This window comes from Pseudomonas sp. AIG (genome assembly GCF_977020205.1).
This window is the reverse complement of the sequence record NZ_CDROCK010000026.1, coordinates 1-57671: the sequence shown is the minus strand read 5'-3', so window position 1 is coordinate 57671 and position 57671 is coordinate 1. Positions and strand designations below refer to the sequence as shown.

Here is a 57671-nt window from a genome sequence, read left to right as displayed (position 1 = left end):
TTCGTTGAGGTCTTGCGGGTTACGCGACGACTTCCTGAATCAGGCAATAACCGCGGTTTCTGACGGCACGAAACAGTCGCTCTCCATTACTGGCGCTTTTGAATTTGTCTTGCAGGCGACTCAGGCACATTTCCAGACCGCGATATTGTTCCGGTTCTCGACCGATGCTGAGGATCAGCTCGTCACGACTGACAACACGCTCTTCATGGCTGAGCATTTTCCTGACCAATGCTGTTTCCAGGCCCGTCAGGTTGATTTCAACACCTTCTTTGACCAGTGCACCCTGATCAGGGTTGAGATGCCAGGTTTCATTGCCAGGCATATCACCTTCAATGGCGGGTGGCATATTGCGGGTTTCCCCGGTGATTGCCGGGACATTCTGGAAAGGATTGGCCGATTGCGCGGCGCGCCATTCGGACTCAAGCGTGGCCAATATTCGCTGAGTATCATGTTCGATACTGCGCGGGGCGTTTTTGCGACTGATGCCTGGATATGTGAACTCCATCACCATTGGAGCGGAAGAGGGCGAATCAACCCCTTCAAACGAATTGAAACGTTCACTGGACAGCATGCTCTCCAATTCACGTTGCGACGTTGTACTGTGAGTCACGACAACAAAATATTTCCTTGGGAGGGTTGTACTAGTTTCCATGTCTCTCTCCTAAATACACACCAAAATTGGCTAAAAGATAAATCGGCAGGCGAGCAATGACTTCCTCGGAAGTAATCGATAGGCAGGGTCTGGGCCCAAGAATGGCCCTCGATAAATTCCACTCGATCTGCTGCTATGTTATGGAGTTTTATTGTTATGGGTCGTGTTGTCGCGCTCATTCAATTGCTTGATTTCAAACAGGCGTGAAGCAGAAACGGAGCTATATGGTTGCATTAGACGATCCTTCGTACGTATGCAAAAGGGATGGCTGCCCGAGAGTCAGGCAGTCGATATCAGACCCCGCAGCAGGCGATAGCCATAGCCGCGAATGCTCTGAATCGCGTTTGTACCATACATGTCCTTGATTTTTCCACGCAAGCGACTGATTGATTTCTCCAGTGCGCGAGGGTCGTAGAAATTGGTATTGAGGCCCATGATGCTGGCAATTTCATCATGGCTCAGAATGTGATTACTGGTTTGCGCGAAGGCTTCGAGGATCTTCATTTCGGCAAACGAGATATCGAGTTTCTTGCTGGTGCCCATCAAGCAGATACGCGTCGGATCAAGCGTCAGATCGATATCGCGTTGCCATTCTTCACTGTTGAAGAACTCGCCCAGCAACTCGGCGCCATCCTCGGAAAGGGTATTGAGCTTGATACAAACATCTGCGCCAGCCAGATAATATTTGATCTTGTTGAAGGCGCCGCGACCGGTGATGACCGCGCAAATAATCGGCTTCAAGTTGTCGCTGCGCAGGTTCTCGACCAGTGCCAGATTGTCTTCAAGGGCTTGGGGGCTGTCGATAACCAGGAAGATCGCTCGATACGAACCAGGCTGTTCATTCAACTGATATGAACGAGTGTACGCATTGGCTTCAAGCGCCATATCACTGCGTAAATGCTGGGCGACTAGCGCTTTGAAATGTTCAGCCACGCCACGGGTACGACCCAGAGTAAGAACACCAGGTTCGTCGTTTGTCGGGCGCGGGCTTCTAGTCGCTAAGTTCGCTGAGAGCATCATGCATTGACTCGAATTAAGTGCTGACATCGGGATGTTAAAGCACCGGTTCTCATCTGTGACTGACAATTGGTAACATTCACGCGATTTTTAGACGTGGCTCCCGAGTTTTCTAACAATAATTAAGCTTTTCAAGCTTTTAGTTGATTTTCTCGGACGGGTTAACTACTGCTTAGATGGTGGCGATATGCAATGGTGCCACTATTTTGAGCTTATTGCGATAGCCATGTCCATGTCTAATTGCCACTGTCTGGCCATCCCTGAATAATGTGATATTGATCACACTTTATTGCCAGAGCAACTTTTTTTGCAAAAAAGGCCTAAATATTTTCTGCGTAGTTCGTCAGCCGACGATTACTAACATGGCTTGAGTGTGACAATTCATAAGACCTATTCTTTGAGATCAAAAGATCGTCCGATCGCGGCCCGAACCTTCGGCAACTCCTACAGGGGAATGCATTTCAAAATGTAGGAGCTGCCGAAGGCTGCGATCTTTTGATCTTCATATACGCCAATTGTGTAACTTCAGATACTCAACCCCTGAGTGTTATTACCCGGTCGCTCGCCAAGAGCGCTCTGACGGAGGATTAATGGATTTCTGGACCCTTTTCCAGGTGTTGATGTTAGGTGCGGTAGAAGGCCTGACTGAGTTCTTGCCGATCTCGAGTACCGGCCACCAGATCATCGTCGCCGACTTGCTGGAATTTGGCGGTGAACGCGCCATGGCGTTCAACATCATTATTCAACTGGGTGCCATTCTTGCCGTCGTCTGGGAGTTTCGACCGAAGATCTTCGACATCATCAAAGGCCTGCCCACCGAACGTAATGCCCAACGCTTCACCCTCAACTTGCTAATCGCCTTTCTGCCCGCCGTGGTCTTGGGCGTGTTGTTCGCCGACGCCATCCACGAATACCTGTTCAACCCGATCACCGTCGCCGTGGCACTGGTCGTCGGCGGCATCATCATGCTGTGGGCCGAACAGCGCAGCCATGTGATCAGCGTCGACCATGTCGACGATATGCGCTGGTCTCACGCACTGAAAGTCGGATTCGTACAATGCCTGGCGATGATTCCCGGCACCTCGCGCTCCGGCTCGACCATCATCGGCGGTCTGCTCTTCGGCCTGTCACGCAAAGCCGCCACCGAGTTCTCGTTCTTCCTCGCCATGCCCACCATGGTCGGCGCCGCCGTCTACTCCGGCTACAAATACCGCGACCTGTTCCAGCCCAACGACCTGCCAGTCTTCGCCCTAGGCTTCGTCACCGCATTCATCTTCGCGATGATCGCCGTGCGTGGCTTGCTGAAGTTTATCGCCAACCACAGCTACGCCGCGTTCGCCTGGTACCGGATCGCGTTTGGTTTGTTGATTCTGGCAACGTGGCTGTTTGGCTGGGTGAACTGGACAGCGGCTGCGGCCGCCTGATGGCATAAGCCAGGCGGAACAATCCGCCTGGCTCAGTACGGGAGGAGGGGATTAACGACCTTCAAGCAGCTCCGCCGCCTGATCCAGCAAAGCCAACGGATCCTTGGCCTTGTGAATATCCACCGACAACAACTGACGGAATTTACGCGCCCCCGGGAACCCCGTGCCCAAGCCCAGCACATGCCGCGTGATGTGATGCATTGCCCCACCGGCCGACAAATGCTCGGCTATATAAGGACGCAACTGCGCCAACGCCTCAGCCCGACTGATCACCGGCGCCGAACTGCCAAACAACTGCTGATCCACCTCCGCCAGCAAATACGGATTGTGATAAGCCTCACGCCCCAACATCACACCGTCAAAGGTCTGCAAATGCTCATGGCAAGCCTCCATCGTCTTGATCCCGCCATTCAGCACAATCTCCAACGCCGGAAAATCCGCCTTCAGCTGCGCCGCCACGTCATAGCGCAACGGCGGAATGTCACGATTCTCCTTAGGCGACAACCCCTCCAGAATCGCAATCCGCGCATGCACGGTAAAACTGGTGCAACCGGCATCGCGGACGGTGCCGACGAAATCGCATAACTCCGCGTAACTGTCCCGACCGTTGATACCGATGCGATGCTTTACCGTCACTGGAATCGTCACTGCGTCTTGCATCGCCTTCACACAATCCGCCACTAACTGCGGGTGACCCATCAGGCACGCACCGATCATGTTGTTCTGCACACGATCGCTTGGGCAGCCAACGTTCAGGTTTACCTCGTCGTAGCCGTGGTCTTGAGCCATGCGGGCGCAGGCTGCCAGATCCAGCGGAACGCTACCGCCTAACTGCAGCGCGAGAGGGTGCTCGGCTTCGTTGTGACGGAGGAAGCGTTCGTGATCGCCGTTGAGCAGCGCTCCGGTAGTGACCATTTCGGTGTAGAGCAGGGCGTTCTTCGACAGGAGGCGTAGGAAGAAACGGCAATGGCGGTCGGTCCAATCCATCATGGGTGCAACACTAAAGCGCCGAGACAGCGTAGGCATTGGTTTTACTGGGCTAAGGCTCTGATTCTGTACCATTTTACTCAACGTGTTTTCGGCGTGTTTTAGGGCGTTTTCAGGCGTTTTTCAGGTCTCGGTGGTACGATGTACCACTTCAAAACTGACGCGTACCACTTTCGATATGGCAGCTATCAGGGCAAGAAAACTGGCGGATGGGTCTGTGAGCTACACCGCTCAGATCCGCATCAAGTGTGCTGGAGTGCAAGTCTACCAAGAGAGCCAGACCTTCGCCCGGAAAGAGGCTGCCAAGGCGTGGGTCGGCGACGTGAGGCAGAGCTTGATCAGCCTGGTGCGATTGAGCGACTGAACCGCAAGGGAGTTACCGTAAAGCACATGATTGAGCAGTATCTGGCTGAAATAGAGAAAGTCCGGCCGCTGGGTAAAACCAAGAAAGCCACTCTAAATGCTATCGCCGAATTCTACAAAGCATGCCAAAAGATCGTGGGGAAATTTTCCCGTACAACTCGTCGTCGATCTCCACGGCCTAGGCGAAGATGTGCAAGTTTCTAGAGATCGAAGTTCTCAATGTCTACGATCTTCGAAACGACGGAGTGAGTCGGTTGTTTGAGATAGATTGGGATATCCCGCGAGTGGCCAGTGTCTCTGGGCATTGGGATTGGAATTCATTGCGTAGATACACCCATCTGCGCGGGCGAGGTGACCACTATTCCGAGTGGCCATGGTTAGAGAGGATCATTCAAGCGCCCGTGAAGCTCGGCGCCTAGGGCAAACAGCGATTCAACTGACTCGGCGAAAGCCATTCAGTTGATCACATTCCCTTACTGCGGCGGCTCGCTGGGCATCGAGATACAGCGCTAGGTCTGTTATGAGAATGCCCCGTGCGCTTTTCTGGCTAGGCTCCATTCGGATAATTGGTATCTTAATTTGGCCCGCCAGTACCTTGCGTTGGAAGATATCTGTGGTCAGGTGTGTGAAATAGTCTTTGCACACGTGATCAAGTGGGATGATGGCTTGACCGTTGTATTGAGCCATTAGATGAAGGCTGTATTCATGCTGAGGCCCTCTGAGCATAAATTTCTGAGAGGGGACTCGGTACCGGAAGAAAAATATGGGTACTGGAACTTAAATGAAAAACTCTGATGGTCGATGGGACTACTATGCGGTTTACATATTGGCCTTTTTTACTGTCGCATTGGTGATGGGGTTTCTCGCTATGATCGGAGCAAAGCCCCTTGAAGCTTGGTTTCAAGGGGTAGCTACAGTGGCTGCGATGTTGGTTGGTATCGCTACCCTTGGTGTTCAAAGAAAGCACACGCTTCAAGCTGAGAAAGAAAAAGATCAAATTCAGCGCCAGGATGCAAGAAATGCCGTGATAGCGCTTAAAGATCATCAGATGAGACTGTTCAACCGGGTTACAGACTTGCGTGTGATCACTCCTCCCCGTCGCGTACTCACCAAAGCCCCTGCCTCTGAAGATCCCCACCTTTTCAACGAGCTTCAATCTAGCGCGGTGATGTTGAGAGATCTTCCCCTCACTTCCATGCACATTGAGATGATTCATTACGTCATCGGCCTTAGGGAAAACTCTGTTGTCGGAGCTGCATGGGAGAAGATCCTCGAGGAAGACTTCACCCGTATGTCTGCCGTTAAGCGCGAAGCTAAAGCCTTTCTTGCTGAACTTGAGAAATGGGATGAGGAAATTAACTGTCTTTAGATATTCATATTCTGATTTCCTGTGCGGCTTGTATCCATCGGCAAGCTGCGCGGGCGAGCGACTCTAAGCAATTAGCGTGGCATTGGTTGTGGCTGCCCTAGGTTATAAGTATCTCGGTAGTAGTGCGGAAAGAGGCCGTTATGCCTGCTGCTGCGTAGCAGAGGCTGTTTAATTCTAGCGTGTCGACGCACACTTTTTCGCAGAGCAAAGCGGTCGTGGATTGGGTGTTGTGCTGGCTAGAAAGGAAATCTATTGCAGTCGAATGTTCGGAACTCGTCTAATTTAACTAGCGCCTGTCAAAGAGGCAATTGCGACATACATGATTCGCGCCTCGGAAAAGCTCAGAGCACAAAACTCTCTTTGCCAAAAAGTCCGCGTGAGCATCGGCACCGGTATGTTCAATCCAGACGATGGCAAATATGCAAACGGCGTTGTGATATATATGCCTTACTCGACGGACGACGTGCGCCTGCTCACCAAGGCAGCGGTAGACGCCATGGATCATGTCTATCTTCTAGGATTTCAGTACAGCAAAGCTGAGGTGCTGCTGATGAGCCTGTGTCAGCTAGCGAATACACTGCAGACCTGTTTGCAACCTACCGAAGACTTATTCCAAAAAGTAATGGTAGTACTCGATCAGATCAGTAATAGGTGAGGGAGGAGAATGCTTCCAGCTGCGAGGGTCCCGAATAGCCCCTTTGGAGTATGCGACGGCATATGATGTCAGAGTTACACGACTCCATTGGATCAGTTGTGGTCTGTGAGGTGCAAATGATCCCGCGCCTGTTTTTGGCAAATTTCACCTTTTTGGATCTGGCTGCTTGCCGCCAATTTTCGCTATCCCGAACATCGCAGATACATGATGAATGCGGATTGCCCCAGCCCCGAGTCACTTTCGGCGCGTCAGCGTTTGACGTTACGCCTTCCCGCTTCCCACGTTCCTCCATACCGCGATCAAGAATGAGCGTGTCTCGGATTCCCGTAAAATGATCCAAATGATGCCATTTAGCTATACTAGTGAACGGAAAATTGGTAGGTTTCTGTAAAACACTTATTAGGTTTTTGTCCTAGATCGTTTCAGCAAACGGACACTAGACTTTTGAACAGCTATAGAAAGCAAAGGTAAATTGGAAAACTGAATTTTCCACAACGTGGCGATATGAGTAACACATCAACGTAGGAAAAATGGACAAATTCGAGTGAAATCATGAAGGATTCGGTACCGTTCCAAACAAGAGCCCGGACTATTGATCACCTAGGACGCGAACAAATCGCGGACGTTCCAACAGCAGTGAGCGAGCTTTGGAAAAACGCATACGATGCTTATGCTAAAGAGGTGTCTCTCCATATCCACGATGGTGAAATACCCATGGCAGTCATCATGGACGATGGCCATGGAATGACTCGAAAGCAATTTCTAGATAAATGGTTAGTAGTCGGCACAGACTCAAAAGCGGGCAACGACACTGTACCTTTAGAATTGCGCCAAGGCCTTGAGGAGCGCCCAAAACAAGGGCAAAAGGGGATTGGGCGACTATCTGTCGCAGCTCTAGGTGCTACGGCCCTTATTATCTCTAAGCAACTTAATCAATCCTTTGTGGCAAGCCTTATTGATTGGCGACTTTTCGAAAATCCTTATCTTTTACTACACGATGTCAGATTGCCCGTAATTGAGTTTGAAAATATTAGTGCTCTGAACGATCTCATTCCGGATATGCAGAAGACACTAATCGAGAATATAACTGGTTCCGATCCTGAAGAAGAGCGTACCAAGCGTCTTGTTTCCGCATGGAAAGAGTTTGACGAGCTCGTTAGAGAAAGAGATCTTGTTACTGTACTTCCATCTGAGCAGATAATTAATACTGCTGAGTTGCGTATTGATTCGTCAGTCTATCTAGAAGAATGGGGGGTTTGGGGTGGGAGTAAAGATTCAGGAACTGCGATAATTATATCTGATCTTAATTCGGCGCTTTCTGCATGGATTTCAGATGCTGCTACAAACTCACAGGATGAGGGAGATTCTGTAAAAGCTTCATTGATTCGTACACTTTCGGGTTTCTCTGATCCCTATAATCAGAAAAATGATATGTTGGATTATCGTGTTGTTGTACATAGGAAGGAAGGGGGCGCAACAATAATTGAGCGCGAGGAAGGCTATGGTATCGACTACTTGCAAAGTTTAGATCATAGTCTAATAGGGGAAGTAGACGATTACGGTATATTCCGCGGTCGAGTTATGGTGTTTGGTAAGGATATTGGCAACGTAGAGATAGCACCTTCTCATCCTGTACCAACCTCATATAAGGATAAAGTTGGGTCTTTTGCTTTTTGTATTGGTGCATACGAGCCTATAGCGCGGTCTAGCTCTTTAGAGGCAGAGGTTCACTCGAAGGTACATGCACGTGCTGAGAGCCATTCAGGCCTGAACGTCTACCGCGACGGACTAAGGGTAATGCCATACGGAAGGCCAGAAAGCGATTTCTTCAAGATTGAAGAGCGTCGTCAATTTCACGCAGGGCGTGAGTTCTGGGCTAGCCGCAGAGTCTTCGGCCGAATAGCCATAACAAGATTGAAAAATCCTAATCTCCGGGATAAAGCTGGCAGAGAGGGTTTGATTGATAACGCTGCCAGCCGCGCAATACAAACACTCATTGTTGACCTTCTGAAGGTTACTGCCCGACGATATTTTGGCTCGGATGCGCCTGTACGAAAAGACTTATTACCTGGAGTTGAAGCGGAAAACGACGCTGCAGCTGCAAAAGCTAAGCTTGCTAGAAGTGGTCAGCTTGCAGGTTTTAGACAAATTGTAAAAAGCAAACTTCCGCAGTTGAGTTTCGCCATGCAGAATCTCATAGAGCTGAGGAAAGACTTAGAAGAGGTTTTTGAGCGTGAAGATAGCGACGCACTTTGGAAGCTATCCACGCGGATTGAGGATTTGCAAGAAATTAGGTCTGAGCTTAGATTGCCACCTAAACCTAAAAGCTTAGGAAAGTTTGAAGACAGATATAGAGAGTATAGGGATCAATACTCAGATTTGATTTTGGTCATTGAAGAAGTTAAAAATGCTTGGGCTGTCGAAGCGGAAAGGCTTGACGCTAAGCCAGCAATCGAAGTAGTAAAGTCTAGACTGGCGAGTAATCAAAGCTCCTTGAGTGATCAGCTCGGCCGATGGAAAAAAAGTATTGTCGATCTGCTTAATTCGGAGCAAGCAAGGATTACAGAACAGATTCAGGGTAATCAAAAAGAGTTTTATAAAAAAGTAGCTCCATTGTTATTTGATGTTGAAGAGAAGAGAACACCACTTGTCACGGCTCTGGCAGAGATGGACGACGTTCGAGATGAGTTGTCAACTAGATTTTCAGATGTGTATGAGCCTTATCATAGAAGCTTGAAGCACTTGTCGAGTGGAATAGACTTAGATAGCGCCTTCGCTTATGCCGGAGCGAGAAGTGAAACATTGGAAAATCGATTGGAGCAGATTCAGAGTCTCGCACAGGTTGGTATAAGTGTAGAGATTCTAAGTCATGAGCTCCATGCATTGGATCGAAGACTGCAATCCAGTTTAGATAGATTTCCCGATGAGTTTAAGAGTACGAAAGAGTTTGCTGAGGCAAACTGGGCGCGAAAAGAGCTGGTAGAAAGGTTAAGGTTTTTGTCTCAGATGCAAATCTCTGGTAGCGATATTCGTCAGAGAATAACGGGTGAAGAAATAGAACAGTATCTAAGGCTGTTTTTTAAGTCAGTGCTTGAAGAAAAGAAAATTCATTTCAAGGTGTCTGACGCATTTAAGCGAGCAGCTTTTTATGAGTTTCCTTCCAGGATGTTTCCAGTGTTTATCAACTTGATAAACAACTCGATTTATTGGCTTCCGAATGATATTGACAGGCTAATTCAGCTGGATGTCGAGGATAGCTCAATAATAGTGAGTGATAATGGGCCTGGCATCGATCAAGATGACGTGGAGAATTTATTCGAGCTCTTCTTTACAAGAAGAATTCGTGGGCGAGGGGTGGGTCTCTATCTATGTAAGCAGACTCTTGCCGCTGGTGGGCATACCATACAATACGTAGAACAGACTTCGCAGAAAAAATTATCGGGTGCCAACTTTTTAATTAAATTGCGGAATGGATTCGATGCATAATTTACCACCAGAGTTACTTAAAGAAGCTTTTATTGATCCGATTCGATTTGCGCTGGTTCTTGATGACGAATTTCCGACCTATTCTCAGATGTCGAGGCAAGAGTCTGCTTCGCATCTTGATTATACAAAGGCTGGCAGCCTGTTTAGTTTTTGCAGGAGTAAGGGCTGGCTCTGTGACATAGACAATGCGGTGATATTCGCAGAGGAGTTCGAGCGCGATAAGCATCTGAACCAATCTGACTTGCTAATTTTAGACTTTCACTTGGAGACTGATAAGCCTAATAATCCAAGGAAAGCTCTAGGTGTATTGCAGTCGCTAGCATCATCTAATCACTTCAATCTGGTGATACTTTATACAGCAGCGAACCCTGCGGATGTGGCGCGTGATATCGCTTTCAGTCTTGGCGCAGGTTGCATATTAGATGAAGAAGAGAAGCGGGCGGTCGTTGATTTTCTTGAAGAACTTGAAGATCAAGATTTGCGAGAGCTCAAGGACTTATGCAATGTCGATATCGTACAGAATTTCCTTCAGTCAAAAATGCCTAATGGAAGTGCTGCTGCCTTAAGGAAGGTGCTTTCTAATAAGGATGTACGAGGTCCATTTGCGAATAATGTAATTAACTATTTTTGCGAAGAGTATTTGCTGGAAGTTGTGCCGGAAGATGTCCATGACTCTAGAAATTTTGGCAGCAAAGTAGAGGCGTGTTTTAGTGCGGATAGTCCAATGTGGGTGGCGAAGGGGAATCTCTTTACTGTTGTGGTAAATAAGCAGGAGCCCGTTGAAGTATTGGTTGATCGTTTGCAGGAGGCCTTGAACTCATGGAGTCCGTCCCCATTACGGGTACTAATGGTTCATGCAAGAGCTGCATTGGAAAAGGTAGGGACAAATGCAGATATAAAAGTTCTGGATACTCCGCGCCGTCAAGCTGGTTGGTTACTTCGCATCCTGTCTGCCACGTCGATTGAGGATCGTAAGCGACACACTCAAGATCTTTACGGCCGTCTATTTGAGAGGCTGATTAAGCATGTAGATAACAGTGCTTTCGAGTTTGGCACTAGATTATTTCCTCAATCTGATCGGCCCGCAGTGGACATCGCTTCGGAAATGGCGGTGGCAACTGGGATTTCCAAGGAATGGATTTATCACGCTTTGAATGAGCATTTATGCTCAGACAGCTACTCTGAAGGAGCTATAACTACAGGTGTGGTTTTTAAATCAGTTAAAGATGGCCTGACCAACTATTGGTTGTGCGCCACACCCGCGTGCGATTTAGTCCCTGGACAAAACACTGGAGGATGGGACGGGGAATTAGCTCCATTTAGGCCTATCACCGCGGTGCGATTGATTTCGGTGACTAGTTCCATGCGTAAGCGTTTAGAAGACGCGACGCAGGGTCGATATATCTTTGTTTTTCTTAATGAAACACCGTTGGTGCTTCAAGTTACGGACGAAGATACAAGGAAGATGAAGCTGGAAACTATATTTTTGCGAGAAAATGGAAATATTCATAATTCCAAGTTTTCCGGGTTTTGTATAGGGAAGGGGGATGGTGGTATTCCAACTATGTTAGAAAGAAACTTTGAGTCGATAGCACTTTTGCGCTCTGACTATGCTAACAAATTCCTTGCTGAGTCTGGCTATCAGAGGGCGCGGATTGGCGTGGATTTTGTGGATTATCCTAAAGAGTAATATTGCTGTGCGCAGGTGTGCTGGAATAACAGCTCACCTGCGTAAAGCTAGTCGAAACACTGAATGATATTGTTCAGTATTGCTTCCGCGAGCAGTACTGGAACAGCGTTTCCAATTTGCTCGCCACCAGCTATTAGGCCACCTTCAAAGAAAAAATCCTCAGGGAAAGTTTGTAGCCTGGCCGCTTGTCTTAACGTGATTCCATGATTTTCAATAGGGTGAACAAAACGCCCTTTGGAAGGATTGATACACGCAGTGGTCATGGTAGGACCTGGCTTTGAAGGGTCAATTCGGCCGTATACATCGCTGTGCCCAGAATAGCCCTCATGGCATTTCAATACTCTACCAGAATCCGAACGGCTTCCTCCGTTAATAGGCGTTCTCTTAAATAGCTCAATTAACTGTTCAGAATGATTCATGTTAATGTTGTTGGGGTCATTCTCGCTGGCGGAATAGAATACCTCCCCAGCGTTTTTCCATAAAGGCCTACCATTTCGGCTCTCTTCGGAAAGCGACGGCGAAACATGTGTAGCTTGTGGAGGCCAAACAATGTTTATTGGACGCGATTTGTCTACTCCCAGTATAAAAACTCTACGTCTATTTTGTGGTACACCAAAGTCACAGGCGTTCAAAATTACCGGAGGATACAGTTCGTATTCCGCGCTCTCACCCATGTCGTAAAACTTTTTAAGATAGGTAGAGTGTCGTGGCCATAAGAGGCCTGGTACATTCTCTACAAGAAAAACGCGCGGGCGAATTTTCTTTACATAATCAAAGTATCTACAAAGCAACATGTTTCTCGGGTCATCAACACCGCTGTCTTTTATTCGGTGGCTTGAAAATCCTTGGCAGGGAGGGCCACCAATTATAATGTCGCACTCTCCCTCTGTTAACTCCCAGCTAGCCAAAGCTGCCGAAGGGTCAATAGGTAATATGTCTCCATTTATTATGGGTACTGATTTACCATTAAATCGTTTAATATTTTTAGAGTAAGTCAGTGCGGCTTTCTTATTTATTTCTAACGCGCCAACTATATCGACCCCAGCTCGAATTGCTCCTAGCGAGAAGCCTCCCGCTCCCGAAAAGAGGTCAATTCCTTTAACCTTTGGCCGGGGCGATGAAAAGTTGTCGGCACATGGAGACTGTTTTTGCATCTCATGTGTTTCGTGGGAGGCATGCCCTGAGCGAGCGGGTAGGTCCTGCATTTCAATCCTAGAGCTTCAAAATTGCACCATTTTAGAGATATGCCACAAACCTGCAATCGATTCGACTCTCGTCTCGGTAACCTCTAGGTTCAGCGCTACAAAATCCATTTCTCACAATTGACGCGGCTGGACATTTCCTTGAGTACCGAGGTGGACAGGTCGATCCATGTCCTGGGTTGAATAAGGTCGAATACAGCGATTCGACACGGATCTAGGACGCCCCCTTTGCATTCAGTTTGGCTAGGCCTTGCTTGATGTGTCCAGCGTTCTAGCCAATAGCCCACAACGCCCCTCACGTTGGCTCCCACTCCACTACAAACCTTGCTTCTCAGTATGAAGTTCCAGCTCCATCAAGCCTGCCTCAAGGGCAAGCTGATTCTGGTACCTCCTTTTCAAACGAAAAAAACGTGTTTGTTTAAATGAACTCTGTTCCTGCAGTCCCAAGCCTACACTACCTTGCGCATTCCCCTACACCTAAGCCAGAATCCCCCGGCTTGTGCGTCTAGCCCGCAGGTTCTATCGTCCCCACGTCACTGAAAACCAGTGATCGGGTTTGGTAGCCCGCTTCGTGTCTAGATGCATCGCATCACCAATTTCAGTCGCTTTCCCAGGACTTGGATTTCATGGTGGTCATGCGTGGGGCCCATTCGTGGGCGCCGGGTTCTAGTGCGACCGGTCTACCAACCCGCGTATGGCCGCCACCCATCGTTTGGTAGCGTGGGTGATGGCTTCTTTTAGTAATCGCGCTAGAGGTTCCATCTATGTTCAAAGTCACGCCCAACCCACCAGAAACCGATCCCGCATCCCCCTACGAATCCCTCAACCCCAAAAAACTCCACGAAGCCGCCGAACGCGCGCTCGATCACTACCTCCTTCCCGCCGGCCACATCATGGCCAGCGTCAACGAGCCCGAGCGCATGTACCTCGCCAACCCAAAGTACGACTCGGAATCCCTATTGGCCAATGCCAGTGAAACGCTGAGTTCCGCCTCGGAAATGCTCAACAACTTCGCCGCAGTGCTCGACCCCTCGCACCGCAAAACCGCGCTGGGCATTGCGCAGGTGGTGATGTTGGGTGAATTGGCGGTGAATCAGGCGTTGGATAACGTTGAGGTGAAGGCGTAAAGCCTGTCCCGCCATGGGCAGATGAAATGCTCGTTCACTGATAACAAAAAAGCCGTCACTTCCAGGTGACGGCTTTCGCTTGCAGCTCTATCCAAACTGCCCCGCCGACTCAACCGCAGATTTCGGCTTCCTCAACCGCGTCAACTGATAAGCAATCCCCAACCAGACAAACCACCCCGGCATCACCATCAGCGCAATCCGCGTATCAGGCCGCAACGCCAGCAACCCCAGCACAAACCCCAAAAACGCCAACGAGAACCACGCCATCGGCACGCCGCCGGGCATCTTGTAAGCCGACTTCGCATGCAGATCCGGACGTTTTTTCCGGTAGGCGATGTAAGACGCGAGGATGGTCGACCAGGTGAAGATCACCAGAATCGCCGACACGGTGGAGACGATGGTGAACGCGGTCATGACTTCCGGCACGATGAACAGCACCAGCACGCCGACCAGCATCAACAACGTGGTGAACGCCAGGCTCAGTAGGGGCACGCTGTTGCTCGACAGTCGGCGGAATAGGCCGGGGGCGTTGTCTTGATTGGCCAGGCCGAACAGCATGCGGCTCGATGAGAACACGCCGCTGTTGGCCGAGGAGGCCGCCGAGGTCAGGACCACGAAGTTGACGATGCCGGCCGCTGCGGGAAATCCGGCGACGAGGAACAGTTCGACAAACGGGCTCTTGACTGGAGAAACCTGTTGCCACGAGGTCACGGCAATAATGCAGGTCAGTGCCAGGACGTAGAACAGAATGATCCGCAGCGGAATCGAGTTGATCGCTTTGGGCAGGGTTTTCTCCGGCGAGCGGGTTTCGGCGGCGGCGGTGCCGATCAGTTCGGTGCCGGCGAAGGAGAAGATCGCCATTTGAAATCCGGCGAAGAAGCCGAACAAGCCGTTGGGGAACGCTGCCTGTTTGTCCACCAGGTGACTCAGGGATGCGGTGACACCGCTGGGCGAGACGAAGGAGCTGGCGATCAGTACGGTGCTGACGCCGATCAGGGTCACGACGGCAATGATCTTGATGATCGCGAACCAGAATTCCACTTCACCGAACAGCCTGACGGTCAGTACGTTTAGCGCGAACAGGGTCGCCAGCATGCCGACGGCGGGTATCCACGCCGGGACGTCGGGGAACCAGTACTGGAAGAATCCGCCGACCACGACGGCGTCGCCGATCACCGCGACGCTCCAGCTCAGCCAGTACGACCAGCCGAGGAAGAATGCCGCGCGCGGGCCGAGGTAGGCGCCGGCGAAGTCGGCGAAGGTTTTGAAGTTGAGGTTGGACAGGAGCATTTCGCCCATGGCGCGCATGACGAAAAACACGAACAGACCGATGATCATGTAGATGAGGATGATCGACGTCCCGGAGAGCGCGATGATCTTTCCGGAGCCCATGAACAGGCCGGTGCCGATGGCGCCGCCCATGGCCATTAACTGGATGTGACGATTGCTGAGCGTGCGCTGCAGCGCGGGCTGTTCAGGCAGCCCGGAAGGGGTCGATTTCATTGCAAAACCTCTTGATTTTATGTTTTTGAGTTTTGGCAGAAAGTAGGTGTCGAGCGTTCTTGTTAGAGGTGCAGCGGCTAATCACAAGGTGAATCGCCCCCTGTGGTGGGGGCGGCGATTGCGATCAACTGACGGTGCGCAGACGCGAGGCTTTGGCCGGTTGCGGATCGAGCAGTTGGAAGAGGTTTTTGATATTGGCCGGCGTCGGCACCAGGTGGATGCGCTGGCCGATTTGCTGTGCCTGCGCCAGGTCCTTCAGGTAGCGCAGTGAGGAAAAGTCTTCCAGAGCAAAACCCACCGAATCGAACACCGTTACCTGCGTGTCGTTTTCGCGTCCGGCCACTTCGCCCTGCACAATGCGGAAAAACTCGATCACCGGGGAGTCGGCTTCCAGTTGCTGAATGTCGCCCTCGATGCGCGTTTGCGGCTCGAACTCGACGATGACCCGAGCGTTGCGCAGGATGTCGGCGTGCAGTTCGGTTTTACCCGGGCAGTCACCGCCGACCGCGTTGATGTGCATGCCGGGCTCGATCATCTCGGGCGTCAGAATGGTTGCGTAGGCTTTGTCGGCGGTGACCGTGGTGACGATGTCCGCGCCCTTGACCGCGTCCTTCACCGAGCTGGCCAGAATCACGTCGATGTCCGGGAACGCCGCGAGGTTGTGCTTCAACTTGAGAGACGCGTCGCGATCGATATCAAAGATGCGGATTTCGTTGATGCCCAACATTTCATGAAAGGCCAGCGCCTGGAATTCACTCTGCGCACCGTTGCCGATCAGGGCCATCGAGGTCGCACCCGGGCGAGCCAGCGATTGCGCGACCAGCGCCGAGGTTGCTGCGGTGCGCACGGCGGTGGTCAAGGTCAGTTCGCTGAGCAGGGTCGGATAGCCACTCTGCACATCGGCCAGCAGACCGAAAGCCATGACCGTGAGCAAATTCTGCTGACCGTTGTTCGGGTGGCCGTTGACGTATTTGAACGAGTACTGCTGGCCGTCGTCGGTGGGCATCAACTCGATCACGCCGTCTGCCGAGTGGTTGGCCGTGCGCGGCGATTTATCAAACTGCGCCCAGCGTGCGTAGTCCGCTTCGATGTAGCCGGCCATTTCGCGAAGGGCGCGGCGGATACCGACTTGGGTGAACAGGCGTGCAGCATCATCGACATCAATAAAAAGCGTCATGTTCTTGTTCTCCGATCCAGTCATTGAAAGGTTGTAGAGCGGCGGGTGGCTTAGCTGCGTTTGCTCTCGAAACCGTGCAGCACGTTGACGGCATTGATGCCGATTTCATCGACCATGTAGCCGCCCTCCATGACGAACAGGGTCGGGCAGCCGACGCTGGCGATCAGTTCGCCGATGCCAATGAAGTCATCGCTTTCCAGCAGGAAATGGCTGATGGGATCGTCCTTGAACGTGTCGACACCGAGGGAAATCACCAGCACTTCAGGCGCGAACTGCTGGAGCTTTTTGCAGGCGTGGAGCAGGGCGTTACGGTAGCTCTCCCAGGTGGTGTTTTTCGGCAGGGGATAGTTGAGGTTGTAACCCTCGCCGACACCCGCGCCGACTTCGTGGCTGTAGCCCGAGAAGTACGGATAGGACACCGCCGGTTCACCGTGCAACGAGACGAACAGGACGTCGCTGCGCTGGTAAAAAATGTTCTGCGTGCCGTTGCCGTGATGGAAGTCGACGTCGAGCACCGCGACACGTTTGGCGCCTTGGGTGATGGCTTGTTGCGCGGCAATGGCGGCGTTGTTGAGGTAGCAATAACCGCCCATGTATTCGCGCGCGGCGTGATGGCCGGGCGGGCGGCACAGGGCGAAGGCGCTGTCGTGGCCTTCATCGATCAGGGCCAGGCCGGTGAGGGCGATGTCGGCGCTGGTTTTTACCGCTTGCCAGGTCGTCGCGGTGATGGGCGAACCGGCGTCCATGGCATAGAAGCCGAGCTTGCCGTCGATGAACGTTGGCACTTGATCGCCGGCCAGATCGCGCACTGGCCACACCAGTGGCAAGGCGTCGTGGGTGCGACCGGTTGCGCACCATTCGCTCCAGGCAGTTTCGAGAAAACTGACGTAGCGCTCGCTGTGCGCGTTGACGTAACACGAGCGATCAAACGCGCGCGGTTCAACGATCCGCCCGAGGCCGACCTGTTTCACGCGGTTATGCACGGTGTCGGCCCGACTCGGTTGTTCGAACGACGGTTTGAGCACGCCGTCTTTCAATTCGGTGCCGTGGTGCAAACGGTGGGAATCACTGAAAACTGTAAACATTCTGCGCATCCGTTATTGTTAGCCAGTGCAAATATTCTGTTCCGGCTGGGCTGCGCTTTCTTTGCTTTGTGTTCGTGGTTTGGTGGATTAATCGGGCGTTTTTACTCAGGACTGGCGTCATGCAGAAAAAAATATCCAAACGCATCAGCCTCGACGAGACCGACCTGGCGATTCTTGAGTTGTTGCAGGAAGACGCGAGTATTTCCAACGCTGAACTCAGTGAGCGGCTGTCGTTGAGCCTTACGCCGTGCTGGCGGCGGCGCAAGCGCATGGAGGAGGCCGGGGTCATCAAGGGCTATCAGGCCAACCTCGATCGGCGAATGCTCGGGCTGGATATCATGGCGTTCGTGCACATTCGTTTTTCCACCCATGCCGACCACGCGCCGGACGCTTTCGAGGCGGTGATTGCGCAATTGCCGCAGGTAGTGGCCTGCCACAAGATCACCGGTGATGCCGATTATGTGTTGCAGGTATTGGCGGAGGATCTTGATAGCTACAGCGACTTTATCGAGCAGGTGCTGAGGCGTCAGGTGGGGATTGCCTCCATTCAGTCCAGCCTGGCGTTGCGCGAGGTCAAGACTGGGAGCCGGATTGCGATTCCTAAACCGGGAAAGGACTGAACGGGCAGAGAGGCAATCATCTTTTCAGTTTCAACGCGTTGTATGTCGTTGATGTGCCATTGCCACGCAGGGCTGTATTAATTCCAGCCTTTGCAGTGAGCGGTAATCTCTGCCCAGACTTCCCGATAGCTGAATCGCAACCACGCGGTGTGCAGCTTATGCAGTTGCCGCCGAATCCAGCTGTTCGTGTTTGCGAGCAGCATTTGCTCGATGTCCCTGTTCAACGCATCGGGTTCGAAACCTGTCCAGATCGGCGGGAGTACACATTCCAGGTTCCAGGCGCAGATGACGGCAACTTCGGCATACAGAATGTCTTTAACCTGTTCCGGATCATAGCCTTCGATTTGCCGGGCGATGTAGGGGTAATCGACGCCGGTGTCGACGAAAATATCGGAGAGGGCTGCGCGGATTTTGTATAGATCGGCGTGGCTCAGTTCTCGTCTCAAGCTTGGGCCTCCTGGCGTTGAATTGCGCTGATCCGATTGCACGTGGCGGTTCTTGTCTGGTGGTTAGTCGATTCTGAACGCGCGCTGTCGATCAGCAAAGTTTCATCTTGCCGCGTGCCAAGCAGGCCTAGTCTGCTGAGACAAGATCGTCTCTGTTCATCCCGAGGGGAATCGTGCCATGCGCCTTAATGTCGTAAAAGTGCTGTTGATTGCTGCTGCAGTATCGGTGTTGAGTGCCTGTTCCGGCGCGGGTGGTTTGACCACCACCCGTTGTTTCTCCAGCGACTGTCAGTCGCCGGAGGGACGCAACGCCAATACGTTGAAGTTCGGCGGCAACAGTATCGGCAGCAGTCTCAATCAATACAGTTCCGGCATGTTGCATGACGATTGAAGATTACTGCGCGGCCGGTACGGCAATCCACTCGCTCAGGGTTTGCTGATACTTGCCGGTGACTTTGCTCAAGTGCAGCCACTGATCGACATACAGTTTCCAGCTGATGTCATCGCGCGGCAGCAGATAAGCCTTCTCGCCATATTGCATGTACTGATGCGGATTCACCGCGCACAGGCCCGGTTTGAGTTTCTGCTGATACAGCGCTTCCGAGGCGTCGGTGATCATCACGTCGGCCTGGTTGTCGAGCAGTTGCTGGAAGATCGTCACGTTGTCGTGCAGCGCCAGTTGCGCTTTGGGCAGGAAGGCGTGGACGAAGGCTTCGTTGGTACCGCCGGCGGGTTCGACCAGACGCACGTTGGGCTGGTTGATCTGCTCGATTGTCTGGTACTTGCTGACCTCGGCGCAGCGCACCAGCGGGATCTTGCCGTCGGTGTCGAGGGTGTTGCTGAAGTAGGCTTTTTTCTGCCTTTCGAGGGTCACCGAAATGCCGCCCATGCCGATGTCGCACTTGCCGGCCTGCATGTCCGGCATCAGGGTTTTCCAGGTGGTTTGCACCCATTCGACTTTGACCCCGAGGCTGTCGGCCAGCGAGCGGGCCATGGCGATGTCGATGCCTTCGAAATCGCCGTCGGGGCGTTTGAAGGTGTAGGGCTTGTAGTCGCCGGTGGTGCACACGCGCAGCTGGCCTTGTTGCTGGATGCTGTCGAGGTACGCAGGGGGTTCTTGAGCCTGAACGGCGGTGGCCAATGTCAGCGCACCGCAGAGCGTCATCGTGTTTTTTAGAATTGTCATTGAGCTGGGAACTTCTGAAAGGGAAGGTGGCCCAGTTTAGTAAAAGCCTTTAGTGAGTGTCATCAGAACGGGTCGCTGATCGGCGGATGACTGTTTTGGCCGCTTCAGCAGGCGAGCTGATCGGCCAGATCCCGCGCCCGTTGTGACGCAGCAAGCCGCGACTGCCGATCGACGTCTTCGCCGAGAATGGTTTTCTCGACGCGTAACTCATGCACATCGCTGATGCCGATAAACTCGAGCCACGCGGCCACATAAGGTTTCTGAAAATCGAAGTGCTCGGCGGGCGTGGCCGATTGCGCCGAAAAATCCATTCCGCAGGCATAAGCGCCCACAGCAGTTTTGTTTTTCAGCAAACCTTGCAGACCATGCTGCGGATCGAAACTGAAGAGAATGTCTTTCTGCGACACCAGGTCGATGAAGTGTTTGAGCTTGTAGGGAATGCTGAAATTCCACAGCGGCACCGACAGCACAATCAGGTCGGCACGCTGCAGGTAGGCGGCGAGGTGCTTGAGTTCATCCCACGCCGATTGCTGGGCGGGCGTCAGCGGCGTACCACTGAGGCCGGCGTACTTGGCGTTCATCGCGTCCTCGCCAAATTCCGGCAGCGGCGTGCCCCACAGGTCGAGGGTTTCGACGTGGGTCTGCGGATGATGCTGCAGATAGCGATCGATAAAGCTGCGCGCCACTTGCAGTGAGGCGGAGCGTTGTTTGCGCGGTGAGCATTCAATGTGCAGAAGGGTGGTCACGGTAAGCCTCGGCAGTCGGTTGGAGAGTGCGAGGCATTGCAACATAGCGCGCTTCAAACTATAAATCGTGAATAAACCAGCCACTGATCACGAATATCACTATGTTTGACGCCCTGTTGCTCAAGACCTTTGTCACCGTTGTCGATGAGGAAGGCTTCAGCCGTGCCGCGGAAAAACTGCATCTGACGCAGTCGGCGGTCAGCGGTCATCTGCGCCGACTCGAAGAACAAGTCGGCAAGCCGCTGCTCAAGCGCACCACCCGTTCTCAGCAACTCACCGCCGACGGCGAACGCCTGATCGCCTATGCGCGAACGATTCTGGCGTTGAACCGCGATGCCTGGGCGCAACTCACGCGTACGCCGTTTCAGGGGCGGGTGCGGATTGGCGTGTCCGAGGATTTTATCGAGGCGCGGTTGTTGCGTGCGTTGCAGGATTGCGCGGCGCAGCATCCGGGTATGCAGATCGATGTGCAGGTGAACATTCCCGGGACGTTGCTGGGCCAGATGCAACAGGGCGATCTGGAGATGGTCATCGGCTCGCTGTGCGAAACCGGCGAGTCGGGGCGATTGCTCTGGCAGGAACCGCTGGTGTGGGCGTGGGCTGCACAACCGGTGACGCAACTACCGACGCCTTTGCCGCTGGCGCTGTTTCCAGAGCCGTGTCCGTATCGTGAGGTGGCGCTGACGCGCCTGGCTCAGGCCGGTATCCCCCAGCGTACCGCCATGCTGTGTTCGAGCACCGCCGGGTTGCGCGCGGCGGCATTGTCCGGATTTGCCGTGGCGCCGATGCCGGCGAGTCAGTTGGGGCAGGGGTTGACGGCGCTCGGCGCGGAACAGGGCTTGCCGGTGTTACCGGATGCGCAGTTCCGCTTGTTTGTCGCGCCTCATGCTGAGCCGCAGATGATCGATGCGCTATCGCAGGTGATCGTCGAGTTTTGCTCGGCGCGGCGGCAGTAATCGGGGCTAGAGGCCGAGGCCTTCCTGCACCGCCAGCAACAGATTGTTTTCGGTCAGCGCGATGGCATCCAGTTGCTGGCCTGTTTCAATCGACTGCACCCACCAATGGCTTTCACCGTGTTCATCCACGGTACGCAGCAGATAGGTGTCGGTGGCTGACGGGATGATCTGCACCCGCCCGGCGCCATCCTCGGTAAACCGCGCAATGGGATCGAATGTCAGGGTTTGATGATTGGCTTCGATCACCAGTTGGTCGATGGCGTAATCATGGGGCTCACCATCTGGCGAGCTTTCGCAAACGTGGGTCGGATTGCGCCGAATCTTCAACCCGACTTCGGTCACCGGCTGCAGCCACGCCTCAATGCGGTGGTACAAGTCGTACACCTGCGCCGGCCAGCAATCGATCTCCAGCGCGGCATCCGCGTGGATGTGTCGGGTTTGCTTGAGTTTGGCGGCGAGTTCGTCTGCTTTACTCATTTCGGATCCCTTGATTTGATGTCTGCCTGTTAATCGTAGACCTTTCAACGGGGTACGGCGTTGCCTTGCGTCATGCGCTTGCAACACAAACATGGCGAAATCAGCGCTGGCCAAGTCTGGCCGGGATCGAAAACCACGGACGCAGGCGTCCCAAGGAGCGGGTAGATGAAAAAGCTGTTTACAATTTTGGCAGTGATTGCGCTGACGGCCGGTAGCATCGGTTTGAGTTCGGCGCGGCAATCGCAGTCGAGCAAGGCCCAGGTGGAATCGGTGGCGGGGGTGTTCGATTACTACCTGCTGACGCTGTCCTGGTCGCCGACGTTCTGCCTGACCCACAAAGATGATGTGCAGTGTTCCGGCAAGGGCTATGGCTTCGTGCTACACGGCTTGTGGCCGCAATACGCCAAGGGCGGCTGGCCGGAATCCTGCCCGCCGCTGACCACGCTGAACGCGGCGCAAACCAGCAAAGGTCTGACGCTGTTCCCGACCAAGAAACTGCTCGACCACGAATGGTCCAAGCACGGCACCTGCAGCGGCCTCGGCGCGATGGGCTATCTCGATGAAGCGGACAAAGCCGTGGCAGCGGTGAAAATCCCCGATGAGCTGCAACCGTTCAGCTCCTCGTATTACTTCGAAGCCCAGGAAATCGCCGACCTGTTCCGCAAGGCCAACCCGGGGATTCCGGCCGATGGTATCGCGGTCATTTGCAGCGGCCCGGAACTGTCGGAAGTGCGCGTGTGCATGGGCAAGGATCTGCAGTTCGGTGCGTGTGGCAAGGGCGTGAAAACCCAGTGTCGGGCGGGGGATATTCGGGTGCCGCCGTCGCGCTGATACGAGCAGTTTCCATGAACAGGAAAGGCGCCCGATCGGGCGCCTTTTTTGGTCTGAAGGTTTGAAGTACCCGGCGAACTCCCGCATGCTTGCGCTCCCGAAAGGATGACCACGTTACATTGCAAGGAGCTGTTCATGAGCGGAAAACCCGCCGCCCGCGTCACCGATCCAACCGCCTGCCCATTGCCGGGACATGGCACCAATCCCATTGTAGTGGCTCCCCGAATGTGAATTTCGACGGCTTGGCGGCTGCGCGGATGACTGACAAATCCGCCTGCGGTAGCCCGATTACCGGCGCTGTTGCGTCGACGGTGTTCATCAACGGTTTGAACGCCGCGACACTGGACAGCACCGGTGGGCACGGCAACGTCGTCATCGGCGGTTCAGGCACGGTCATCATCGGTGACACGGTGACGTCGGCTCCCTTCAGTGGTTTGCTGCCGATGCCGGTGCATTTCACTGACAGGTTGAAACTGATCAATGACGTGACCGGTGAGCCAATGCCTGATCATCCTTACGTTATTCAGCGCGCTGACGGGCGTCTGGAACATGGGGTGTCTGACGCGAACGGATTTACTCACCAAGTCAGCTCGCACCTGCCTGAAACCATCAAGTTGTTTTTGGAGGAGTGAGGCATGACTGCTGAAACGGTAACGTGCGCGAAGGGCAACAATTACAGGCTGCACAAGGAACATGCGCTGACGGACAAGAAGGATGTCAGTGACAAGCCGGTACCGGTGGAGAGTACCAAGGCGATTGTGGTTTTTATCGGAGGTGCGGGAGATAAGGAGAGTTATTATTTTTCGGGGCCTTATGAAAACATCCAGGATGCCCGACTCGCATTTGATAGGCGCACCGAGACACTAAAGGGAGAAGGGAAATATAAATCGGAATGGTTGGGTTACAACGAAGTCAGAGGAAAGCAGGACATTCAACGGCACGTGCTAAGCCTTATTCCGTATAAAAGCTGTCCCGTCTATATCGTCGGCCATAGCCTCGGCGGCTGGAATGGTGCGCACCTGTCCAAAATAATGTCGGATTGGGGTTACAGGGTTCAGATGCTGATCACTCTGGATCCTGTGGGTGAAGGGGCTTTGGTGTGGCTGGGCTCAGACATTTATCGCGAACGTCCCGCGCCAGTTTCGGTTGATTGGATCAATATCAAGGCAACACCTTCCAGGAGAGACCCATCAGACGGGGTCGCGGACTTCGGGGAAAAATGGATTATCTCCTGCGGACCGTCACTTAACGTAAATGTCGACACCAATCATGCCAACGCACTGGGATTGCTAAACGCCCCAATCGCTGATGGTAAGTCTGCAAGTGACTTGCTATTTGATTCAATCATGAAGGAGTTTCCGTGATGTACAGGTTTTTCCTTTGTGTGGTTCTGGCTGTCTGTTCGGGATGTGCAAAGGACCATTTACAGCCTCCGGCAAATTTAAGTTATGTGTCCGTAGATAGGTCGAGTTCCCTTTTATATGTCATCAAATATCAATCCGATGTGGATGTTTTGAACCTGTTTGGCCGAGGCGAAAGGCAAGGGATGGCTTCGGGGACATTGAGGTGCGCGTTAGCGGATGACCACGATTTTTCGGTTGGCAAAGCTATTCAGTTTTCTGCAGTGGGGCTGGTGGATTCTGATATACGCGAAAGCGGCAGCTCCAAATTCTCCTTTTCGACCCGTACATTTATCACTGAAACCTCCAGCGACCGAAGTACGGAGAGAGATCTGTCAGCGGCAGAACTGAACCAACTCCTCGCCAACAAACAACAAATCCCCTGCAAAGTCGTCGTCACCGCCTACGGCTACAAACCGTACTACTCAAACACCATGAACATCCCCGTCGCGGACCTGCTGCGGGAGATCAACAAACCTTGATAGCAGAGGCGGGGGTATTTCAGGCAAATCCCCCCGCATCCACCCCCAACTCCCCACGCAAAAACTCCACCAGACCGCGCTGCAACCCGCTCAAAACCCCATCACGGCTAACCAACGCCAATTCCGTCGGCGCCAGTTCCGGCAAATCCGTACACACCTGATGCTCAGGCAACACCGCCGACACCGGCAGCACGGACACCCCCAACCCCGACGCCACTGCCGCTTGAATCCCGGTCAGGCTGTGGCTGCCGAACGCCACCCGCCAAGGGCGCTGGGCAACATCGAGCAAACGAATGGCCCGCTGCCGATACAGGCAACCCTGCGGAAACAGCGCCAGCGGGAGCACGCCAGTGGACGAATCAAACTCCGCACCTTTGACCCACACCAGTCGCTCCGGCCAGGTCGCCCACGCCGGGCCGCTGTCGGGTTCGCGTTTGATCAGGGCGATGTCGATGTCGCCGGCATCCAGATGCTGGCGCAGGTCGAGGCTCATGCCGCTGAGGGTTTCCAGCCGCGCTTGCGGATGGCTGCGGGTGAAGCCGGCGAGGATCAGTGCCATGCGCCGCGCGTCGAAGTCTTCTGGCATGCCGATACGCAGGATTTCCAGGTCGAGGTCGCTGGCCAGGGCTTCGGTGGCTTCGGCGGACAGCGCCAGTAAACGCCGTGCGTAGTGGATCAGCAGTTCGCCGTGTTCGGTGACGGCGACATTCAATCCGGTTCGGTCGCGCAGCAGCAGGGCGTGGCCGACCAGCTCTTCGAGTTTGCGCACCTGCTGGCTGACCGTCGACTGGGTGCGATGCACGCGATCGGCGGCGCGGGTGAAGCTGCCTTCGTCGACCACGCAGACAAAGGTTTTCAGCAGTTCCAGATCCAGCATGGCGGTGCTCTCGATAGTGGTTTTTCAACTGACGATTGGCTATTTATTTAATTTCACACTATCACCGGGCGCTCATAAGCTGAAGTCCTCACCACGGAGGATTCAACCAATGACACTGACTCACACACCACGCCCGCAGTGGCTGACCTTCGATTGCTACGGCACGTTGATTCAATGGGACGAAGGCCTCAAAGCGGTGGTCGGCGAAATCCTCAGCGAGAAGGGCGAGCATCAGGTCGACGTCGGGCACCTGATCGAAGTCTATGATCGCCATGAACATCGCCTCGAACAAACGCCGCCACACCGCTCTTTCCGAGAGCTGAGCACCCTCGGCCTGCAAATGGCCCTGGAAGAATTGGGCTTGCCCAGCCTGCCCGACGACAGCCAGCGTCTGGCCGCCGCCATCCCGAAAATGCCGCCGTTTGCCGAGGTGGTCGAGACCCTGCGTGAATTGAAAACCATGGGTTTCAAACTGTGCATCGTCTCCAACACCGACGACGAGATCATTGCCGGCAACGTCGCGCAACTCGCCGGCTACATTGACCGGGTGATCACCGCACAACAGGCCGGCGCCTACAAACCGGCGCCGCGCCTGTTCGACTACGCTCATGAGCAGTTGGGCGTCAGCCGCGCAGAGGTGGTGCACATCTGCGCCAGCCCGATGCTCGACCACACGGCGGCGCGGGACATGGGCTTTCGCTGCGTGTGGATCGATCGCGGCACCGGTCGCCAGTTGCTGGCGGACTATCGCCCTGACGCGATCCTCAGCAGCCTTGATCAAGTGCTGCCGCTGTTCAAATCCCTCGGTTGGTAATCACGGAGAGTCGTCATGGCTCACACCCTGACTGCCAGTGCGCGGGCCTCACGCCCGACAGCGCTGAACCTCGACACGGACGCGATCATCACCGCTCGCAACGAACTCGCAGCGTGTTTTCAACTGGCCGCGCTGCATGGGTTGGAGGAGGGCATCTGCAATCACTTTTCGGCGATGCTGCCGGGGCATGACAATCTGTTTCTGGTCAATCCCTACGGCTATGCGTTTGCCGAAGTGACCGCGCAGAATCTGCTGGTCTGCGACTTCGACGGCAATGTGGTTGAAGGCGAAGGCCAGCCGGAAGCCACGGCGTTTTACATTCATGCGCGTCTGCATAAACAACTGCCGCGAGTGAAAGTCGCCTTCCACACCCACATGCCTCACGCTACGGCGCTGTGTCTGCTGCAAGGGCCGCCGCTGTTGTGGCTGGGGCAGACCGCGCTGAAGTTCTACGGGCGCACGGCGGTGGACGAGGACTACAACGGCCTGGCGCTGGACGAATCCGAGGGCGACCGCATCGCCGGGGTCATGGGCGACGCCGACATTCTGTTCCTGAAAAACCACGGCGTGATCGTTGCCGCGCCGACCATCGCCGAAGCCTGGGACGACCTCTATTACCTGGAGCGCGCCGCCCACGTGCAACTGCTGGCGATGGCCACGCAACGCGAGCTGAAACCGGTGCCCCACGCCATTGCGCAACGGGCCTATGAGCAGATGCGCGAGGGCGATGCGCAAAGTGCGCGGGCCCACTTGCACAGTGCGATGCGGCGACTGGCCCTTCACAACGGACTAACCCTAAAGAGGCAATCGAAAATAAATCGGCGAACAGCGATCATCCAATCTCGTTGCGCGCCGATATAACTGGGCGGGACCGGGGCGTTTGCCCCGTAGATTCCGGTGGGCTACGCTCACAAACATAAGGGTTTCCCCGCTGGCGCCCTTGCCGTACCTGCCCAGGACTTGCTTTTGCCTATCCCCATTCACGATCCGCATCAGGCCCCCGGAGGCACCCTTAAACGCCTGCCGCTGCGCAAAGCGGCAGCGCTGTTTATCGTTGCGGTGGGGTTGTGCCTGTCCGGTTTGCTGTACCTGCAACTGGAGCAGTCGCGGCGCCAGGATCTGGCGGTGGCGAAAGTGGCGTCGAGCAACCTGACCCGGGCCATGGCGCAGCAGGCCGAGGACACCTTTCTCGCCGCCGATCTGGTGATGACCAGCCTGGTCGACTGGATTCAGGACGACGGCTACGGCACTGCGCAAAAGCCGCGCTTGCAGAGAACCTTTGCCCGGCGGGTGCAGCAACTCGATCAGTTGCACGGCATGTTTCTCTTCGATGCGCAGGGCCAGTGGGTGATTACCTCGTTCGCCGATCTGCCGCGTGGCAATGGCGTGGCGGACCGCGAGTACTTCAAGTTTCACCAGCAGAACGCCTCGACGCTGGCGCACATCGGCCCGGCGATTCGCAGTCGCGAGAACGGCGAGTGGATCATCCCGATCTCCAAACGCATCAATGATCACGCCGGTAATTTTCAGGGTGTGCTGCTGGCCGGGATCAAGATGTCGTACTTCGACCGGTTTTTTGAAAGCTTCAGCCTCGATGACCAAGGCATCATGTTTCTCGGTTTGAGCGACGGCACGTTGCTCGCCCGTCGGCCGTTTGATGAAAACCTGATCGGCACGTCGCTGGCGCAAGGGCGGATTTATCGCACGTTGCTGCCCGAGGCGGCGGCCGGCACTGCGATGATCAATTCGGTGGTCGATGGCGTGGTGCGTTTGTACGGTTATCGACGCTTGTCGGCATACCCGTTGGTGGTCTCGGCGGCGACGTCGCGCGACACGATTCTCAAGGGCTGGCACGAGCGCGCGTTCCAGTCGAGTGTGATTGTGGCGCTGGTGATTCTCGGCGTCGGTCTGTTTGGCTGGGTGTTCATTCATCAGGTGCGCGACGGCGAACGCATCGAAAAAAATCTGCGCAAGGCCCAGCGTGCACTGGAGCAGATTGCGACCCACGACAGCCTGACCGGGTTGGCCAACCGACGCTTGTTCGAGCGTTCGCTGGAGATCGAATTCGCCCGTGGCGCGCGGCAGGTCAGCCCGGTCAGCCTGATCATGCTCGATATCGATTTCTTCAAGCGTTACAACGATGCCTATGGTCACGTCGCCGGCGACCATTGTCTGACCCAGGTTGCTCAGGTGTTGAGGACGTGCTGTCAGCGCAAGTCTGATCTGGCGGTACGCTACGGCGGTGAGGAATTTGCGGTGCTGCTGCCGGACACCGACATCAATGGCGCGCTGGCGATTGCCGGGCAGATTCGTCGTAGTGTGATCGACAAACACATCATCCACAGCGGCTCGCCGACCGGGTATCTGACGGTGAGTCTGGGCTGTTATTCGTTTATCCCGAGTGGCAATGACAGCCCGGAAGTGTTTATCCAGCGCGCGGATGCGGCGCTGTATCAGGCAAAAAATGCCGGGCGCAATCGCGCGGCGGTGTTGTCGCTGGACAGCGGCCTGGCCGAGTTGATGCGCTCCGACCGCTAACCCAAACGCTGACACAACCCCTGTGGGAGCGAGCTTGCTCGCGAAAGCGCAGTGTCAGGCGATGAAAATGTTGGCTGATCTACCGCCTTCGCGAGCAAGCTCGCTCCCACAGGGATTTTCATCAGGCCAAGGTTATGTGAATACCCAAACAATCAAGGGTCTTCACCACGGGTGGCTCTTGTTCGTTCAGCCGCCAGTGCCACCGCCCGCACCCCCCGTCCCGCCACCGGCCGAACCGGTGCCGCCGCCAGCCCCCGAGCCCGAACCGCTAGCCCCACCATTAGTGCCAGTCCCGGAACCCGTGCCCGAGGAACCGCTACCACCGGAAGGTGCGCCCGGCGTGTTGTCCGGTGGCATGGTCGTGCTGGTCGCACCGCCGGATTTGGTGCCGGTGGCGTCAGCGCCGTCGTTGGCGGCGAAGCTGGCGGCCGATGCGGTAGCCAGCAGTCCTGCGAGCAATAACGAAGTAAGTTTGCGCGTGATCATGATCCGTCTCCAGAAAGGGCCTGTACCTGATATTGGTCTGACGCGCAGAAGCCTTGGTGCCGATCGGCTGACGAGCGGTCAGCCGAGAAAACCGAAGTGGCCTCCTGATCTTCCCGAATATTGGCTATTTGCCGAACCCGGTACGAGGACTAACGTAGCCACACATTCACTTGCTGCCCGAAGCCACCATGAAACCTCGTACCGATTTTTACACCGCCTCCCCAGACGCCCTGAAAGCGATGATCGCCCTGGAAACCGCCGTTTCCAAACTGCCGCTGGAAAAGACCTTGATCGAACTGGTCAAACTGCGTGCTTCGCAGATCAACGGCTGCGCGTTCTGCATCGACATGCACACCACCGATGCGATCAAGGGCGGTGAAACCCCACGTCGTTTGTTCGCGGTGACTGCCTGGCGTGAAGCGCCGTTCTTCAGCGACCGTGAACGCGCTGCGTTGCTGTGGACTGAATCGCTGACGCAACTGAGCCTGACCCACGCGCCGGATGAAGATTACGAAGTGGTCGCGGCGCAGTTCACGCCGAAAGAAATGGTCGACCTGACCGTAGCGATCAGCACCATCAACAGCTGGAACCGTCTGGCCGTCGGTTTCCGCAAAACCCCACAAGCCTGAGTAAACACACACAAATCCCTGTAGGAGTGGATGTCTGCAAAAATAGGCATCAATGCCCATCCGCACTCGGCGCCGCCGGTGGTTGCACCTTGCGCATCAAGGGCACCATCGCGGTGGCGATGACGAAGCACGCCCCGATCATCAAAAAGGTGTCGCCGTAAGTTTGTGTCTGCGCCTCGCGGTAGGTCAGCAGCCACAACTGGCGCAGGCTGGCGGTGACACCGACGTCGCCGCTCTGGCCCAGATTCGCCAGGTTGCCGCCGACCTGCGACAGCCACTGATTCATCGCTTCATTGCTGCTGTTCAGATGCTCGGCCAACCGCATGAAGTGCAGGTTGGTGCGGTCATTGAGAATGGTCGCGCACGCCGCAATGCCAATCGCACCGCCGAGATTGCGCATCAGATTGAACAGGCCCGACGCATGCTTCAAACGTGCCGGCGCCAACCCTCCCAAGGTCAACGTCACTGCTGGCGGCACCGCCAGTTGCTGGGCAATCCCGCGCAACGCTTGCGGCAGCATCAACTGCCCCGCGCCCCAGTCGTGGGTGATCGGGCTGAACTCCCACATCGACACCGCAAACAAACCCAGACCGACCATCATGATCCAGCGCAGATCGACGCGATTGGCCAGAAAGGCATACAGCGGAATCGCCATGATCTGGAACACGCCAGTGGAGAAAACCGCCAGACCAATGTCCAGCGCGCTGTAGCCGCGTACGCGGCCGAGGAACAGCGGCGTCAGATAAATCGTGGCGAACAGGCCAATGCCGGTGACGAACGAAAAGAAGCAACCGAGGGCGAAATTGCGATCCTTCAAGGCGCGCAGATCGACGATCGGATTGGCCACGTGCAATGTGCGGCCAATGAATGCCAATCCTGCCAAGCCACTGATCCACGCGGTAGTCAGAATGGTCTGGTCGCTGAACCAGTTCCAGCGCGGGCCTTCTTCGAGGGTGTATTCCAGACAGCCGAGAAACAGCGCGAGAAACACCATGCTCAGATAGTCCGCGCCTTTGAGCAGGGACAGTTCCGGCTGGTCGATCTTCACCAGCATCGGCACCGCCACGGCAACGAAAATCCCCGGCACCAGGTTGATGTAGAACAACCAGTGCCACGAGGAAATATCAGTGATCCAGCCACCGATCACCGGCCCCATTGTCGGCGCCAAGGACGCGACCGCACCGATGGTCGCGGCGGCGATCACCCGTTGTTTGCCGGTGAAGAAAAAGAACGCCGTGGTGAACACCAGCGGGATCATCGAGCCGCCGAGAAAACCTTGCAGCGCGCGAAAAGCAATCATGCTCTGGATGTTCCAGGCCACGCCGCAGAGCAGGCTGGCGAGGGTGAAACCGACTGCCGAAGCGCAGAACAACCAGCGCGTCGAGAACACGCGCGAGAGCCAGCCCGACAGCGGAATCACGATGATTTCGGCGATCAGGTAACTGGTCTGCACCCACGCGGTTTCGTCGGTGCCGGCAGACAGTCCGCCGCCAATATCGCGCAGCGACGCCGAGACAATCTGGATATCGAGCAACGCGATGAACATGCCGATGCACATCGTCGCGAAGGCAAACACCTTGGTCGCGGTCGCCATGTCTGCCGCGTTGAATGGCTGTGCAGGAGCGGCGAGGGCGGTGCTCATGGCGCGACGGCCACGGCGCTGGTTTCCGGTTGTGCGCGGGTGTCAACTTGCGCCGTTACCGACAGGCCCGGACGCAAGTGCCCGAGCACGCCGTCAGCCGGGTCGAGGAGGATGCGCACCGGTACGCGCTGGACGATTTTGGTGAAGTTGCCGGTGGCGTTTTCCGGCGGCAGCACGCTGAATTGTGAGCCGGTCGCGGGGGCGAGGCTGTCGAGGCGACCGTGGAATTCCTGACCGGACAGCACGTCGGCGCGGATGCTCACGCGCTGGCCGGGTTTCATCCGCGCCAATTGGTCTTCCTTGAAGTTGGCATCGACCCACAAGCCGCTGGCCGGCACCACGGACAATTGTTGCGAACCGGCCTGGGCATAGGCGCCAACCCGTGCGCGGCGGTTACCGATCACTCCATCAACCGGCGCGCGCAGTTCGGTGTAGCCAAGGTTCAGTTGCGCCAGATCGCGTTCGGCGCGCGCTTGCTGGAGGGCGGCGCGGGCTTGTTGTTTCTGCGTGTCGATCACCGCCAGTTGGCGTTGCGCGGCGAGCAGTTCGGCCTGGGCGCGGGCGCTCAGCGCTTGTGCGGTTTTGAAGGTGGCGTCGGCGCGTTGTGCGCTTTCCACGGACACAGCATTGGTGGTCACCAAGCGTTTGTAGCGTGCGTTGTCATCGCGCGAACGCGCGGTTTCTGCGCCGGCGGCGTCGATGCCGGCGCGGGCCTGGCCGATCACCGCTTGTTGCAGTTGTTCGGTGGCGTCGAGGTTGGCCAGCAGCGCTTCTTCGGCGGCAACGGCACCTTCGGCCTTGGCGAGGTTGGCACGATAGTCGCGGGCGTCGAGGCGGATCAACACATCGCCGGCCTTTACATGCTGGTTGTCGCTGACCAGCACTTCATCGATGTAACCTGCGACTTTCGGCCCGATCACTGTGACATCGCCACCAATATAGGCATCGTCGGTCTCTTCGAGAAAACGCCCGGCGCCCCACCAGTGCACGGCGTAGACACCGGCAAAGATCAACGCGAGCAAACCAGCGCCGGGAAGCAACAGACGTTTAAACAGGGGCGGCTTGGTCTTCACCACAACAGGTTCGAGGGTGGGCATGCTGGTCATGGCGGATCACCTGCGTAAACGGTTCGTTATTACGGCTGTAATATGACGCAGGTAATATTTAGTCGCAAATGATTTCTGCCGCCGATCGTCAGTTGCTCATTTGAGCCAGTGGCCCGGTGTACTGCCGGTCATGGATTTGAAGAAGGCGATAAAGGCGCTGTCGCTGGCAAAACCCGATTCAAAAGCGCAGTAACTCAAGCTGCGTCCGGTGGCGAGCAGTTCCATCGCGCGCATCAGGCGCCACTGCTGGCGCCATTGCTGATAACTCATGCCGGTTTCGCGCTGGAAGATTCGCCCGATGGTGCGGCTGCTGGCGCCGATCTGCTGTTCCAGCACTTGCAGCTCCGGCGGCAGATGCTGGGGCGTTTTCAGCAGTGGCGCCAAGCGCTTGTCCTGAGGTAACGGCAACAACATCGGTTGCTGCGTCGCTTCAGTGATCTCGCTCAGGCACAGGCCGAGCAGGTGGGCGAATTTGCCCTGCTGCCAATCGGTGGCGAAATCGGCCAGCGCCATCGGTTCCAGCACCGCACGCAACAACGGGCTGACTGCAATCACGCAGACCTGCTGCGGCAGCTCGGCGCACAGTTCGGGGATCAGATAGATCGAGCGGTAGTCGACGCTTTGCTGCATCACCGCACGATGGCTGACACCCGGCGGAATCCACGCCGCCCGCGACGGCGGCAGCAGACACAGTTGCTGCGCGAGGGTAATCCGTGTGCAGCCCTGTCGCGTGTACAGCAGTTGCCCGCGTTGATGACGGTGCAGCCCGGAGTCGTGATCGCCCAGGGTCGAGGCGATGCCGATCACCGGCGCCTGAAAGCGATCAGCGTCAAAGGTTGCGTGGGCATCGAGCCAGGCCATGGGTTGTCCGATTTCAGCGATTAGTTGGCAGGGTTTCGATAATACGTCACTCACCGATTCTTAAACTCCTCGGCGGTTTATACGAGGAGTGATGAAGCATGAACAACAGACATTTCCTGTGGCTGGCGATTGCGTTGCTGATGTTTCCGCAGATCGCGCAAACCCTGTACAGCCCGGCGCTCGGTGATATCGGGCGTGTGTTCAACGTCGACCCGCAAGCAGCGGCGCAGACGTTATCCGTGTATTTCCTCGCGTTTGCCGTCGGGGTGGTGGTGTGGGGACGTTTGTGTGATCGCATCGGTCGGCGCCCGGCGATGCTGGCGGGCCTGGCCATCTATGCAATTGCCACGCTTTTAGGCCTGCGGGTCAGCAGTTTTAACGGCTTGTTGTTGGCGCAGATGCTGGCGGCGTTCGGTGCGGCGGTGGGCTCGGTGGTTACGCAAACCGTGTTACGCGACCGCTTCAAGGGCGCCGAACTGGCCCAGGTGTTTTCGTTGGTGGGCATCGCGCTGGCGGCCAGTCCGGCGATTGGCTTGTTCAGCGGCGCCAGTCTGGTTCAGGCCTTCGGTTATCGCGGTGTGCTTGGCGCGTTGCTGTTGCTGGCAACGCTGCTGTGGTTGTGGAGTTGGTACACCCTGGCGGAAACCCGGCCACAGCCAACCTTGCAGGTTGCTCTGCTCGCCACCCTCGGGCGCATGCTGCGGGATCTGAATATTTGGCGCTCGGCGCTGTGGATCGCCTCGTTCAACGTGGCGTTGTTCAGTTATTACAGTCTCGCCCCGTTCATGTTTCAGCGGCTGGGGGTGAACGCCAGTGTGTTCGGTTACAGCGGCGTGATCCTCGCGCTGGGCTCAGGTTTTGGAGCATGGCTCAATCGGCGTTTATTGACGGCCGGGTACAACCCGTTGCAGTTGATTCGCCTCGCGGGTGGCATTGCGTTACTCGGTGGTATGGGTGTGTGGGCGCTGCAGGGCAGTGTCGCGTTCGTCCTGCCGATGCTGCTGGTGGTGTTGGCGTTTGGCCTGGCGATCCCGAATGTACTCGGGTCGGCGCTGGCCAATTACGCTGATCGACTGGGCACCGCCGGGGCGTTGTTGGGCTTGCTGTATTACCTGCTGATCGGCGCGGGGCTGATGCTCGCGGGCTGGTTTCAAGCCCTCGGGGAAACCCTGATAGCGTGCAGCACTGTGGCTTTGCTGCTGACCATAAAGCCAGGCAAAGCAATTGTTTAAGAAATGTAAGCGCTGTAGGAAGCGTCTTGCTTTTGTGTGGGATGGCTCCGACTATCACGATCATTGATGACATGGCATTACGCCATTTTATGATCGCAAGGAAGTTGCGTGCCGTTTCCGTTTCGCGCTGTTTTTCGTCGTTGTTCCACGCGTTGCCCGCTGCTGTCGGCCTTTGTGTTGAGTGTGTGTGCCTCCTCGATTGAAGCCGCCGAACCTGTCGCGCCGGGTCAGGAAGTGCTGCGTCAGCAACAACAGCAACAGCGCGATTTGCAACAGTTGCAACTTGAGCAGAGAAAACGGCAATTGGAGCGTGGCGCGTTCGGCCCGGCGCCGGTCACTCCGGCCATGCCGCAAACCGTGACTCCCGATGAGCGCTGCTGGCCGTTGAGCGGTACGCGCATCGGCGGCGTCACGTTGATCGACAGCGACACACTCAACGCGCGGATCAAACCGTTGCTGGCGTCGTGCATGGGCGTCGGCCAGATCAATCATTTGCTCGCGACCATCACCGCGATCTACGTCGAGAAGGGCTATATCGCCAGCCGTCCCTATCTGGTCAGCGCACCGGCAGCGGGGCAGTCGCTGGATATCCGCGTTGACGAAGGCTACATCGAGTCCATCGAACTGGCCGATCAAAGTCTGCCGGTTTCGTTGGGTGGCGCGTTCCCGGGAATGCTCGGCGAGCCGTTGAACCTGCGTGATCTGGAGCAGGGCCTCGATCAACTGAATCGCCTGCGCTCGATCGATCTCACCGCCGACATCGCCCCCGGCAGCCAGCCCGGCGCCTCGCGGATCATCCTGCGTTCGCGCACGTCCGCGCATTCACGCTGGGCCCTGAATGCCGGTCTCGACAACCTCGGCAGCGCCAGCACCGGACGTGATCGCGACACCGTCAGCCTCAGTCTCGACAGCCCGTTGCAACTCAACGACTTGTTGAGCCTCAGCGCCAGCGACACCCTGAATCAGGGCGACCGCTACAGCCGCAACGCCAGCCTGTACTACGCGATCCCCTACGGCTACTGGACCTACAGCGTGTTCGCCAGCCATGCCGAATATCGCGCGCCGTTCAAACTGCCGAGCGTGACCTTCCACAGCACCGGCATCACCGACCAGGTCAGCCTGCGCGCCGACCGCGTGTTGTGGCGCGACCAGAGCCGTCAGCTCAGCGCCAACCTGCAACTGGCGCACAAGGATGTCGACAGCTATCTGCAAGACGTTCGCCTCGGCATTCAAAGCCCGACCCTGACCGTGGCTGAAGCCGGGCTCAATCTGTTCTGGCTCGACCGCGCGGTGTGGAACCTCGACGTCAATTACGCCCAGGGCCTGCGCTGGTTGGGCGCCGACGACGATTCTCAGCAGCAGATCAACAACCTGCCCAAGGCGCAGTTTCGCAAGTACCGCGCCGGCCTCAGCCAATGGCGCAACGGTCAGTTCGGCGCGCAGGCGTGGCAGTGGCAGAGCCAACTCAATGTGCAGTACAGCCCGGACCCGCTGCCGGCCATCGAACAGTTGCTCGGCACCGACGATTCGGCGGTGCGCGGTTATCGGGTCAGCAGTGCCTCCGGCGCCAGCGGCGCGATCTGGCGCAACACCTTGCGCCTGCCGATGCGCATCGAGTGGCCGCTGCAGATCACCCCGCGTGTGGGCCTCGACCACGGCTGGATCAAGGCCGATCACGGCGCGCAGGGACAACGCCTGAGTGGCGCCAGTGTCGGCCTGAATCTGGGCTGGAAGAATCTGCAAGTCGACGTCGATTACCAGCGCGCCCTCAACACCCCGAACGGTCTGCAGCACGAGCCTGAAACCTGGCTGATGCGCGTGGGCCTGCAAATCTGAGCAACGCAGTGAATAAACAGCCGTCGGATCTGAGCGCGTCAGCCACGGCCAAGACTAAACGCGCGACGTGATGCCGTACTCACATGGAGACGTTTTTATGCCAGCACACACCTTTGCATTTCATCTTTCGCCTCGGGGCAAATTGCGCTGGGCGATTGCCAGCCTGTTCTTCGCCGTGCACTTGCCGAGCGCGCTCGCCGGCGGCGTCGTGGTCGCGCCGGGACCCGGCGGCACCGCGCAATTGCAGACCCAGGGCGGTGTGCCCATCGTCAATATCGTCGCGCCCAACGGTTCGGGCCTGTCGCACAACCAGTTCCTCGATTACAACGTCGACCGTCAGGGGCTGGTGCTGAACAACGCCTTGCAGGCCGGGCAATCGCAACTGGCCGGGCAACTGGCGGCCAACCCGCAACTGCAAGGCCAGGCGGCGAGCGTGATCCTCAATGAAGTGATCAGCCGCAATCCGTCCGCCATCAACGGCGCGCAGGAAATCTTCGGCCGGCCTGCCGATTACGTGCTGGCCAACCCTAACGGCATCTCCGTCAATGGCGGCAGTTTCATCAATACGCCGAACGCCAATCTCGTGGTCGGTCGCCCGGAATTGAATGACGGCAAACTGCAAAGCCTGAGCACACGCGACGCCAGCGGTCAGTTGCAGATTCAAAATGGCGGCCTGCGCAACGGCGAGGGCTCGATCAACCTGATCGCACCGCGTATCGACAGTCAGGGCGCGATCACTGCGCGCGATCAATTGAACCTCACGGCCGGGCGCAATCAGGTTGATTACGCCAGCGGTCAGGTGAGCAACGTCGATCCATCGGGCAATACTTCCGATCAGCGCATCGACGCCAGCCTGTTCGGCGCGATGCAGGCCGGGCGCATCAATATTGTCAGCACCGCCGAAGGTGCTGGCGTGCGGGTGGGCGCGGTGCAAGTGGCCGGGCGTGACGGCGTGCAGATTCGTTCCGCCGGTGACTTGAGTGTCAGCGGTGAAGCGCTGGCCAACAGCCTCGACGTGACCCGTGCCGGTATTCGCAGCAGTCAGGGTGACGTCGCTTTGCACAGCGGCAAGGACCTGACACTGGCCGCCACTGACGTCAGCGCTCGTGATGTCACACTCGACGCCAAACGCAACCTGACCCTGTCGACGGTCGAAAGCCGCAAGCTGCAGGAAAAGCGCGAAAACTGGAACAACAGCACCATCGGCATCACCTGGGAAACCTACGATCGTACCCAGACTGACAGCGAAACGCGTCAGCACGGCAGCCAGATTATCGCCAGCCGCGATGCGAAACTGGCGTCCGGCAAAGACACCGAACTGAAAGCCGCCAAAGTCGAAGCAGCGAAAAATCTCGACGTGCAAAGCGGCGGCGATCTGCGCCTGACCGCCGCCACTGAAAGCCACACGCAAACCGATCAAGGCAACCACCGCAAACACCTGTGGAAAGCCGACTGGAACAGCAGCAGCGAAGAGCAGCGCAGCGTCACCAGCCAGCTGAAGGCCGGCAATATCGCCCTGCAAACCGCCGCACTTTTGCGCACCGAAGGCGCCGAGCTGAGCAGCGCCGGCGATGTGCAACTGGCCGGCAAACAGGTGGAAATCACCACGGCCACACGGACCCATCGCAGCAGCGACAACCGTTACTCCGGTGACTTGGTTGGCGGTGGTTTCTTCGGCAAGACCGGCGATGCCGACAAGGGCAAGACCCAGCATCAGGGCAGTAAGGTCAACGCCAGCGGCAAACTGATCGTCAAGGCAGACGACGTGCGCATCAGCGGCAGCCAGGTGCGCGGCGGCACCGACGCCAGCGTGATCAGCGACAAGGGTTCGCTGATCATCGATGGCGTGCAGGACACCTCGCACAGCAACAACCATGACAAGGACAGCAAGTTCTTCGGCATCAGCAAGGACGAGTCGCGGCAGAACAGCAAAGACAGCAGCACTGTGCGCAGCGAACTGGTGTCTGACAGCAACCTCAAGCTCAAGAGCGCCAAGGACATTGAAGTCGCTGGTTCCACCGTCAAGGCCGACGGTGCATTGACCGCCGATGCAGCGGGTGACGTCAATGTGCATTCTGCGCAGAACACTCACGACAGCACCGACACCACGCACACACGTGGCTTCGATGCGTACGCCAAAGAGCAAACGCCGGAGCAGTATCGCGCCGGGATTCACTACGAAGACAAACAGCAAACCGTCACCCGCAATGATGTTACCCAGCAAGGCGCTAGCCTCAGCGGCGGCAGCGTGCAGGTGAAGGCGGGCGGTGACGTCATGCTCAAAGGCGCGCAAGTGAAATCCACCGCTGGCGACACCACGCTGAGCGGCAAAAACGTCTCGTTGCTGGCCGAAGCAGACAGCCACAAAACTTCTTCCGATACGTCCAGCACCGGCGGTGGTTTCTACTACACCGGCGGCCTCGACCGTGCCGGCAACGGCGTCGATTTCGCCCACAGCACGGCGCAGGATTCGACCAGCAAAACCACTGCGCAAACGACCAGCGTGCAGAGCAGCGGTGGCCTGACGATCAATGCCGACAAACTCGCTACCGAAGGCGCACAACTCAAGGCTGGCAACGGTCTGAATGTTGTCGCCAACGAGATCGACAACCGTGCCGCCAGCAACACTGACAGCAGCACGCACAACGAGAGCAACTGGTCGGCGGACATCGGCGCCAACGTCGAGTACAAGGACATCGCCCGGCCAATTGCGGGCGCGGTCAAGGACGTGCTCAACGGCAAGGTGCCGGACAAGGACTCACTGGCCAACCTCGGTCAGCCGAACGTCGGGATAGACGTTGCGGTGGGTCATGGCAGCGCCAGCAAAACCGAGCAGAGCAGCAACGCTGTGGTCAGCCGTTTTGACGGCGGCACTGTCGATGTGAAAACCACCGGCACGCTGCACGACCAAGGCACGCAATACAACGCCAGCGCCGGCCAAGTGAACATCAGTGCAGACAAACTGCTTGCCGATGCTGCGAGCAATACGCATAGCAGCAGCGCTAACACGGTGGATGCCAAGGTCGACGTGCGCGTCTACACCAAGACCGGTGAAGACGTGAACGTCGCCGGCAGCGGCGCGGGTGGCAGCAGTGCGTCGAGCAAGGACAGTTCCACCGCCGTCGTCGGCGCTTATGCCGGCAGCCAGGGCGTGAACATCAAGGTCGGCGGTGATGCGCAGTTCGAAGGCAGCCGTTTCGATGGCGGGCAGGGCGCTGTGAGCATCAACACCGGTGGTGATCTGGCGCTGAATCAAGCCAATGACCGGCAGACCAGCAATGACAGCAGCTTGCGCGGCAATGGCTCGCTGACGGTCGGCACCTTGCCGGGGACCGATGGCACCAACGTTGATCTCGGCGCCGGTTTCCAACTCGATCACACCGGCAAGCAAAGCACTGACACGCAGGCCCACGTCGCGAGCATCACTGGTAACGGTCCGGTGCAGTTGAGCAGCGGCGGCAACCAAGTGCAGCAAGGCACGAAGATCGACAGCGCTGGCGCCATCGACTTGCACGCCGACGGCAAGCTTGGTCTGCAAGCCGCCACCGACACGCACAGGGCCACCGGCAGCAACCTTGGCGGTGGTTTGAAGGGTGGCGGCAGCAAAACCAGCAGCGAGAAGAGCCGCGATCAGGGCGGCAATGTGAGCGGAAATTTCAATATCGGTCGGGTCAATGAGGATTCGACAACCCTCAGCGGTGGCCAGCTCAACAGCCAGAACGGCGTCGCGCTGAGCGGTGATTCGGTTCATCTGCAAGGCACTCAAGTCAGCGCATCGAACGTCAGTATCGACGCGCAGAAGGGCGGCTATGTTCAGGAGTCGGCGCAGTCCAGCGACCACCGCAATAACTGGAATGTCGCGTTGAACGCCGGCGGCAACCTGAGCAGCAAAACTCCAACTGCCGAGGATGAGAAGGCCAGCAGCGATCACGGTTTCAACGCCGGGGCCAAAGTGGGCGTGGATTACTTGCAGGCCAGCACCCAGCAGAACAGTCAGATCAAGGCTGACCATGTGGTGTTGAACAGTGCCGCTGATGCACAGCTTTCGGGGGCGCGGATCGACGCTAAAAATGTCAGCGGCAAGGTCGCGGGTGATCTGACTATCGAAAGCCGTCAGGACGCGAGCAACCACGCCAAGGTCGATGTCGATCTGGGCCTGACCGCGAAGAAAAACCCACCGAGTGACAAGGAGAAACTTGCCGGCACCGACTACAAGCCGACGCTGAAAGCGCAGGGTGAGTACGCGCACAAGGACAGCGTGGCGCAGGCGTCGGCGATCAGTGCCAGCCAAGGTGTAAACCTTACCGTTGGCGGCGCGACACAACTGACCGGCGCGCGGATTTCGGCGACGCAAGGGCAGGTCGATCTGGGTGGTTCGAAGGTCAGCAGCACTGACCTGAGCAACCGTGACTACGGCGTGAAAGCGGCCTTGGATCTGCCGCATAAAGCCGAGGAAAACGCACCGAAGGTTTCCCTGGAAAACGGCAACCTGAAAGTCGGCCCGGTCACCCTGAGCGGGCATCTGGACACCCAGACCCTGCAAGCCGGGATCGACGAAAAAGGCTAAAACCAACGGTAGTGGATGTGCCAGATCTGCCATCCACCACCGAACCCTGTGGGAGCGAGCTTGCTCGCGAAAGCGTCCGTTCAGTCAGTACAGTAAGTGACTGATGTACCGCCTTCGCGAGCAAGCTCGCTCCCACATTGTTTTGCGCCAAGCGTTAAATCTCGCGCATCATGCGCGACCTTAAAGACGCCATGGAGGCAAACAATGAAAACAGCATCCGCCGTTTTACTCGGGACTTTGTTGATCGCCCAACCATCCGCCTCCTTCGCGGATAACAGCAACGGCAAAAACCTCTATGTGCAGCGCTGCGCTGTGTGCCACGGCGCCGATATAAAGGGCACCGGACCCCTGGCGCATAAAAGCAATCCGCCCACACCTGACCTGACAACGTCCGCGTTCAAAAAACGCCTGAGTGAATATCCGGGCGTGATTGTGTCGTCGATCATCCTTCGCCCGAACGGCAACCTGATTCCGAAAACGTTGCAGGAGAACGGCGTAAAGATACCGCCACACGCCTGGAGCATTAAGGATCTGCGCGATCTGCATGACTACATGAGCGGTGTGATTGCGCTAAAACGCTGATCTTCAGTTGCTGCGCGGACGGTCGGTCGAGGAATCCATTGCTTCGGCTTAATGGTAACCATTACTATTCACGCCCCTTTCCTCAGCACGTCACCCATACCCCATGCGTCCCCGCAGACCCGGCTTTTTCGAGCATTACGAAGAGTTGATCGGCACCTGGACTCGTCGCCTGCGCAATCGCGCGCAGGCCGAGGATCTGGCGCACGACACCTTTGTGCGGGTGCTTGAGTCCGATTCGGCGGCGGTGCAGCAGCCACGGGCGTATTTGCACCAGACCGCGCGCAATATCGCGGTCGACGGTTATCGGCGTGAGGATCGGCGCGGCGCCATGGAGTCGCAGGCCATTGATCACAGTGCGTCGTCGTCCGGCGACCCGGAGCATTACATGCATGCGATCCAGTTGGCCGACTCCATCGAACGGGCGCTCAGCGAGTTGCCGATCAATTGCCGGAAGATTTTTGTCTGGCAGAAGATCGAAGGCCTGACCCAGGCGGAAATCGCCGAACGCCTGGGGCTGTCCAAGAACATGGTCGAAAAGTATATGATCCGCACCCTGCGGCATCTGCGCGATCGCCTCGACGGGTTGCAGTCATGAGCCGCTGCGACATTTCCTCCCCAGCCCAACAGGACATTCCATGATGGATACGCGTGATTGCGCGTGCGGGCAAACAACGGTGCGCGATGACGCAGCTCGCTGGTTTGTGCGTTTGCAGGAGCCGGCCGTGAGTGCCGACGAGCAGCAGCGCTTTGACGTCTGGCTGAACGAACATTCGCAGCACCGTGACGAATTTCAGCTGCTGCAAGGCTTGTGGTCGGCAGCCGATCTGCTCCCGGCGCCACGCCTCAAAGCCCTCGTTGAAACACCGCCAACCCGCCGCGAACGCCGTCCGTTGTTGCGTTATGCCGTGGCTGCGAGTGTGCTGGCGGTGGCGCTCGGGCTGGGCTTGTTCAGCGGCTTGAATGATCCGGGCGGCTACAGCGCCGAGTTCGCCACAACGTTGGGCGAGCGTAAACATGTGGCGCTGCCGGACGGTTCGGTGATCGATCTGAACAGCCGCAGCCGCTTGCAGGTGCGTTTTGAAAAGGATCGTCGGCTCATCGAATTGAGCGAAGGCGAGGCGATGTTCAGCGTCGCGCACGATACTGCGCGACCGTTCGTAGTCGAGGCGGGCAGCGGCAAGGTCACGGTCACCGGCACGCGTTTCGATGTACGCCGCGATGTCGCGCAGACCCGCGTGGCGGTGGAGCAGGGCACGGTGAAAGTGCAGGGGCGCGATGCAGCGGATGATCAGTTCATCAGCCTGACTGCCGGCCTCGGCACCCACGTCGATGCCCAAGGCCAGGTCGCCGCAGCCTATGCGGTGACCCCGGCGGAACTGACGGCGTGGCGCAGCGGCAAACTGGTGTTCAACAACGCCAGCCTCAGCGAAGTCGCCGCCGAAGTGTCGCGTTATCGTGAGAAGCCGCTGACCGTTGCCAATCCGGCAGTGGCCAGTTTGCGCCTGACCAGCGTGTTCAAATCCGACAACACCGACGCCTTGCTCAAAGCCTTGCCGAGCATCCTGCCGGTGGCCGTTCGCACCCTCGCGGATGGCAGTCAGGAAATATTCGCAAAATAAAATTCAGGTTTTTTTCGAGTTCATCGTCTTCCTGTTCAACTGCAACTGGTTTGCATTAACAGCCGCACACTCTTGCGATCCACAGGACTACGTACGACGTGAAAAACACCCCTGCCAACAACAAAAAATCCCCTTGGCTGCCGCTGGCCCTTGCGCTGGCGGTCAACGCTGCTGTGCCGCTGGCCTTCGCCGGTGAAGCGATTCATATCCGCGCCCAGCCATTGGGTCAGGCCTTGAGCGAACTCGGTCAGCAGACGTCGCTGCAAGTGTTTTTCAGCCCCGACCTGGTCGCCGGCAAACAGGCCCCGGCGGTCGACGGCGATATCTCCCCGGAGCAGGCCTTGCGCCAATTGCTGCAGGGCAGCGGTCTGGATTATCAGATCAATGAAGGTTCGGTAACGCTGTCGCCGGCGGCGACTTCCGCCGCCGGCAACGGTCCGCTGGAATTGGGCGTCACCGACATCAAAGTGGTCGGCGACTGGCTTGGTGATGCCAACGCTGCGGTGGTGCAGAACCACCCCGGCGCGCGCACGGTGATCCGCCGCGAAGCGATGGTCGAGCAGGGCGCGATGAACGTCAGTGACGTGCTCAAGCGTGTGCCGGGCGTGCAGGTACAGGATTCCAACGGCACCGGCGGCAGCGATATTTCCCTCAACGTCGGGGTGCGCGGTCTGACTTCGCGTCTGTCGCCGCGCTCCACTGTGTTGATCGATGGTGTGCCGGCGGCGTTCGCCCCGTACGGTCAGCCGCAACTGTCGATGGCGCCGATTTCTTCGGGCAACCTCGACAGCATCGACGTAGTGCGCGGCGCCGGTTCGGTGCGTTATGGGCCGCAGAACGTCGGCGGCGTGATCAACTTCGTCACCCGCGCGATCCCGGAAAAAGCCACCGGTGAAATCGGTACCACGCTGGAAACCACCCAGTACGGTGGCTGGAAACACATCGACACCGCGTTCCTCGGTGGCACCGCCGACAACGGCATGGGCGTGGCGTTGCTGTATTCCGGCGTCAACGGTAACGGCTACCGTGAGCGCAACAACGGCAACGACATCGATGACGTGCTGCTCAAGACTCATTGGGCGCCGACCGATCAGGACGATTTCAGCCTCAACTTTCACTACTACGACGCTACGGCCGACATGCCCGGCGGCCTGACGCAGAAACAATACGATGACAAACCGTACGACTCGGTACGTGATTACGACCAGTTCACCGGTCGGCGCAAAGACGTGTCGTTCAAATGGATCCGTCAGATCGACGAGCGCACCCAAGCGGAAATTCTGACGTATTACACCGACAGTTTCCGTGGCAGCACCATCGCCGCCCGCGACCAGAAAACCCTCAGTTCATACCCGCGCTCGTATTACACGCTGGGCATCGAACCACGGGTGTCGCGGGTATTCGATGTCGGCCCGACCACCCAGGAAGTCAGCGTCGGTTATCGCTACCTGAAAGAGGCGATGCACGAATCGTCGAGTCGAGTGGCGCTGGTCAACAACCAGCCGGTGCTCACACCGACCTCCGATGGCCATATATTCCAGGACCGCACCGGCGGCACCGAGGCCAATTCGGTCTACATCGACAACAAAATCGACGTCGGCAACTGGACCATCACCCCTGGCATTCGCTTTGAACATATCAGCACCGACTGGCATGACCGTACGGTGCTCGACACTGCGGGCAAGCCTGTGCAGGCGAAAAACCGCAGCATCGAAAGCAATGAACCGTTGCCGGCGCTGAGCGTGATGTATCACCTGTCTGACGCCTGGAAACTGTTCGCCAACTATGAAACTTCGTTTGGCAGCCTGCAGTATTTCCAGCTCGGCCAGGGCGGCTCGGGTGATCAGACCGCCAACGGTCTGGAGCCGGAAAAGGCCAAGACCTACGAGATCGGCACGCGCTACAACGACGATGTGTGGGGCGGTGAAGTGACGCTGTTCTACATCGACTTCGATGACGAACTGCAATACATCAGTAACGATGTCGGCTGGACGAATCTCGGCGCGACCAAGCACCAGGGCATCGAAGCCTCGGTGCACTACGACATGGCGGCGCTGGATCCGCGCCTTGATGGCTTGACCGCCAACGCGGGTTTCACCTACACCCGTGCCACGTACGAAGGTGAGATTCCGGGCTTCAAGGGCCGTGATCTACCGTTCTATTCGCGGCAGGTGGCGACCGTCGGTTTGCGTTACGACATCAACCGCTGGACCTACAACCTCGACGGTTTCGCCCAGTCGAAACAGCGCTCGCCGGGCACTGGTGTAAATGCCGATGGCAGTTTCAATGGCAACTACATCACCGACGGCACGGCAGATGGGCAATATGGCGACATCCCGGGTTACGTGACCTGGAACGTGCGTGGGGGTTATGACTTCGGGCCGCAGGTGTCGAACCTGAAACTGGGCGCCGGGGTGAAGAACGTCTTCGACAAGCAGTACTTCACCCGCTCCAGCGACAACAACTCAGGGATGTATGTCGGCGCGCCGAGGACGTTCTTTGTGCAGGCCAGTGTCGGGTTTTAACTGATCGTTCCCACGCTCTGCGTGGGAATGCCTCAATGGACGCTCTGCGTCCGCCTCGCGAGGGACGCGGAGCGTCCCGGTATGCGTTCCCACGCAGAGCGTGGGAACGATCTCATACCTTCAGGACTTTTCCGCCAATGGCCACCGCGACCAACAGCACCGCCATCAAACCAAAGGCAAAACTCAAACTGCTGGCATGGGCGACAAAGCCGATCACCGCCGGCCCCGCCAGAATCCCTGCATAACCGAGCGTGGTAATGGCCGGCACGGCGATGCTCTCCGGCATCACCGTCTGCTTGCCGACCGCCGTGTACAGCACCGGCACGATGTTCGAACAACCAGCGCCGACCAGCGCATAACCCACCAGCGCCGCTTCCCAGCTCGGTGCGAACGTCGCCAGAAAAAGGCCAGCCGCAGCCAACAGACCGCCAAACAGAATGATCCGCGTGGCACCGACAATCCGCACAATCCGGTCACCCATCAAGCGTCCCGCCGTCATGGTCAGGGCAAACGCCGCATAACCCAGCCCCGCATACGCGGTGTCGATCCCGCGTTCCTGCGCCAGAAACACTGCACTCCAGTCCAGTGCCGCGCCTTCGGTCAGGAACACGATGAAGCACATTCCGCCGATAAACAGCACGATGCCGTGAGGGATGGCAAATGCCGGTCCCGAGCTTTCACTGCCGTAAGGCAACATGTGCGGCACGCACTTGAACAGCGCCGCGATCAGCACCACGACCACCACCAGCATCGCGGCGAGCGGCGTCAGTCCGAGGCCGAGCAAGGCACTGACACCCGCCGCGCCGACAATCCCGCCGAGACTGAACAGACCATGAAAACCCGACATCATGTTCTTGCCGCTGGCGCGCTCGACGATCACCGCTTGCAGGTTCACCGTCGAATCCACCGTACCGAGGCCGGCACCGAACATGAACAGCGTGGCGATCAGCGCCGGTATCGACGACACGGTCGCCAGCAATGGCAACGCCGCGCAGATCAACAAGGTGCCACCAGTGGCGACGCGCCGACAGCCGAAGCGCGTGGCCAGAATCCCCGCCAGTGGCATCGCCAGAATCGAACCGACGCCGAGGCACAACAACAGCAAACCGAGTGTGCCTTCGTCGAGTCCGGCCCGCGCCTTGGCATACGGCACCAGCGGCGCCCACGCGGCAATGCCGAGCCCGGCGATGAAAAAGGCGATGCGTGTGGACATCTGTTGCAGGCGTCCGGGGACGAAGGTGTCTTGGGGGTTGAGGCTGGTCATATCGATCCTTGGCAAAAAACATCGCGTCCCCGAAGGACAGTGATACGGCGACGAGGTTCGATCGCGGGTATTCGGGGATGTGCAGACGACATCCTAACCTGTAGGAGTGAGCCTGCTCGCGATAGCGGAGTGTCAGTCAATATTTTTTTGCCTGATACACCGCTATCGCGAGCAGGCTCACTCCTACAGGGGATTCGGTTTACAGTGGGATTCTTCGATAGCAGGGACCAAGGTTGATGACGCAATTCTACGATGCGCGCGGCAATATCTATGGCGTGATTGCGCCGCAGGCACTTCGCGAGGCAGGCATTGCCTTGCCTGCCAGCGCCGCCGAATGCGCCTCGTCACGTCAGTCGTGGAGTGATGCGGCGATCAGGTTCTGCTGCGACTGGCCCCAAGGCCAGCGACCATCCAACAGCAAATCCCACCACAGCGACGGCTTGCTGATAGGCCCGTTCCAGACATCGCCGCCGTTCGACGTATTGATCGTCAACACCGACGGCACCCTCGCCGAGCGCAGTGGCAACGGCCTGACGATTTTCTCGCAGGCGCTGACCGAGCAAGGCTTGATGCCAGAGGAGGGCGCGTTGTTGCGCGTGCATCACGACAAGGGTGACGTCGTGGAAACCTCGGTGAAACCGGCTGAAGTCGACGGCGTTCAAGGCTTCTGGCTTGACCTCGGGCAAGCGCATTTCGGGCCGGATGCAGTCGCTGCGCAGAATGTTCAAGGCATCGAGTTCAACGGTCGGGTTGTGAGTCACGTCCAACCCTTGGCACTACTTGATCGCGATTGGGCGCACAGCCAATTCGTGCGCATCGGAAACCCGCATTGTGTAACGCTGCTCAGCGATGCGGCTGCTTTGCCGAGCAACGAGCAAATGCGTGAATCACCCCTGAACAAAGGCCTGACCGAAATCGCCTACGCCATGCCGACCGGCGCCGGAGATCCATGCCCGGCAGGCGTCAATCTGCAATGGGCGGTGCTGGAATCACCGCAGAGAATTCTCGCCCGGGTGTTCGAGCGCGGCGAAGGGCCGACCGCGTCATCCGGCACCAGTGCCAGTGCAGTGGCATCGGCGGCGTGGCGAGTCGGTTGGGTGGTGGCGGGAGAAGTGCAGGTGGTGATGCCCGGCGGCACGGCGCCGATTTTGCTCGAAGCAGCAGGCGGGGAGTTGGTGCGGGTCAGGTTGTTTGGGACGGCGCAGATGATCGGCTGAATTCAAAGACGCCATCGCTGGCAAGCCAGGCTCCCACAGGTTTTTGTGTTGAACACAAATATCATGTTCAAACACCGCCCCCTGTAGGAGTGAGCCTGCTCGCGATAGCGGTAGGTCAGTCACATTGATGTTGAATGTGCCAACCTCTTCGCGAGCAGGCTCGCTCCCACACTGGATTTACGCTGCGCCTCTCAGCTCAGCTCAGCTCAGCACTGAATTCCACCACCGGCATCTGCCGCTTCATCAACACCTTGCCACCGCGAATCGAATACAACGGCAAGCCCTGACTGCGGATCACCTCGTAATCGCTGTCTGCCGAAAGTATCAGCAGGTTCGCCGGACGCCCCTGTTCCAGGCCATAACGCTCACCCAGGTGCATGGCTTTGGCGCTGTTGTCGGTGACCAGATCCAGCGCACTTTGCAGGTTGCGGTAACCGAGCATGTGGCAGATGTGCAGCCCGGCTTCGAGCACTCGGAGGATGTTGCCGTTGCCCAGCGGATACCATGGATCGACGATGGAGTCCTGGCCGAAACACACGTTCATGCCGGCTTCGAGCAACTCATTCACGCGGGTCACGCCACGGCGTTTGGGGAAGTTGTCGAAGCGTCCTTGCAGGTGAATGCTTTCGGTCGGGCAGGAGACAAAACTGATTCCGGAATGACCAAGCAGACGAAACAGTTTCGCGCAGTAGGCGTTGTCGTAAGAGCCCATCGCCGTGGTGTGGCTGGCGGTGACGAGGGCACCCATGTCGCGGCTGCGTGCCTCTTCGGCAAGCACTTCGAGGAAGCGTGAATGCGGATCGTCGGTCTCGTCGCAATGCACGTCGACCAGGCATCCGGTGCGCTCGGCCAGGTCCATCAGGAACTTCACCGAACTGACGCCCTGATCGCGGGTGTACTCGAAATGCGGAATGCCGCCGACCACGTCAGCGCCCATGCGGATTGCTTCCTCCATCAGCTCGCGACCGTTGCGGAACGACTCGATGCCTTCCTGCGGGAACGCGACGATTTGCAGGTCGATGAGGTGGCGGCTTTCCTCGCGCACTTCGAGCATGGCTTTGAGCGCGGTGAGTTGCGGATCGGTGACGTCGACGTGAGTGCGCACATGCTGGATGCCGTGCGCAGCCAGCGCCTGAATGGTTTTTTTCGCGCGGGTCTTGGTGTCTTCTTCGGTGATGGTGACCTTGCGCTCGCCCCAGCACTCGATGCCTTCGAACAGCGTGCCGCTCATGTTCCAGCGCGGCTCGCCGGCGGTGAGGGTGGCGTCGAGGTGGATGTGCGGTTCGACGAAGGGCGGCACCACCAGATTGCCGCCGGCGTCGAGGTCATCCGGGCCGAGGGTCGGCGCTTCGGTCTGGCGGGCGATGCTGCGGATCAGACCGTCTTCAAGGTGCAATTCGTGCAAACCTTCCTGGTTGCGCAAACGGGCGTTGATGATGTGCATCAGGCGAATCCTTTTTTATAGGTCTTGTAGTGGCGCGGTCGCGCTGCGAGCGCCGAGCACGCCGGTGACGATGACATACGTTAGCGCGGCAGCAGCGATGCCTACCAGCGGCGCGACCCACGGCGAGCTGAACGCGGCGACGGTGCCGACCGCATAGGCCCCGAGGCCCGGCCAGTTGAACGCCGGCAACCGTGCGTCGGCCAGGCGCGGATAGTGCCCGCGCCAGCGGTAGAAAAAGTCCGCCATGATCACTCCGCCAATCGGAGGGATCACCGTGCCGAGCAGAATCAGATACGGCACGAGCATGTCGTACATGCCCAGCAGAGCGAGCAGGGTGCCGATTACTGCGCCGGCGAGGGTCACGGTTTTGCGCCGACCGGTGCGCAGCAGGTTGCAGCCGGCGACGGCGAAGTTGTAGATGGTGTTGTCCTGAGTGCTCCAGATGTTCAGCAACAGCATGGCCATCGCGGCCATGGCGAAACCTTGCAACAGCAGCACTTCAACCACGTCCGGTTGCTGATAGACGATGGCGCCGTACGCGCCGATCAGCACCATCAGGCCATTGCCGATGAAAAAACCGATCAGGCTGGCCAGCACTGCGACCCGCGCCGAACGTGAAAAACGCGTCCAGTTGGTCGCCTGCGTTGCGCCACTGACGAAGGTGCCGAACACCAGGGTGATCGCGGTGGACCAGTCCAGCGAACCGCTCGGCACCACACTGAGCAAACCCTCGAAACCACCGACTTTCACCGTCGCCACCCACATCGACAGCATCAGCAGCAACATCATCGCTGGCACGGCGATGTACGACAGAATCTCCAGGCCGCGATAACCGACGTACGCCGTGGCGCAGAACATCAGGCCGAACAGCACCATCAACCCGAGTACCGTGCCTTCATCGAGATCGAAGTATTTGCCGATGACTACGGCTGCCGTTGCCGTGCCCCAGGCGTACCAGCCGATCTGGGTGAAGCCGAGGATCAGGTCGCTGAGCTTGCTGCCAACTTCACCGAAGCAGAAACGGCCCATCAGCACCGAGTTGAGGCCGCTCTTGAAAGCGATGTAGCCCAGGCCTGCCGCGTACAGACCCAGCAGCAGATTGCCGACGATGATCACCGCCATCATCTCGCTGAAGCTGAAGGCCACACCGAGCTTGCCGCCGGCAAACATGGTTGCAGTGAAAAACGTGAAGCCCAGTAACACCATCGCCGTCGAGGCCAGGCCTTTGCGCGCATGCATGGGAACTTCGCTGAGGGGGTAATCGTTGCCGGGAGCGTTCTGCGTCATGGGGCGGTCCTTGCTGAAGTGGAGGAGACGCGGGGGAGGGTTGCAGTGGTCGTGCCAAATGCCGGGTGGCGCGGGTTATGTATAGACGAGTCGCGTGGATTGGCGCGAAAGCAGTGCAACTGGATGCACCGAAGCCCAATGTGGGAGCGAGCCTGCTCGCGAAGGCGTTCTGTGTAGATCGTTCCCACGCGCAGCAAAGGAATGCAGCCCGGGACGCTCCGCGTCCCACTCCAAAGCCGAACGCGGAGCGTCCGTTGAGGCATTCCCACGCAGAGCGTGGGAACGATCGGTGTCAGGGGCATTTGGGGCCTGTCAGAGGAAGCGCAGCAGGGCGGCGACGATGGCTTCGGGGGCGTCTTCCTGGACGAGGTGGCCTGCGCTTGGGATGGCGTGAAATTGCGAGCCGGGGATCATTTGGTGCAAGGCGCGGCCACGCTCGATGGGAATCCACTGATCGTCTTCGCCCCAGAGAATCTGTACCGGGCAGCGGATCGTTGGATACAGGCTTTCTGCTTCACGGGTGTAGCGCTCATCCATCTGCGCAATCTGCCGATAGAACGCCGCTTGCCCCGGATCGCCCAACCATGGCTGCACGTAAGGCGCCAGTTCGTCATCGGGAATATCCCGGTAAATCGCCCCGCGAATATAGGTCGGCACGATGGCGCGCTGGATGTAATCGGGCAGGCCACTGAACGCTGCTTCATGCTGGCGGACGTGCTGCACGAACGGCGAACCCCACGGCGTCAGCGCCACCGGATCGATCAGCGTCAGGCTGCGATAATCCTTGCCGTTGAGCAGATGCGCTCGCAGCACAGTGGCGCCGCCAAAGTCGTGAGCGACGACGTCGGGGTTTTGAATATTCCAATGTTCGAGTAACTGCGCCAAGAGTTGGTTTTGCACGCCGAGGGAAACATCGGCGTCGGGCTGCTCGGAGCGCCCGTAGCCCAGCAGATCGAAGTAATACACGCGATGAGTCGTGAAAAAGTGCGGTGCAACCCGGTGCCACACGTACGACGAAAACGGTGTGCCATGCACGAACACCAGCGGCGGGCCGTCGCCGCGCACGGCGTAGCGGACCTGTCGGCCGTTGAAGTCAAAGACCTGATCCAGCAGCCAGTCTGTCATGGGCCTGTCCTCTTGGCGGATGGGAGCCAAAAAGCATAGGCGTAAAAAAACAGCCTCGCGGGCTGTTCTTTGGCAAAACACCAATCCCTTGTAGGAGTGAGCCTGCTCGCGATAGCGGTGTATCAGTCGACATCCATGTTGAATGTCAATCCGCTTTCGCGAGCAGGCTCGCTCCCACAGGGATAGTTGGGGAGTCAGAAGTTACTCACCGCGATAGATGCAACCGCTGGTGCACGTCTCGTGGATACGGATCGCGCTCAATTCCGGCAGCAACGGCTTCATTTCATTCCAGATGAATTTGGCCAGCACTTCGCTGGTCGGGTTTTCCAGTCCGGGAATGTCGTTCAGATAGTTGTGATCGAGACGCTCGTACAGCGGCTTGAAGATCGCTTTGATCTCGGAGAAATCGCGAATCCAGCCGGTGTGCGGATCGAGGTCGCCGCTGAGGTGAAGCGCCACTTTGAACGAGTGACCGTGCAGACGCCCGCACTTGTGGCCGTCGGGGACGTGCGGCAGGCGGTGGGCGGATTCGAAAGTAAATTCCTTGAAGATTTCCACGGTATGTTCGGCTCTGTTCAGATGGTGTTCGCCGCAGCGATTCGGGCAGGCGGCGAGTTTACCAGCTTGTGTTTGGCCGTGCTGACTAAAGGGTCAGCAAGCGCTCGGCGAGGCGACCATTGGCAGTCAGTTCAAGGAACTCATCGCCAAGGCGACGGCTTTCGTTCATCGCCGCGTGCCAGTATTTCTGCCGGCTCGGCGCATCGCCCATGAAGCGTTTGAAGTCATTACGGTCGGGCAGTTTGCCGTAGGGCAGGCGCGCCAGATATTCCTTCGATGGCGCGAGCAACAGCACGTCCTGCAAGCGCTCCACCGAGGCCTTGCGCCATGGCAGAGTCTTGTCGAACCAGCCGGGAATCACCCGATCAGTGAAATGCGGATAGAGCACGATGCCGTCGCCGCTGTAGGGCAGGTCGAGGTGATAGTCGAGCAAGCCACCGTCGCGGAAAGTGCCGGCACCGGCGCCGGGCAAGTCGCGTACGCCTTCCATGACCATCGGGATCGAGCCCGAGGCGAGCAAGGCCTGACGCAGATTGCCGGCATTCAGCGCGACGAAGCGCGAAGGGAAGTCGTTCAGCGCATTCACCGGCGGGGCGAGGCGCGGGTCGTGGATGATCAGCCGTTCGAAGTGCCGCGACAGCCGCGCGCGGCCGCGCAAGTTGTCGGCGATCACCGAGCCCAGTGCCAGACCGAGGCGCCCGCGATGGTCATCGGCCAGACGTCCCTGACTTTTCACCACCATGATGTTCAAGCGGTAATGGGCGTTGTCGAGGATGCTCGCGTCGCGGCCGTCGAGCAGGTCATTGAGCATGCGCTGCGAGCTCTGACTGATCTCGGCCATGGTCACGCCTTTATTGAAGTTCTGCTCGGCGTACAGATGACCGAGGCGGCGAATACCTTCGGCGGCGTCCGGCAGACAGGCGCTGGCGAAGCGCCAGGAACCGACCGAGGCGCCGATCAGCGAGCGTTCACGCGGTGCGCTCGGCAGCCATTCACCGAACAGCGCCAGATCCAGCCCCTGAATCCCCAACGCCTTCGGCCCACCGGCGGCGCCGGGCAGGGTGCCGACGTCGGCAGCGTTCAGGCCTTGCGCACGAATCCTCGCCATGGCGCGCGGGCCGGCCTTGAGGGTGAGGGCGGGGAATTTGATGTGGATGGCGGTCATACCGGTCTCGATCGTTAGCAAGCGAACAATTATAAGCACATGTTACAAAACCTTGTAGGAGTGAGCCTGCTCGCGATAGCGGTGTGTCAGTTAACACTTATTTGACTGATAGACCGCTATCGCGAGCAGGCTCACTCCTACAGGGGTTGTATGTTGATTCAGAGCAATGATGGCAATTCAGTTTCAGTTAAGTTCATCCCGCTAAGGTGCCCACCGTAAGCAACACATAAAAATACGGAGACTCCATGAAAACCCTGACTGCCCTGTCCATTGCCTCGATCATCGGTCTCACTGCCAGCACTGTTCACGCCCGCGATCTGGGCCCTGACGAAGCCCTGCGTCTGCGCGACGCTGGTACTATCGTCTCCTTCGAGAAGCTCAACGCCAAAGCGCTGGAAAAACACCCGGGTTCGACGATCACCGACACCGAGCTGGAAGAGCAGTACGGCAAGTACATCTACCAGATCGAAATGCGTGATCCGCAGGGGCTGGAGTGGGATCTGGAATTAGACGCGGTGACTGGGCAGGTTCTCAAGGATCATCAGGATACGTAATGAAGGTTAATGTTCGCGCCACCCGCCGCACGGCGTTGGCGCTGGTAATGTGCTGCTCGACGGCGATGGCTCGCGACCTCGGCCCGGACGAAGCGCTCAATTTGCGCAAGCAGGGCGTGATCCTGCCGCTGGAGAAAGTGCTGCAGCAGGCGATGGACCGCTATCCCGGCGCAAAATTGCTGGAAGTCGAGCTGGAAGAAAAACACGCCGTCTACATTTATGAAGTCGAGTTGCTGACCGTCGAAGGTGTCGCCCGTGAGTTGCACTTGAAGGCCGATACCGGCGAACTTGTGAAAGACAAGGAAGATTGATCGATGCGTTTGCTATTGGTGGAAGACCACGTACCGCTGGCTGACGAACTGCTCGCCGGCCTGCAACGCCAGGGATACGCGATCGATTGGCTGGCGGACGGTCGTGATGCGCTGTATCAGGGCAGCAGTGAACCCTACGACCTGATCATTCTCGACCTCGGCCTGCCGGGCGTGCCGGGGCTTGAAGTGCTGGCGCAATGGCGCGCCGGCGGTCTGGCGATCCCGGTGCTGATCCTCACCGCGCGCGACTCCTGGGCCGAGCGCATCGAAGGCCTGAAGGCTGGCGCCGACGATTACCTGACCAAACCGTTTCACCCCGAAGAGCTTTATCTGCGCATTCAGTCGTTGTTGCGCCGCTCCAAAGGCCAGGCCAATCAGCCGACCTTGAAGGCTGCCGGGCTGCATCTGGACGAGGGCCGTCAGTGCGTGGTTCGCGACGGTGCCGACATTCAGCTGACTGCCGCCGAATTCCGTCTGCTGCGCTATTTCATGCTGCACCCGGAGCAGATCCTCTCCAAAAGCCACCTCGCCGAACACCTCTACGACGGTGAAACCGAGCGCGATTCCAACGTCCTTGAAGTCCACGTCAATCACCTGCGGCGCAAGCTCGGCAAAAGCGTGATCGAAACCCGTCGCGGCCAGGGTTACCTGTTCGGCGGGCAAGCTTCGTGAGGTCGATCCAGCGCCGCTTGAGCCTGGGTTTGATCAGCGTGATGGTGGTCGTCGGTGTGGTGCTGGCGCAAACCAGTCTGTGGTTGTTCGAAGTGGGTTTGCAGCGCTACCTCGAAGCCGGCCTGCGCAACGACAGCGAAAGCCTGCTGGTGGCGCTGGTGCGCGGCCCGCAGGGACTGCAACTGGATGAAAGACATCTGTCCCCGGCCTATCAGCGACCGTTTTCCGGACACTATTTCCGTATCGATTTTGCCGACAGCCATTGGCGTTCGCGCTCGCTGTGGGATCAGGATCTGCCGTTGCTTGACCATCCCGGTCTGCACAGCAATCTGCAACTGGGGCCGGACGGTCAGCAATTGCTGGTACTGCGTTCAGACTATCGACGTTTGGGCCAGTCGATTTCGATCAGCGTCGCGCAGGACTACACGCCGGTGCGCGAGAGCTTTCAGCGCATGCGTCAGATCGGCCTGGGTCTGGGGCTGGCGGCGTTGTTGCTGATTCTGTTCTTGCAGCGATTGACCGTGCGCCGCGCGTTGAAACCACTGGAAAAGGCCCGCGAACAGATCGCGCAATTGCAGCAGGGCCAGCGTTCACAACTGGATGATCAGGTGCCGGTGGAACTGGAACCGCTGGTGGCGCAGATCAACCATTTGCTCGCGCACACCGAAGACAGTCTCAAGCGCTCGCGCAATGCCTTGGGCAATCTCGGGCACGCCTTGAAAACGCCGTTGGCAGTGCTGTTGAGTCTGGCCTCGAGCGAAAAACTCGATGCTCATCCTGAGCTGCGCAAGGTGCTCAAGGAACAACTGGAGCAGGTGCAGCAGCGGCTCAATCGCGAGCTCAATCGGGCACGGTTGTCTGGAGATGCGCTGCCCGGTGCGTTGTTCGATTGTGATGCGGAACTGCCGGGGTTGCTGGCGACGTTGAACATGATTCACGGCGAGCATCTGGCGCTGAGTTATGTCGCGCCGGCAGGGCTGCAGCTGCCGTGGGATCGGGAGGATTTGCTGGAATTGCTCGGCAATCTGCTGGACAACGCCTGCAAGTGGGCGGATGCCGAGGTGCGTTTGAGTGTGATCGAACGTACGGATGGCTATGCGCTGAGTGTGGAAGATGACGGCCCGGGGATTCCCGAAGAACAGCGCACCGAGGTGTTCAGCCGGGGCACGCGGCTGGATGAGCAGACCCATGGGCATGGCCTGGGGCTGGGAATTGTGCGCGACATCGTCGACACCTGGGGCGGGTTGCTGGTGTTGGGCGAGAGTGAGTGGGGTGGGTTGAAGGTGGTGATCGAGTTGCCTAAACGGTGATCCCGGACCGTCCACAAATCCTGTAGGAGCGAGCCTGCTCGCGATGGCGATCTGTCAGTCACATTGATGTTGAATATGACATCGCCATCGCGAGCAGGCTCACTCCTACAGGGGTTTTCCGCTGGATCTTAGACGCGGAACTGGTCCATCAAACTCTGCTGCTGATTCGCCAGGCTATTGAGCGACTGACTCACCCGCGCCGACTCATTCGCCTGCCCGGACAACGACTCCGTCACGTCACGAATCGTCGCCACGTTGTTATTGATCTCTTCCGCCACCGCACTCTGCTCTTCAGCGGCGCTGGCAATCTGCAGGTTCATGTCGCTGATCACCGTCACCGCATCGCCAATCTGACGCAGCGCAGTCACCGCCTGGCCAACCTGTTCAACGCTACCCTGAGCCTGACGATGGCTGTTGCCCATCGAACCGACCACATCCTGCGTACCGCTCTGCAACTGCTCAATCACCTGACGGGTTTCTTCCACCGACTCTTGCGTGCGGCGGGCGTGGATGCGCACCTCGTCGGCGACCACGGCAAAACCACGTCCGGCTTCACCAGCACGCGCCGC

Annotated in this window: 50 protein-coding genes and 4 pseudogenes; 30 read left to right on the top strand and 24 right to left on the bottom strand. The window is 57.6% G+C overall.

The window, feature by feature from the left end; translation table 11 throughout:
- Positions 1-19 precede the first annotated feature (19 nt).
- Together ACWR1S_RS16205 and ACWR1S_RS16200 are read right to left on the bottom strand one after the other, a co-directional pair.
- Positions 20-652 carry a winged helix-turn-helix domain-containing protein gene (locus ACWR1S_RS16205; RefSeq protein WP_454564212.1) on the bottom strand — a complete coding sequence of 211 codons (633 nt, stop codon included), beginning with the start codon at positions 650-652 and terminating at the stop codon, positions 20-22.
- 279 nt (positions 653-931) lie between these two features.
- Positions 932-1672 (bottom strand): winged helix-turn-helix domain-containing protein, encoded by a 741-nt coding sequence (locus ACWR1S_RS16200; RefSeq protein ID WP_454564211.1) that lies wholly within the window; start codon positions 1670-1672, stop codon positions 932-934.
- A gap of 587 nt (positions 1673-2259) precedes the next feature.
- Between ACWR1S_RS16200 and ACWR1S_RS16195 the strand changes: the two genes are divergently transcribed.
- Positions 2260-3093 (top strand): undecaprenyl-diphosphate phosphatase, encoded by an 834-nt coding sequence (locus tag ACWR1S_RS16195; protein ID WP_454564210.1) that lies wholly within the window; start codon positions 2260-2262, stop codon positions 3091-3093.
- Between the two features lie 51 nt (positions 3094-3144).
- Here ACWR1S_RS16195 and dusA read toward each other — a convergent pair whose 3' ends face one another.
- The gene (dusA, locus tag ACWR1S_RS16190) at positions 3145-4119 is read right to left on the bottom strand and encodes a tRNA dihydrouridine(20/20a) synthase DusA (protein WP_454564209.1); all 975 of its coding nucleotides are present in this window, start codon (positions 4117-4119) and stop codon (positions 3145-3147) included.
- A gap of 139 nt (positions 4120-4258) precedes the next feature.
- On the opposite strand from dusA, the pseudogene ACWR1S_RS16185 reads away from it, so the two are divergent.
- Positions 4259-4862 (top strand): annotated as a pseudogene (locus tag ACWR1S_RS16185) (hypothetical protein).
- Positions 4863-4875: 13 nt separating this feature from the next.
- Here the strand turns inward: ACWR1S_RS16185 and ACWR1S_RS16180 are convergent.
- Positions 4876-5150: pseudogene (locus ACWR1S_RS16180) on the bottom strand (pyocin activator PrtN family protein).
- Between the two features lie 74 nt (positions 5151-5224).
- On the opposite strand from ACWR1S_RS16180, the gene ACWR1S_RS16175 reads away from it, so the two are divergent.
- The 4 genes and pseudogenes from ACWR1S_RS16175 (at position 5225) to ACWR1S_RS16160 (ending at position 11643) form a co-directional block, all read left to right on the top strand.
- The gene (locus tag ACWR1S_RS16175) at positions 5225-5812 is read left to right on the top strand and encodes a hypothetical protein (RefSeq protein ID WP_454564208.1); all 588 of its coding nucleotides are present in this window, start codon (positions 5225-5227) and stop codon (positions 5810-5812) included.
- A 238-nt stretch (positions 5813-6050) separates the two neighbouring features.
- Positions 6051-6587: pseudogene (locus ACWR1S_RS16170) on the top strand (DinB/UmuC family translesion DNA polymerase); the annotation flags it as partial.
- A 432-nt stretch (positions 6588-7019) separates the two neighbouring features.
- Positions 7020-9953 (top strand): ATP-binding protein, encoded by a 2934-nt coding sequence (locus ACWR1S_RS16165; RefSeq protein ID WP_454564207.1) that lies wholly within the window; start codon positions 7020-7022, stop codon positions 9951-9953.
- Entirely contained in the window at positions 9946-11643 is a 1698-nt protein-coding gene (locus ACWR1S_RS16160) for a response regulator receiver domain (RefSeq protein ID WP_454564206.1), read from the top strand. Before ACWR1S_RS16165 ends, ACWR1S_RS16160 begins: the two co-directional genes overlap by 8 nt.
- Before the next feature lie 47 nt (positions 11644-11690).
- Here ACWR1S_RS16160 and ACWR1S_RS16155 read toward each other — a convergent pair whose 3' ends face one another.
- Complete coding sequence (locus tag ACWR1S_RS16155) at positions 11691-12797, bottom strand: DNA cytosine methyltransferase (RefSeq protein WP_454564205.1); 1107 nt, start codon at positions 12795-12797, stop codon at positions 11691-11693.
- An 812-nt stretch (positions 12798-13609) separates the two neighbouring features.
- Here ACWR1S_RS16155 and ACWR1S_RS16150 point away from each other — a divergent pair.
- On the top strand, positions 13610-13972 hold the full coding sequence (locus ACWR1S_RS16150) for a DUF6124 family protein (protein ID WP_186615807.1): 363 nt from the start codon (positions 13610-13612) through the stop codon (positions 13970-13972).
- 87 nt (positions 13973-14059) lie between these two features.
- Here the strand turns inward: ACWR1S_RS16150 and ACWR1S_RS16145 are convergent, their stop codons facing one another.
- The 3 genes from ACWR1S_RS16145 to ACWR1S_RS16135 all read right to left on the bottom strand — a co-directional run bounded on the left by ACWR1S_RS16145 (position 14060) and on the right by ACWR1S_RS16135 (position 17737).
- Entirely contained in the window at positions 14060-15475 is a 1416-nt protein-coding gene (locus ACWR1S_RS16145) for an amino acid permease (protein WP_186624051.1), read from the bottom strand.
- Positions 15476-15599: 124 nt separating this feature from the next.
- On the bottom strand, positions 15600-16652 hold the full coding sequence (locus ACWR1S_RS16140) for an ornithine cyclodeaminase (protein ID WP_454564204.1): 1053 nt from the start codon (positions 16650-16652) through the stop codon (positions 15600-15602).
- A 50-nt stretch (positions 16653-16702) separates the two neighbouring features.
- Positions 16703-17737 (bottom strand): histone deacetylase family protein, encoded by a 1035-nt coding sequence (locus tag ACWR1S_RS16135; protein ID WP_454564203.1) that lies wholly within the window; start codon positions 17735-17737, stop codon positions 16703-16705.
- A gap of 119 nt (positions 17738-17856) precedes the next feature.
- Between ACWR1S_RS16135 and ACWR1S_RS16130 the strand changes: the two genes are divergently transcribed.
- On the top strand, positions 17857-18357 hold the full coding sequence (locus ACWR1S_RS16130) for an Lrp/AsnC family transcriptional regulator (RefSeq protein ID WP_093433799.1): 501 nt from the start codon (positions 17857-17859) through the stop codon (positions 18355-18357).
- A 77-nt stretch (positions 18358-18434) separates the two neighbouring features.
- Here the strand turns inward: ACWR1S_RS16130 and ACWR1S_RS16125 are convergent, their stop codons facing one another.
- Positions 18435-18803, bottom strand: coding sequence for a DUF7079 family protein (locus ACWR1S_RS16125; RefSeq protein WP_454564202.1), 369 nt, complete (start codon positions 18801-18803; stop codon positions 18435-18437).
- A 178-nt stretch (positions 18804-18981) separates the two neighbouring features.
- Here ACWR1S_RS16125 and ACWR1S_RS16120 point away from each other — a divergent pair, with 178 nt between their 5' ends.
- Positions 18982-19194 (top strand): hypothetical protein, encoded by a 213-nt coding sequence (locus tag ACWR1S_RS16120; protein WP_038362448.1) that lies wholly within the window; start codon positions 18982-18984, stop codon positions 19192-19194.
- 3 nt (positions 19195-19197) lie between these two features.
- On the opposite strand, the gene ACWR1S_RS16115 is transcribed toward ACWR1S_RS16120, so the two are convergent.
- On the bottom strand, positions 19198-19989 hold the full coding sequence (locus tag ACWR1S_RS16115; RefSeq protein WP_454564201.1) for a transporter substrate-binding domain-containing protein: 792 nt from the start codon (positions 19987-19989) through the stop codon (positions 19198-19200).
- 104 nt (positions 19990-20093) lie between these two features.
- Positions 20094-20735: an FMN-dependent NADH-azoreductase gene (locus tag ACWR1S_RS16110; RefSeq protein ID WP_454564200.1), complete on the bottom strand. Its 642-nt coding sequence runs from the start codon at positions 20733-20735 to the stop codon at positions 20094-20096.
- A gap of 101 nt (positions 20736-20836) precedes the next feature.
- On the opposite strand from ACWR1S_RS16110, the gene ACWR1S_RS16105 reads away from it, so the two are divergent.
- Positions 20837-21691: a LysR family transcriptional regulator gene (locus ACWR1S_RS16105; RefSeq protein ID WP_454564199.1), complete on the top strand. Its 855-nt coding sequence runs from the start codon at positions 20837-20839 to the stop codon at positions 21689-21691.
- A 6-nt stretch (positions 21692-21697) separates the two neighbouring features.
- Here the strand turns inward: ACWR1S_RS16105 and ACWR1S_RS16100 are convergent, their stop codons facing one another.
- Positions 21698-22168 (bottom strand): hypothetical protein, encoded by a 471-nt coding sequence (locus tag ACWR1S_RS16100; protein WP_454564198.1) that lies wholly within the window; start codon positions 22166-22168, stop codon positions 21698-21700.
- A 165-nt stretch (positions 22169-22333) separates the two neighbouring features.
- Between ACWR1S_RS16100 and ACWR1S_RS16095 the strand changes: the two genes are divergently transcribed.
- The 4 genes and pseudogenes from ACWR1S_RS16095 (at position 22334) to ACWR1S_RS16080 (ending at position 24881) form a co-directional block, all read left to right on the top strand.
- Positions 22334-22999, top strand: coding sequence for a ribonuclease T2 (locus ACWR1S_RS16095; protein ID WP_454564197.1), 666 nt, complete (start codon positions 22334-22336; stop codon positions 22997-22999).
- A gap of 135 nt (positions 23000-23134) precedes the next feature.
- Positions 23135-23631: pseudogene (locus ACWR1S_RS16090) on the top strand (PAAR domain-containing protein).
- Positions 23632-23634: 3 nt separating this feature from the next.
- The gene (locus ACWR1S_RS16085) at positions 23635-24363 is read left to right on the top strand and encodes an alpha/beta hydrolase (RefSeq protein ID WP_454564196.1); all 729 of its coding nucleotides are present in this window, start codon (positions 23635-23637) and stop codon (positions 24361-24363) included.
- On the top strand, positions 24363-24881 hold the full coding sequence (locus tag ACWR1S_RS16080) for a hypothetical protein (protein WP_454564195.1): 519 nt from the start codon (positions 24363-24365) through the stop codon (positions 24879-24881). The genes ACWR1S_RS16085 and ACWR1S_RS16080 overlap by 1 nt, the downstream gene beginning before the upstream one ends.
- Positions 24882-24900: 19 nt before the next feature.
- On the opposite strand, the gene ACWR1S_RS16075 is transcribed toward ACWR1S_RS16080, so the two are convergent.
- Entirely contained in the window at positions 24901-25758 is an 858-nt protein-coding gene (locus ACWR1S_RS16075; protein WP_454564194.1) for a LysR substrate-binding domain-containing protein, read from the bottom strand.
- Positions 25759-25867: 109 nt separating this feature from the next.
- Here ACWR1S_RS16075 and ACWR1S_RS16070 point away from each other — a divergent pair, with 109 nt between their 5' ends.
- From ACWR1S_RS16070 to ACWR1S_RS16060, 3 genes are all read left to right on the top strand, one after another.
- Positions 25868-26572, top strand: a complete 705-nt coding sequence (locus tag ACWR1S_RS16070) for a haloacid dehalogenase type II (protein ID WP_454564193.1) — start codon at positions 25868-25870, stop codon at positions 26570-26572.
- Positions 26573-26587: 15 nt separating this feature from the next.
- Positions 26588-27433: an aldolase gene (locus ACWR1S_RS16065; protein ID WP_454564192.1), complete on the top strand. Its 846-nt coding sequence runs from the start codon at positions 26588-26590 to the stop codon at positions 27431-27433.
- A gap of 105 nt (positions 27434-27538) precedes the next feature.
- The gene (locus ACWR1S_RS16060) at positions 27539-29110 is read left to right on the top strand and encodes a sensor domain-containing diguanylate cyclase (protein WP_454564191.1); all 1572 of its coding nucleotides are present in this window, start codon (positions 27539-27541) and stop codon (positions 29108-29110) included.
- A gap of 186 nt (positions 29111-29296) precedes the next feature.
- Here ACWR1S_RS16060 and ACWR1S_RS16055 read toward each other — a convergent pair whose 3' ends face one another.
- A complete protein-coding gene (locus tag ACWR1S_RS16055) occupies positions 29297-29596 on the bottom strand; it encodes a hypothetical protein (protein ID WP_034156378.1) in 300 nt (99 codons plus the stop codon).
- 188 nt (positions 29597-29784) lie between these two features.
- Between ACWR1S_RS16055 and ACWR1S_RS16050 the strand changes: the two genes are divergently transcribed.
- The gene (locus tag ACWR1S_RS16050; protein ID WP_454564190.1) at positions 29785-30225 is read left to right on the top strand and encodes a carboxymuconolactone decarboxylase family protein; all 441 of its coding nucleotides are present in this window, start codon (positions 29785-29787) and stop codon (positions 30223-30225) included.
- Between the two features lie 49 nt (positions 30226-30274).
- Here the strand turns inward: ACWR1S_RS16050 and ACWR1S_RS16045 are convergent, their stop codons facing one another.
- The 3 genes from ACWR1S_RS16045 to ACWR1S_RS16035 form a co-directional block, all read right to left on the bottom strand.
- Positions 30275-31867 carry a DHA2 family efflux MFS transporter permease subunit gene (locus ACWR1S_RS16045; protein WP_454564189.1) on the bottom strand — a complete coding sequence of 531 codons (1593 nt, stop codon included), beginning with the start codon at positions 31865-31867 and terminating at the stop codon, positions 30275-30277.
- Entirely contained in the window at positions 31864-32973 is a 1110-nt protein-coding gene (locus ACWR1S_RS16040; RefSeq protein ID WP_454564188.1) for an HlyD family secretion protein, read from the bottom strand. Before ACWR1S_RS16040 ends, ACWR1S_RS16045 begins: the two co-directional genes overlap by 4 nt.
- A gap of 96 nt (positions 32974-33069) precedes the next feature.
- Positions 33070-33834, bottom strand: coding sequence for an AraC family transcriptional regulator (locus tag ACWR1S_RS16035; RefSeq protein WP_454564187.1), 765 nt, complete (start codon positions 33832-33834; stop codon positions 33070-33072).
- A 98-nt stretch (positions 33835-33932) separates the two neighbouring features.
- Here ACWR1S_RS16035 and ACWR1S_RS16030 point away from each other — a divergent pair, with 98 nt between their 5' ends.
- The 7 genes from ACWR1S_RS16030 (at position 33933) to ACWR1S_RS16000 (ending at position 46195) form a co-directional block, all read left to right on the top strand.
- Positions 33933-35066 (top strand): MFS transporter, encoded by a 1134-nt coding sequence (locus tag ACWR1S_RS16030; protein ID WP_454564186.1) that lies wholly within the window; start codon positions 33933-33935, stop codon positions 35064-35066.
- Between the two features lie 108 nt (positions 35067-35174).
- On the top strand, positions 35175-36902 hold the full coding sequence (locus ACWR1S_RS16025; RefSeq protein ID WP_454564185.1) for a ShlB/FhaC/HecB family hemolysin secretion/activation protein: 1728 nt from the start codon (positions 35175-35177) through the stop codon (positions 36900-36902).
- 97 nt (positions 36903-36999) lie between these two features.
- Positions 37000-41469 (top strand): hemagglutinin repeat-containing protein, encoded by a 4470-nt coding sequence (locus tag ACWR1S_RS16020; protein ID WP_454564184.1) that lies wholly within the window; start codon positions 37000-37002, stop codon positions 41467-41469.
- A gap of 204 nt (positions 41470-41673) precedes the next feature.
- On the top strand, positions 41674-42051 hold the full coding sequence (locus tag ACWR1S_RS16015; protein ID WP_454564183.1) for a c-type cytochrome: 378 nt from the start codon (positions 41674-41676) through the stop codon (positions 42049-42051).
- A gap of 103 nt (positions 42052-42154) precedes the next feature.
- Complete coding sequence (locus ACWR1S_RS16010; protein WP_454564182.1) at positions 42155-42646, top strand: sigma-70 family RNA polymerase sigma factor; 492 nt, start codon at positions 42155-42157, stop codon at positions 42644-42646.
- Positions 42647-42686: 40 nt separating this feature from the next.
- On the top strand, positions 42687-43670 hold the full coding sequence (locus ACWR1S_RS16005) for a FecR family protein (protein ID WP_454564181.1): 984 nt from the start codon (positions 42687-42689) through the stop codon (positions 43668-43670).
- 98 nt (positions 43671-43768) lie between these two features.
- Positions 43769-46195: a TonB-dependent siderophore receptor gene (locus ACWR1S_RS16000; protein WP_454564180.1), complete on the top strand. Its 2427-nt coding sequence runs from the start codon at positions 43769-43771 to the stop codon at positions 46193-46195.
- 112 nt (positions 46196-46307) lie between these two features.
- Here the strand turns inward: ACWR1S_RS16000 and ACWR1S_RS15995 are convergent, their stop codons facing one another.
- A complete protein-coding gene (locus tag ACWR1S_RS15995; protein WP_160058760.1) occupies positions 46308-47459 on the bottom strand; it encodes an MFS transporter in 1152 nt (383 codons plus the stop codon).
- A gap of 236 nt (positions 47460-47695) precedes the next feature.
- Here ACWR1S_RS15995 and ACWR1S_RS15990 point away from each other — a divergent pair, with 236 nt between their 5' ends.
- Complete coding sequence (locus ACWR1S_RS15990) at positions 47696-48676, top strand: diaminopimelate epimerase (protein ID WP_454564179.1); 981 nt, start codon at positions 47696-47698, stop codon at positions 48674-48676.
- A gap of 196 nt (positions 48677-48872) precedes the next feature.
- On the opposite strand, the gene codA is transcribed toward ACWR1S_RS15990, so the two are convergent.
- The 5 genes from codA to ACWR1S_RS15965 all read right to left on the bottom strand — a co-directional run bounded on the left by codA (position 48873) and on the right by ACWR1S_RS15965 (position 54255).
- Positions 48873-50120, bottom strand: a complete 1248-nt coding sequence (gene codA / locus ACWR1S_RS15985) for a cytosine deaminase (RefSeq protein WP_454564178.1) — start codon at positions 50118-50120, stop codon at positions 48873-48875.
- Between the two features lie 15 nt (positions 50121-50135).
- The gene (codB, locus tag ACWR1S_RS15980) at positions 50136-51407 is read right to left on the bottom strand and encodes a cytosine permease (RefSeq protein ID WP_454564177.1); all 1272 of its coding nucleotides are present in this window, start codon (positions 51405-51407) and stop codon (positions 50136-50138) included.
- 312 nt (positions 51408-51719) lie between these two features.
- Positions 51720-52532: an alpha/beta fold hydrolase gene (locus tag ACWR1S_RS15975; protein WP_454564176.1), complete on the bottom strand. Its 813-nt coding sequence runs from the start codon at positions 52530-52532 to the stop codon at positions 51720-51722.
- 201 nt (positions 52533-52733) lie between these two features.
- A complete protein-coding gene (queD, locus tag ACWR1S_RS15970) occupies positions 52734-53090 on the bottom strand; it encodes a 6-carboxytetrahydropterin synthase QueD (RefSeq protein ID WP_007915588.1) in 357 nt (118 codons plus the stop codon).
- Between the two features lie 85 nt (positions 53091-53175).
- Positions 53176-54255 carry a patatin-like phospholipase family protein gene (locus ACWR1S_RS15965; protein WP_454564175.1) on the bottom strand — a complete coding sequence of 360 codons (1080 nt, stop codon included), beginning with the start codon at positions 54253-54255 and terminating at the stop codon, positions 53176-53178.
- 245 nt (positions 54256-54500) lie between these two features.
- On the opposite strand from ACWR1S_RS15965, the gene ACWR1S_RS15960 reads away from it, so the two are divergent.
- From ACWR1S_RS15960 to ACWR1S_RS15945, 4 genes are read left to right on the top strand one after another with little or no spacing between them, the layout of a single operon-like run.
- Positions 54501-54809 carry a PepSY domain-containing protein gene (locus ACWR1S_RS15960; RefSeq protein ID WP_454564174.1) on the top strand — a complete coding sequence of 103 codons (309 nt, stop codon included), beginning with the start codon at positions 54501-54503 and terminating at the stop codon, positions 54807-54809.
- Positions 54809-55120, top strand: a complete 312-nt coding sequence (locus ACWR1S_RS15955) for a PepSY domain-containing protein (RefSeq protein ID WP_454564173.1) — start codon at positions 54809-54811, stop codon at positions 55118-55120. Before ACWR1S_RS15960 ends, ACWR1S_RS15955 begins: the two co-directional genes overlap by 1 nt.
- Positions 55121-55123: 3 nt before the next feature.
- Positions 55124-55792 (top strand): response regulator transcription factor, encoded by a 669-nt coding sequence (locus ACWR1S_RS15950; RefSeq protein ID WP_454564172.1) that lies wholly within the window; start codon positions 55124-55126, stop codon positions 55790-55792.
- Entirely contained in the window at positions 55789-57102 is a 1314-nt protein-coding gene (locus ACWR1S_RS15945; RefSeq protein WP_454564171.1) for a sensor histidine kinase, read from the top strand. The genes ACWR1S_RS15950 and ACWR1S_RS15945 overlap by 4 nt, the downstream gene beginning before the upstream one ends.
- Before the next feature lie 128 nt (positions 57103-57230).
- On the opposite strand, the gene ACWR1S_RS15940 is transcribed toward ACWR1S_RS15945, so the two are convergent.
- Positions 57231-57671, bottom strand: a 441-nt coding sequence (locus ACWR1S_RS15940; protein WP_454564170.1) for a methyl-accepting chemotaxis protein, incomplete at its 5' end; no start/stop codon positions are given.

Excerpts from the sequence above, each read along its gene's own strand:
- ACWR1S_RS16205 (WP_454564212.1), bottom strand. The coding sequence starts at position 652 with ATGGAAACTAGTACAACCCTCCCAAGGAAATATTTTGTTGTCGTGACT.
- ACWR1S_RS16200 (WP_454564211.1), bottom strand. The coding sequence starts at position 1,672 with ATGATGCTCTCAGCGAACTTAGCGACTAGAAGCCCGCGCCCGACAAAC.
- ACWR1S_RS16195 (WP_454564210.1), top strand. The coding sequence starts at position 2,260 with ATGGATTTCTGGACCCTTTTCCAGGTGTTGATGTTAGGTGCGGTAGAA.
- dusA (WP_454564209.1), bottom strand. The coding sequence starts at position 4,119 with ATGCCTACGCTGTCTCGGCGCTTTAGTGTTGCACCCATGATGGATTGG.
- ACWR1S_RS16175 (WP_454564208.1), top strand. The coding sequence starts at position 5,225 with ATGAAAAACTCTGATGGTCGATGGGACTACTATGCGGTTTACATATTG.
- ACWR1S_RS16165 (WP_454564207.1), top strand. The coding sequence starts at position 7,020 with ATGAAGGATTCGGTACCGTTCCAAACAAGAGCCCGGACTATTGATCAC.
- ACWR1S_RS16160 (WP_454564206.1), top strand. The coding sequence starts at position 9,946 with ATGCATAATTTACCACCAGAGTTACTTAAAGAAGCTTTTATTGATCCG.
- ACWR1S_RS16155 (WP_454564205.1), bottom strand. The coding sequence starts at position 12,797 with ATGCAAAAACAGTCTCCATGTGCCGACAACTTTTCATCGCCCCGGCCA.
- ACWR1S_RS16150 (WP_186615807.1), top strand. The coding sequence starts at position 13,610 with ATGTTCAAAGTCACGCCCAACCCACCAGAAACCGATCCCGCATCCCCC.
- ACWR1S_RS16145 (WP_186624051.1), bottom strand. The coding sequence starts at position 15,475 with ATGAAATCGACCCCTTCCGGGCTGCCTGAACAGCCCGCGCTGCAGCGC.
- ACWR1S_RS16140 (WP_454564204.1), bottom strand. The coding sequence starts at position 16,652 with ATGACGCTTTTTATTGATGTCGATGATGCTGCACGCCTGTTCACCCAA.
- ACWR1S_RS16135 (WP_454564203.1), bottom strand. The coding sequence starts at position 17,737 with ATGTTTACAGTTTTCAGTGATTCCCACCGTTTGCACCACGGCACCGAA.
- ACWR1S_RS16130 (WP_093433799.1), top strand. The coding sequence starts at position 17,857 with ATGCAGAAAAAAATATCCAAACGCATCAGCCTCGACGAGACCGACCTG.
- ACWR1S_RS16120 (WP_038362448.1), top strand. The coding sequence starts at position 18,982 with ATGCGCCTTAATGTCGTAAAAGTGCTGTTGATTGCTGCTGCAGTATCG.
- ACWR1S_RS16115 (WP_454564201.1), bottom strand. The coding sequence starts at position 19,989 with ATGACAATTCTAAAAAACACGATGACGCTCTGCGGTGCGCTGACATTG.
- ACWR1S_RS16105 (WP_454564199.1), top strand. The coding sequence starts at position 20,837 with ATGTTTGACGCCCTGTTGCTCAAGACCTTTGTCACCGTTGTCGATGAG.
- ACWR1S_RS16100 (WP_454564198.1), bottom strand. The coding sequence starts at position 22,168 with ATGAGTAAAGCAGACGAACTCGCCGCCAAACTCAAGCAAACCCGACAC.
- ACWR1S_RS16095 (WP_454564197.1), top strand. The coding sequence starts at position 22,334 with ATGAAAAAGCTGTTTACAATTTTGGCAGTGATTGCGCTGACGGCCGGT.
- ACWR1S_RS16085 (WP_454564196.1), top strand. The coding sequence starts at position 23,635 with ATGACTGCTGAAACGGTAACGTGCGCGAAGGGCAACAATTACAGGCTG.
- ACWR1S_RS16080 (WP_454564195.1), top strand. The coding sequence starts at position 24,363 with ATGTACAGGTTTTTCCTTTGTGTGGTTCTGGCTGTCTGTTCGGGATGT.
- ACWR1S_RS16075 (WP_454564194.1), bottom strand. The coding sequence starts at position 25,758 with ATGCTGGATCTGGAACTGCTGAAAACCTTTGTCTGCGTGGTCGACGAA.
- ACWR1S_RS16070 (WP_454564193.1), top strand. The coding sequence starts at position 25,868 with ATGACACTGACTCACACACCACGCCCGCAGTGGCTGACCTTCGATTGC.
- ACWR1S_RS16065 (WP_454564192.1), top strand. The coding sequence starts at position 26,588 with ATGGCTCACACCCTGACTGCCAGTGCGCGGGCCTCACGCCCGACAGCG.
- ACWR1S_RS16055 (WP_034156378.1), bottom strand. The coding sequence starts at position 29,596 with ATGATCACGCGCAAACTTACTTCGTTATTGCTCGCAGGACTGCTGGCT.
- ACWR1S_RS16050 (WP_454564190.1), top strand. The coding sequence starts at position 29,785 with ATGAAACCTCGTACCGATTTTTACACCGCCTCCCCAGACGCCCTGAAA.
- ACWR1S_RS16045 (WP_454564189.1), bottom strand. The coding sequence starts at position 31,867 with ATGAGCACCGCCCTCGCCGCTCCTGCACAGCCATTCAACGCGGCAGAC.
- ACWR1S_RS16040 (WP_454564188.1), bottom strand. The coding sequence starts at position 32,973 with ATGACCAGCATGCCCACCCTCGAACCTGTTGTGGTGAAGACCAAGCCG.
- ACWR1S_RS16035 (WP_454564187.1), bottom strand. The coding sequence starts at position 33,834 with ATGGCCTGGCTCGATGCCCACGCAACCTTTGACGCTGATCGCTTTCAG.
- ACWR1S_RS16030 (WP_454564186.1), top strand. The coding sequence starts at position 33,933 with ATGAACAACAGACATTTCCTGTGGCTGGCGATTGCGTTGCTGATGTTT.
- ACWR1S_RS16020 (WP_454564184.1), top strand. The coding sequence starts at position 37,000 with ATGCCAGCACACACCTTTGCATTTCATCTTTCGCCTCGGGGCAAATTG.
- ACWR1S_RS16015 (WP_454564183.1), top strand. The coding sequence starts at position 41,674 with ATGAAAACAGCATCCGCCGTTTTACTCGGGACTTTGTTGATCGCCCAA.
- ACWR1S_RS16010 (WP_454564182.1), top strand. The coding sequence starts at position 42,155 with ATGCGTCCCCGCAGACCCGGCTTTTTCGAGCATTACGAAGAGTTGATC.
- ACWR1S_RS16005 (WP_454564181.1), top strand. The coding sequence starts at position 42,687 with ATGATGGATACGCGTGATTGCGCGTGCGGGCAAACAACGGTGCGCGAT.
- ACWR1S_RS15995 (WP_160058760.1), bottom strand. The coding sequence starts at position 47,459 with ATGACCAGCCTCAACCCCCAAGACACCTTCGTCCCCGGACGCCTGCAA.
- ACWR1S_RS15990 (WP_454564179.1), top strand. The coding sequence starts at position 47,696 with ATGACGCAATTCTACGATGCGCGCGGCAATATCTATGGCGTGATTGCG.
- codA (WP_454564178.1), bottom strand. The coding sequence starts at position 50,120 with ATGCACATCATCAACGCCCGTTTGCGCAACCAGGAAGGTTTGCACGAA.
- codB (WP_454564177.1), bottom strand. The coding sequence starts at position 51,407 with ATGACGCAGAACGCTCCCGGCAACGATTACCCCCTCAGCGAAGTTCCC.
- ACWR1S_RS15975 (WP_454564176.1), bottom strand. The coding sequence starts at position 52,532 with ATGACAGACTGGCTGCTGGATCAGGTCTTTGACTTCAACGGCCGACAG.
- ACWR1S_RS15965 (WP_454564175.1), bottom strand. The coding sequence starts at position 54,255 with ATGACCGCCATCCACATCAAATTCCCCGCCCTCACCCTCAAGGCCGGC.
- ACWR1S_RS15960 (WP_454564174.1), top strand. The coding sequence starts at position 54,501 with ATGAAAACCCTGACTGCCCTGTCCATTGCCTCGATCATCGGTCTCACT.
- ACWR1S_RS15955 (WP_454564173.1), top strand. The coding sequence starts at position 54,809 with ATGAAGGTTAATGTTCGCGCCACCCGCCGCACGGCGTTGGCGCTGGTA.
- ACWR1S_RS15950 (WP_454564172.1), top strand. The coding sequence starts at position 55,124 with ATGCGTTTGCTATTGGTGGAAGACCACGTACCGCTGGCTGACGAACTG.